This window comes from Paenibacillus oryzae (assembly GCF_001675045.1).
GTDB lineage: Bacteria > Bacillota > Bacilli > Paenibacillales > Paenibacillaceae > Pristimantibacillus > Pristimantibacillus oryzae.
The window spans coordinates 1-57,671 of record NZ_LYPA01000070.1; the positions used below are offsets into that span (position 1 = coordinate 1).

At 49.2% G+C, this 57,671-nt stretch carries 51 protein-coding genes and 1 other annotated feature (1 of these 52 running past the window's edge); of the genes, 31 read left to right on the forward strand and 20 right to left on the reverse strand.

The window, feature by feature from the left end; translation table 11 throughout:
- A partial coding sequence (locus A7K91_RS26875) for a hypothetical protein (protein WP_211274547.1) occupies window positions 1-213 on the reverse strand: 213 nt, incomplete at its 3' end.
- Between the two features lie 47 nt (window positions 214-260).
- Between A7K91_RS26875 and A7K91_RS19290 the strand changes: the two genes are divergently transcribed.
- The 3 genes from A7K91_RS19290 to A7K91_RS19300 all read left to right on the forward strand — a co-directional run bounded on the left by A7K91_RS19290 (window position 261) and on the right by A7K91_RS19300 (window position 4,533).
- Window positions 261-2,504, forward strand: a complete 2,244-nt coding sequence (locus A7K91_RS19290) for a stalk domain-containing protein (protein ID WP_068685780.1) — start codon at window positions 261-263, stop codon at window positions 2,502-2,504.
- Window positions 2,505-2,656: 152 nt separating this feature from the next.
- Entirely contained in the window at window positions 2,657-3,301 is a 645-nt protein-coding gene (locus tag A7K91_RS19295; RefSeq protein WP_068685782.1) for a GntR family transcriptional regulator, read from the forward strand.
- Between the two features lie 62 nt (window positions 3,302-3,363).
- Entirely contained in the window at window positions 3,364-4,533 is a 1,170-nt protein-coding gene (locus tag A7K91_RS19300; protein ID WP_068685784.1) for a helix-turn-helix domain-containing protein, read from the forward strand.
- Window positions 4,534-4,609: 76 nt separating this feature from the next.
- Here the strand turns inward: A7K91_RS19300 and A7K91_RS19305 are convergent, their stop codons facing one another.
- Entirely contained in the window at window positions 4,610-5,515 is a 906-nt protein-coding gene (locus A7K91_RS19305) for an RraA family protein (protein WP_068685786.1), read from the reverse strand.
- 344 nt (window positions 5,516-5,859) lie between these two features.
- On the opposite strand from A7K91_RS19305, the gene A7K91_RS19310 reads away from it, so the two are divergent.
- The 4 genes from A7K91_RS19310 to A7K91_RS19325 are packed head-to-tail and all read left to right on the forward strand — an operon-like array spanning window position 5,860 to window position 9,967.
- A complete protein-coding gene (locus A7K91_RS19310; RefSeq protein WP_068685788.1) occupies window positions 5,860-6,762 on the forward strand; it encodes a carbohydrate ABC transporter permease in 903 nt (300 codons plus the stop codon).
- Window positions 6,759-7,589: a carbohydrate ABC transporter permease gene (locus tag A7K91_RS19315; protein ID WP_068685790.1), complete on the forward strand. Its 831-nt coding sequence runs from the start codon at window positions 6,759-6,761 to the stop codon at window positions 7,587-7,589. The genes A7K91_RS19310 and A7K91_RS19315 overlap by 4 nt, the downstream gene beginning before the upstream one ends.
- A gap of 43 nt (window positions 7,590-7,632) precedes the next feature.
- Window positions 7,633-8,952 carry an ABC transporter substrate-binding protein gene (locus A7K91_RS19320; protein ID WP_068685792.1) on the forward strand — a complete coding sequence of 440 codons (1,320 nt, stop codon included), beginning with the start codon at window positions 7,633-7,635 and terminating at the stop codon, window positions 8,950-8,952.
- A 28-nt stretch (window positions 8,953-8,980) separates the two neighbouring features.
- Complete coding sequence (locus tag A7K91_RS19325) at window positions 8,981-9,967, forward strand: mannonate dehydratase (RefSeq protein ID WP_068685794.1); 987 nt, start codon at window positions 8,981-8,983, stop codon at window positions 9,965-9,967.
- Window positions 9,968-10,070: 103 nt separating this feature from the next.
- On the opposite strand, the gene A7K91_RS19330 is transcribed toward A7K91_RS19325, so the two are convergent.
- The 6 genes from A7K91_RS19330 to A7K91_RS19355 form a co-directional block, all read right to left on the reverse strand.
- A complete protein-coding gene (locus A7K91_RS19330; protein WP_068685888.1) occupies window positions 10,071-10,559 on the reverse strand; it encodes a DMT family transporter in 489 nt (162 codons plus the stop codon).
- On the reverse strand, window positions 10,559-11,263 hold the full coding sequence (locus A7K91_RS19335) for a Crp/Fnr family transcriptional regulator (RefSeq protein WP_068685797.1): 705 nt from the start codon (window positions 11,261-11,263) through the stop codon (window positions 10,559-10,561). The genes A7K91_RS19330 and A7K91_RS19335 overlap by 1 nt, the downstream gene beginning before the upstream one ends.
- A 22-nt stretch (window positions 11,264-11,285) precedes the next feature.
- Window positions 11,286-11,708: a DMT family transporter gene (locus A7K91_RS19340; RefSeq protein WP_068685799.1), complete on the reverse strand. Its 423-nt coding sequence runs from the start codon at window positions 11,706-11,708 to the stop codon at window positions 11,286-11,288.
- Between the two features lie 226 nt (window positions 11,709-11,934).
- A complete protein-coding gene (locus A7K91_RS19345; RefSeq protein WP_068685801.1) occupies window positions 11,935-13,320 on the reverse strand; it encodes a mandelate racemase/muconate lactonizing enzyme family protein in 1,386 nt (461 codons plus the stop codon).
- A 36-nt stretch (window positions 13,321-13,356) separates the two neighbouring features.
- Window positions 13,357-14,145 (reverse strand): SDR family NAD(P)-dependent oxidoreductase, encoded by a 789-nt coding sequence (locus A7K91_RS19350; RefSeq protein WP_068685803.1) that lies wholly within the window; start codon window positions 14,143-14,145, stop codon window positions 13,357-13,359.
- A gap of 124 nt (window positions 14,146-14,269) precedes the next feature.
- Window positions 14,270-15,061: an SDR family NAD(P)-dependent oxidoreductase gene (locus tag A7K91_RS19355; RefSeq protein ID WP_068685805.1), complete on the reverse strand. Its 792-nt coding sequence runs from the start codon at window positions 15,059-15,061 to the stop codon at window positions 14,270-14,272.
- Window positions 15,062-15,525: 464 nt separating this feature from the next.
- On the opposite strand from A7K91_RS19355, the gene A7K91_RS19360 reads away from it, so the two are divergent.
- The 6 genes from A7K91_RS19360 to A7K91_RS19385 all read left to right on the forward strand — a co-directional run bounded on the left by A7K91_RS19360 (window position 15,526) and on the right by A7K91_RS19385 (window position 24,740).
- The gene (locus A7K91_RS19360) at window positions 15,526-17,967 is read left to right on the forward strand and encodes a sensor domain-containing protein (protein WP_068685807.1); all 2,442 of its coding nucleotides are present in this window, start codon (window positions 15,526-15,528) and stop codon (window positions 17,965-17,967) included.
- A 117-nt stretch (window positions 17,968-18,084) separates the two neighbouring features.
- On the forward strand, window positions 18,085-18,873 hold the full coding sequence (locus A7K91_RS19365; protein ID WP_068685808.1) for an SGNH/GDSL hydrolase family protein: 789 nt from the start codon (window positions 18,085-18,087) through the stop codon (window positions 18,871-18,873).
- On the forward strand, window positions 18,870-19,784 hold the full coding sequence (locus tag A7K91_RS19370) for an ABC transporter ATP-binding protein (protein WP_068685811.1): 915 nt from the start codon (window positions 18,870-18,872) through the stop codon (window positions 19,782-19,784). The genes A7K91_RS19365 and A7K91_RS19370 overlap by 4 nt, the downstream gene beginning before the upstream one ends.
- Complete coding sequence (locus A7K91_RS19375; RefSeq protein WP_068685813.1) at window positions 19,777-20,748, forward strand: ABC transporter permease; 972 nt, start codon at window positions 19,777-19,779, stop codon at window positions 20,746-20,748. The genes A7K91_RS19370 and A7K91_RS19375 overlap by 8 nt, the downstream gene beginning before the upstream one ends.
- A gap of 175 nt (window positions 20,749-20,923) precedes the next feature.
- Complete coding sequence (locus A7K91_RS19380; RefSeq protein ID WP_068685890.1) at window positions 20,924-22,651, forward strand: ABC transporter ATP-binding protein; 1,728 nt, start codon at window positions 20,924-20,926, stop codon at window positions 22,649-22,651.
- 73 nt (window positions 22,652-22,724) lie between these two features.
- Window positions 22,725-22,976, forward strand: a binding site (T-box leader).
- A 60-nt stretch (window positions 22,977-23,036) separates the two neighbouring features.
- Window positions 23,037-24,740, forward strand: a complete 1,704-nt coding sequence (locus A7K91_RS19385) for a glutamine--tRNA ligase/YqeY domain fusion protein (RefSeq protein WP_068685815.1) — start codon at window positions 23,037-23,039, stop codon at window positions 24,738-24,740.
- A gap of 121 nt (window positions 24,741-24,861) precedes the next feature.
- Here A7K91_RS19385 and A7K91_RS19390 read toward each other — a convergent pair whose 3' ends face one another.
- The 4 genes from A7K91_RS19390 to A7K91_RS19405 form a co-directional block, all read right to left on the reverse strand.
- A complete protein-coding gene (locus A7K91_RS19390; RefSeq protein ID WP_068685817.1) occupies window positions 24,862-25,734 on the reverse strand; it encodes an Rpn family recombination-promoting nuclease/putative transposase in 873 nt (290 codons plus the stop codon).
- 161 nt (window positions 25,735-25,895) lie between these two features.
- Complete coding sequence (locus tag A7K91_RS19395) at window positions 25,896-26,915, reverse strand: zinc-binding alcohol dehydrogenase family protein (protein WP_068685819.1); 1,020 nt, start codon at window positions 26,913-26,915, stop codon at window positions 25,896-25,898.
- A gap of 26 nt (window positions 26,916-26,941) precedes the next feature.
- A complete protein-coding gene (locus A7K91_RS19400; protein WP_068685821.1) occupies window positions 26,942-27,889 on the reverse strand; it encodes an aldo/keto reductase in 948 nt (315 codons plus the stop codon).
- A gap of 38 nt (window positions 27,890-27,927) precedes the next feature.
- Window positions 27,928-28,764, reverse strand: coding sequence for an amidohydrolase family protein (locus A7K91_RS19405; RefSeq protein WP_211274548.1), 837 nt, complete (start codon window positions 28,762-28,764; stop codon window positions 27,928-27,930).
- A gap of 161 nt (window positions 28,765-28,925) precedes the next feature.
- On the opposite strand from A7K91_RS19405, the gene A7K91_RS19410 reads away from it, so the two are divergent.
- On the forward strand, window positions 28,926-29,795 hold the full coding sequence (locus A7K91_RS19410) for a helix-turn-helix domain-containing protein (protein ID WP_068685825.1): 870 nt from the start codon (window positions 28,926-28,928) through the stop codon (window positions 29,793-29,795).
- 8 nt (window positions 29,796-29,803) lie between these two features.
- On the opposite strand, the gene A7K91_RS19415 is transcribed toward A7K91_RS19410, so the two are convergent.
- Both A7K91_RS19415 and A7K91_RS19420 read right to left on the reverse strand, forming a co-directional pair.
- The gene (locus A7K91_RS19415; protein WP_068685827.1) at window positions 29,804-30,208 is read right to left on the reverse strand and encodes a MerR family transcriptional regulator; all 405 of its coding nucleotides are present in this window, start codon (window positions 30,206-30,208) and stop codon (window positions 29,804-29,806) included.
- 2 nt (window positions 30,209-30,210) lie between these two features.
- Window positions 30,211-31,674, reverse strand: coding sequence for an alpha/beta hydrolase family protein (locus A7K91_RS19420; protein WP_068685828.1), 1,464 nt, complete (start codon window positions 31,672-31,674; stop codon window positions 30,211-30,213).
- A 247-nt stretch (window positions 31,675-31,921) separates the two neighbouring features.
- Here A7K91_RS19420 and A7K91_RS19425 point away from each other — a divergent pair, with 247 nt between their 5' ends.
- The 6 genes from A7K91_RS19425 (at window position 31,922) to A7K91_RS19450 (ending at window position 40,861) form a co-directional block, all read left to right on the forward strand.
- Complete coding sequence (locus A7K91_RS19425; RefSeq protein ID WP_245697675.1) at window positions 31,922-33,703, forward strand: sensor histidine kinase; 1,782 nt, start codon at window positions 31,922-31,924, stop codon at window positions 33,701-33,703.
- A complete protein-coding gene (locus A7K91_RS19430) occupies window positions 33,696-35,300 on the forward strand; it encodes a helix-turn-helix domain-containing protein (RefSeq protein WP_068685830.1) in 1,605 nt (534 codons plus the stop codon). Before A7K91_RS19425 ends, A7K91_RS19430 begins: the two co-directional genes overlap by 8 nt.
- Before the next feature lie 110 nt (window positions 35,301-35,410).
- Window positions 35,411-36,388 (forward strand): ABC transporter permease, encoded by a 978-nt coding sequence (locus A7K91_RS19435; protein ID WP_068685832.1) that lies wholly within the window; start codon window positions 35,411-35,413, stop codon window positions 36,386-36,388.
- Between the two features lie 24 nt (window positions 36,389-36,412).
- Window positions 36,413-37,354 carry a carbohydrate ABC transporter permease gene (locus tag A7K91_RS19440; RefSeq protein ID WP_068685834.1) on the forward strand — a complete coding sequence of 314 codons (942 nt, stop codon included), beginning with the start codon at window positions 36,413-36,415 and terminating at the stop codon, window positions 37,352-37,354.
- Window positions 37,355-37,557: 203 nt separating this feature from the next.
- Window positions 37,558-39,120 carry an ABC transporter substrate-binding protein gene (locus A7K91_RS19445; RefSeq protein WP_068685836.1) on the forward strand — a complete coding sequence of 521 codons (1,563 nt, stop codon included), beginning with the start codon at window positions 37,558-37,560 and terminating at the stop codon, window positions 39,118-39,120.
- Between the two features lie 193 nt (window positions 39,121-39,313).
- On the forward strand, window positions 39,314-40,861 hold the full coding sequence (locus A7K91_RS19450) for an ABC transporter substrate-binding protein (protein ID WP_245697677.1): 1,548 nt from the start codon (window positions 39,314-39,316) through the stop codon (window positions 40,859-40,861).
- A 119-nt stretch (window positions 40,862-40,980) separates the two neighbouring features.
- Here the strand turns inward: A7K91_RS19450 and A7K91_RS19455 are convergent, their stop codons facing one another.
- Window positions 40,981-41,544, reverse strand: coding sequence for a C40 family peptidase (locus A7K91_RS19455; protein ID WP_068685838.1), 564 nt, complete (start codon window positions 41,542-41,544; stop codon window positions 40,981-40,983).
- Between the two features lie 259 nt (window positions 41,545-41,803).
- On the opposite strand from A7K91_RS19455, the gene A7K91_RS19460 reads away from it, so the two are divergent.
- The 6 genes from A7K91_RS19460 (at window position 41,804) to A7K91_RS19485 (ending at window position 45,889) form a co-directional block, all read left to right on the forward strand.
- Entirely contained in the window at window positions 41,804-42,100 is a 297-nt protein-coding gene (locus A7K91_RS19460; RefSeq protein WP_068685840.1) for a LiaF transmembrane domain-containing protein, read from the forward strand.
- Window positions 42,101-42,118: 18 nt separating this feature from the next.
- A complete protein-coding gene (locus A7K91_RS19465; RefSeq protein ID WP_068685842.1) occupies window positions 42,119-42,805 on the forward strand; it encodes a PspA/IM30 family protein in 687 nt (228 codons plus the stop codon).
- Complete coding sequence (locus A7K91_RS27310; protein ID WP_211274549.1) at window positions 42,793-43,326, forward strand: PspC domain-containing protein; 534 nt, start codon at window positions 42,793-42,795, stop codon at window positions 43,324-43,326. Before A7K91_RS19465 ends, A7K91_RS27310 begins: the two co-directional genes overlap by 13 nt.
- Before the next feature lies 1 nt (window position 43,327).
- Entirely contained in the window at window positions 43,328-44,056 is a 729-nt protein-coding gene (locus tag A7K91_RS19475; RefSeq protein ID WP_068685846.1) for a PspA/IM30 family protein, read from the forward strand.
- Window positions 44,057-44,215: 159 nt separating this feature from the next.
- On the forward strand, window positions 44,216-45,220 hold the full coding sequence (locus tag A7K91_RS19480; protein ID WP_068685848.1) for a sensor histidine kinase: 1,005 nt from the start codon (window positions 44,216-44,218) through the stop codon (window positions 45,218-45,220).
- An 18-nt stretch (window positions 45,221-45,238) separates the two neighbouring features.
- Window positions 45,239-45,889, forward strand: coding sequence for a response regulator (locus A7K91_RS19485; protein ID WP_068685850.1), 651 nt, complete (start codon window positions 45,239-45,241; stop codon window positions 45,887-45,889).
- Here the strand turns inward: A7K91_RS19485 and mobB are convergent.
- Window positions 45,819-46,436, reverse strand: coding sequence for a molybdopterin-guanine dinucleotide biosynthesis protein B (gene mobB, locus A7K91_RS19490; RefSeq protein ID WP_068685852.1), 618 nt, complete (start codon window positions 46,434-46,436; stop codon window positions 45,819-45,821). The genes A7K91_RS19485 and mobB overlap by 71 nt on opposite strands.
- Window positions 46,437-46,580: 144 nt before the next feature.
- Here mobB and A7K91_RS19495 point away from each other — a divergent pair, with 144 nt between their 5' ends.
- Window positions 46,581-47,684 carry a GGDEF domain-containing protein gene (locus A7K91_RS19495; protein WP_245697679.1) on the forward strand — a complete coding sequence of 368 codons (1,104 nt, stop codon included), beginning with the start codon at window positions 46,581-46,583 and terminating at the stop codon, window positions 47,682-47,684.
- Window positions 47,685-47,696: 12 nt separating this feature from the next.
- On the opposite strand, the gene A7K91_RS19500 is transcribed toward A7K91_RS19495, so the two are convergent.
- Both A7K91_RS19500 and A7K91_RS19505 read right to left on the reverse strand, forming a co-directional pair.
- The gene (locus A7K91_RS19500; protein WP_068685856.1) at window positions 47,697-48,380 is read right to left on the reverse strand and encodes a hypothetical protein; all 684 of its coding nucleotides are present in this window, start codon (window positions 48,378-48,380) and stop codon (window positions 47,697-47,699) included.
- A gap of 146 nt (window positions 48,381-48,526) precedes the next feature.
- Window positions 48,527-48,979: a hypothetical protein gene (locus A7K91_RS19505; RefSeq protein WP_068685858.1), complete on the reverse strand. Its 453-nt coding sequence runs from the start codon at window positions 48,977-48,979 to the stop codon at window positions 48,527-48,529.
- A 90-nt stretch (window positions 48,980-49,069) separates the two neighbouring features.
- Here A7K91_RS19505 and A7K91_RS19510 point away from each other — a divergent pair, with 90 nt between their 5' ends.
- The 4 genes from A7K91_RS19510 (at window position 49,070) to A7K91_RS19525 (ending at window position 55,827) form a co-directional block, all read left to right on the forward strand.
- Window positions 49,070-50,023 carry a YwmB family TATA-box binding protein gene (locus A7K91_RS19510; protein ID WP_068685860.1) on the forward strand — a complete coding sequence of 318 codons (954 nt, stop codon included), beginning with the start codon at window positions 49,070-49,072 and terminating at the stop codon, window positions 50,021-50,023.
- A 142-nt stretch (window positions 50,024-50,165) separates the two neighbouring features.
- The gene (gene zwf / locus A7K91_RS19515; protein WP_068685862.1) at window positions 50,166-51,722 is read left to right on the forward strand and encodes a glucose-6-phosphate dehydrogenase; all 1,557 of its coding nucleotides are present in this window, start codon (window positions 50,166-50,168) and stop codon (window positions 51,720-51,722) included.
- Between the two features lie 80 nt (window positions 51,723-51,802).
- A complete protein-coding gene (locus tag A7K91_RS19520; RefSeq protein WP_068685864.1) occupies window positions 51,803-53,389 on the forward strand; it encodes a peptide chain release factor 3 in 1,587 nt (528 codons plus the stop codon).
- 518 nt (window positions 53,390-53,907) lie between these two features.
- A complete protein-coding gene (locus tag A7K91_RS19525) occupies window positions 53,908-55,827 on the forward strand; it encodes an FAD-dependent oxidoreductase (RefSeq protein WP_156739684.1) in 1,920 nt (639 codons plus the stop codon).
- A gap of 119 nt (window positions 55,828-55,946) precedes the next feature.
- Here A7K91_RS19525 and cntE read toward each other — a convergent pair whose 3' ends face one another.
- Window positions 55,947-57,176, reverse strand: coding sequence for a staphylopine family metallophore export MFS transporter CntE (gene cntE, locus A7K91_RS19530; protein ID WP_068685867.1), 1,230 nt, complete (start codon window positions 57,174-57,176; stop codon window positions 55,947-55,949).
- Between the two features lie 28 nt (window positions 57,177-57,204).
- Window positions 57,205-57,671: the 3' portion of an ABC transporter ATP-binding protein gene (locus tag A7K91_RS19535; RefSeq protein ID WP_068685869.1), read on the reverse strand. 277 nt of this gene lie beyond the right edge of the window; the window shows 467 of its 744 coding nt (coding positions 278-744); the start codon falls outside the window, past its right edge; its stop codon occupies window positions 57,205-57,207.

The window sequence follows — 57,671 nt, forward strand, 5'->3', positions numbered from 1 at the left end:
GTTTCCGGCGCAACCCACAAGAGTACCTTGAAGCGGCAGAAAATAAATACTGTATGTTAATTGGTCAGTCGTAGTTTTTTTAGCGGAGAAAATTGTCGATAAGCTTGGTACGAGCTTTTCTATAGATAAGTCTTTTGTCCTATGATAGAGTAATAGAGCAGCAGCGATTTCCACAATGTGGGTGGCGTGGGCATGTGAATATGGTACTGCCAAACGCGGCTGCTGACTTATCCTGATGCTACATAATTGGAGTGAAACAGATGAAATTAAGAAAAATGCTTTTGTTTATGCTCGTCTCAACTTTGATTGTTGCAAGCCTTGGCCTCCATTCTGTCACAGTTGTGCAAGCTGCCGGTTCCCTGGAATACAGGGAACATGATAACCTGGTCAATATTTTGCAGGACGGGGATGGGGAGAATCGTGTTTTCAGGTTTGCTACAAAAAACAAATTGACAGCAGCTAATACCACATTACGTTTGTATATCAATGCAATTGAAGCGAATCCCAATGACTACGTTGTGGATTATGACAATAACACTATTACCTTGGCCAAAGCTCCCTATAGCGGCGCTGAAATTCATATCAAATACGGCATTATACCCGGCTTTGAATGGGAAGAAGGCCAATCGGGCACTCCCAGCATCGGTATTGCCTTGTCGGGTGGAGATGGCTCAGCGCGGACATTTTCAGTCCCGGTAAGCTATACCTTAAGCTCCGCCAAAAACGTCAGCTTGTATATAAACGGAAGTAAGGTTTCTTCGTCCCGGTTTACTTTTAATGCCAAAACGAAAACCGTAACCTTATCCGAAAAGCAACAGGCGCCATATACCGGGTCCAGCATTTATTTCTACATCCCAAAAGCCTCCATTACGGGAGCCCCGACTTCTCCAGGAGGAGCAACTGAAAATCCGGCAGCGAGCGGGCCGCCGACGGCAGCCCCAACATCAGAAACGGCAACAGGAGGGCCATCGCCGGCAGCACCAACACCAAGGCCGGCAACGGGTAGTCCATCACCAACAAGCCTGTCCCCAGGGTCAACGCCAAATGGTACTGCGCGGCCAACTCCAGTGCCTGGCACAGCGGCATCTCCAACGCCTACGTCTGCCGTGCCAACAATGCCTTCACCAGGAGTGCCAGTCCCGACTCCAGCCAAAACAGAGGAACCGTTGCCTAACGTTCCGACAGGAGCAGGCTATCCCGGCACGATTGAAATGGTAACGGGGAACATTATGACCGTGTATTTTCCTGCAACAGCCGCCAGCCCGGACTCCTACTCCTATTTGATGGTGAAAAATGCCAGCGGGCAGGTTGTCAGGCAAATCAAGATTGAAGCAGGCGGAGTTTTCAGCTTTTCATTGGCAAAGCTGGGACTTCCAACGGGCGGTTATTATAGTTACCTGAAGACGGTTAACCAGTCGGGCGGATTGTCCGCATCTGTTCCTCAATTTATCACAATTAATCATGAACCCAAACATATTCAGGTTTATATTGAAGGTGTGAAACAGGTGTACGAGCAACCTCCGGTTAATGCCAAGGGGAATGTGCTTGTCCCGCTTCGGTCGATCTTCGAGTCACTGGGGGCTACCGTAAAATGGAATAGCTCCACTCAAACCGTTACGGCAACAAGAGGAGGGCGGACGGTAGTGCTGACAATTGGCTCCAAAACCGCCTATATTAACGGCGTCGCCGTCACCTTAAGCGCTGCGCCGCAATTAATTAACGGTTCAACCATGGTGCCTGTCCGGTTCGTCAGTGAAGCATTTGGCGGAGAAGTAGAATGGAAGGGAGAAACAGGCTCGGTTATTGTTTTTCAGAACAAACCGTCCATCCCGACATCCGCTGAAAGCGAAAATCCTCCCGCAGGAGCAGAGAAAACAACAGAACCAGAGAAAACAATAGAATCAGAGTCTGCAAGCAGCCCGACTATTTTAAAAAACATATCAAAGGGCATTACTGCTCCCTCCGATATTGTATTTGTTATTGACGTGACGGGCAGTATGGGCGAAGTTATCGACTACATCAAGGAAACCGTTAAAAGCTTTGTCGATTCCGTCCCCGCTGGTTCGAACTTTTCGGTTGTGGCATATCGGGACATTAACTATTACGAATACGGCTATCCCGATATGAAGGACTTTGATTTTACCCGGGATAAAGATAAGCTGAAGGGTTATTTAAACAAATTGGTGGCTTATGGCGGAGGAGATGATGAAGAATCCGGCTTGGAAGCTATTCATACGGCAGCATATATACTCTCGGAATTAGGCAGTGCCAACGACAAACGGATCATATTCGTTACCGATGCTGCTGTCCATGAATCCCGCCCAATGTCTGACTATACTATTAAAGCAACAACCGATATGCTGAAGGAAAACAACATTATAGTTGATGCCATCGCTCCCAAAAGCGGCTACGTCCACAAACAGATTAACCAATTGGTTCAAAGCAATCCCGGCGGCGTTCTCTACGATATTAAAAATGCATCAGTGATGTTATTAAACGAATGAACCGTCGATATTAGGGTTATCTTAAAGGAGCGTTCCTTTCGGGGAAGCTCCTTGTTTTTGTAAAAAAAGAGGTTGCCAACAAAAATGTAAGCGCTTATAATGAAGTTGTGAGGATTATCGATAATCGATAATATGGAAAAGGATGTGGGCCCATGCAGGGAATATCCGCAGAGACTACAGTTCAATCCATCAGTGAGCAAGTGTTCCTAAAGCTGAAGAAGCAAATTCTTTCTGGCGAGCTGCAGCCTGGCACAAGGCTGCTGGTGCTTCAGATTGCCAAGCAATTCGATGTGAGCCAAGCGCCTGTAAGGGAGGCTCTGGAGCGTTTGAAGCAATCCGGCTTTATTACGGGAGTTCCTAACAAAGGCTCCGTCGTATCTGAAATATCCAGCAAAGAAATTAAGGATATATTTGCTTTACGAGAGATTATTGAAGGATTTGCCGTCAAAAAAACGATGGAAACCTTGACGGAAAACGATTTTGTTTATTTGGAGTCCTTGATTGCCCAGATGCAGGATGCCCACGAGCAAAATGATATTTTGAGGATTTTGGATCTGGATATGGAGTTTCACGGTTTCTTTTACAGACGTTGCGACAATCAAGCCATCTTTGAGCTCTGGAATCACATGAAGCAAAAGGTGATGCGCTTTATGGCGGTATCCAATCGCTATTTTACGACGGATGAACTGGCCGAATGGCATATGATTCTGATTCGTTCCATTCGTTCGGGCGACCCGGAGATTGCGGCCAACGCCTTTGTCGAACACATGCATTCCTATAAAACCATTCATTACTAAATCTATGGAATGGGTCTCGTGCATCCGGTCGGTTAATCTTCTATTAAAGGAGAGAATGGAGCATGCTAAACGGTGAATTGCTGTTTGAAAAGAAGGTTGTTCTTGATTTGATGCGGGATCGCTTTCTGAGCGAGCTCGTATCCGGCGGTGGAAAAACGAGAAGTAATGTAAAAGAACAAATGACCATGCTTGAGCTGAACCCGTATTTTGTATTTCCTGCCATTGCGTTGGCCGAGCCGGTTGTCCGGTTTCAGGAGGAACGCGAAAGGCTGGTTTACGTTGAAGCAATAAGAGAGTATTTGCGCCAGCATGCGGGCACGGGAACCGTTGTGTTTATGGATAAGCAACAACGGCTGGGTTTGCTTTTTTCCTGGAAGTCGAAGGATTTGCTGGAGAATGTAAGGGAGATGCTGTCAACGCAGTTTGGACTAAACATCGCTATAGCGGTGGGCAAGCCGTGCAACCACCTGAAGGATATTTTTCAATCCTACAACCAGGCGACGGAGGCGCTGCGCGAAAAGTTTTATTACGGCGCAAAGGAAATTATTTATTTTAACGCCCCGTGCCGGTATGAGACGGTTCAGCAATATCCCATGGATAAGGAAAAAGAGCTCTATACAGACTTTATGGCAGCCGATAATAGCGATGACGTAAGAGCGGCCGTGAAGCGTTTTTACGATGGCGTGCTGGATAATGGGCGAGTGGAGCCGTCCAGTCTGTATGATTTGACAGTCCGACTGCTGGTTGGCATCGAGAAGCGCGCTGTTGCGGAATCCGGAACACTTGGCGCCTATGAAAAATTCCAGATCATGTCCGTTATCCGGTTAGGCACGCTTTACGAAATACAGGATTACGTCAGCACCTTTTTGACGGGGCTTAAGGAAGCGGTTGCTCCCGGACAAAAGGAAAGCCACTGCAGCATTATCAAAAAAACGATCAAATACATGGAGCAGGAATGCAGCCAGGCATCCCTGCAGAACGTAGCCCAACAAGTGTATATGACGCCTACTTATTTGAGTCTGCTGTTTAAGCTGAATACGGGCAAAACGTTTATCGAGCATTTGACGGACATCCGAATTGAAAAAGCGAAAGACATGCTGAAAAGCACGCATTTTAAAAATTATGAGGTGGCAGAGAAGGTGGGGTATCAGGACTCCCGCTATTTCAGCCAGATTTTCAAAAAGAAAGTAGGCCTTTCGCCAAGCGAATACCGCGAATCCGTTGGCAATTAACGGCGCGGCGGGCTAAACGATATGCCGGAGGCTCAGTCTGGGGGGACTGAGCCTCCGGCATTTTTTGCGTTTTTCCTTACAGTCTAACGTCAGATTGGGGGCCTTCCATGTTGCGGCTGCGCGCTTCTTCTACTTCAGCATCCCAAGTTAAATGCTGGTATTTGGCAGCGGCTTTATCATTTTGGAACCAATTCAGGAAGTCCTCCCATAACGCAACATCCCATGCCGCGTCGATTTGCGCCGTGGAATAAACGTTGTCTCTGAGGCGCACAAAGCCGAACACATCCCGCACTTGAGATTTTTCCGCCTGTACGACAGTCAGCTCCGCCAGATGCGGCGGAATGAATATAACGCCGGCCGGCGTACCCAATACGACATCGCCTGGCATACAGATCGCTTTGCCGATCCGCGTCGGCGTGTTCATCCCAACCATTGTGACATCGGCAATGGCTGTTGGATCGCTGCCTCTATAATAAATATTAATATTGTCGATCTCCGAAATTTGCTGGTTGTCGCGGATGCCGCCCCATACAACAGCGCCGCCTCGCTTGGTGCGAGTCGAAATAGCGGTTGAGAGGTTTCCGCCAACGTACGTGCCCATATGAATCTTGTCAAACATATCAACAACAACAACATCGTCCTCAACTAGCGTATCAATTACCCATTGATTAAAAAAGCCTTTGCGCCCTTCATCCTGAAAGCCATAATTCAGCAAGGCATCATGAAGATCCGGTCTTTTTGGCACCATAACGGCGGTAACGGCGCGGCCCACCATAATTTGCTCGGGACGCGTAATTTTGAAGTCGCCTTCAAATTGGAAGTGGTAGCCGTGATGCCATAGAGGCCCCCATGCTTCCTCCAATGTAATATCGCGCATGCGCCTCAAAATGTCCTCTGGAACCTTAGGCCTTCCATTCGGGAATCGTTCACCTTTCCATAACGGGGTAAGCTGAATAATATCTTCCGGATTATCGAATTTCATGTTGAGCACCTCATCCTTGGGGGTATTGACCGGTCTAGCCGGTTTATACCCCTATTCTCGCGGAAGCGCTCCCATTTGTACATGCGAGTTTCTTATTGCATTTTCCAGCAGAATATGAATTTTCCCACCTAAAAAAACACACTATATAAAATTCTACCTTTTCGTAAATTCTTCTGCTTTCTGAATGTAACCGCTTTCGTTTAAAGTAAGGGAACAAGCAAAACATGTTTTTTCGCCAGAAATGGCAAACTAAAGGAAAAAGAACCGAAACCGAACGATAGACAAAGGAGGGGACAGTTATCCGAACCACTACTGGAAATTTCGCCGGATCAGGGAAAAAGCGTTTGAGAACAAAGCTGGGATCATCCATCAATCTGGCAGGATATGTTTTTATATCGCCCTGGCTGATCGGATTTCTGCTGCTGACATTATGGCCAATTGCACAATCTTTTTATCTTTCGTTCACCAATTATTCCTTGCTCGACGATCCCGTCTGGGCGGGAATGGACAATTACACCAGAATTTTTACAAGCGACGCAACCTTTAAAAAATCGCTGATCGTAACCTTTATGTTTGTTCTGTTTTCCGTCCCCCTCAAATTGTTTTTTTCCTTGCTTGTGGCAATGGCGCTCAACAAAAATTTGCGGGGCATGAATTTATACCGGACAGCAATTTATTTTCCTTCGCTTATCGGCGGCAGCATCGCGGTTGCGGCCCTGTGGCGGAACATGTTTGGTGCGGATGGCTACATCAATCAGGTGCTCTCCTGGTTTGGCATTGAAGGCACGGGATGGATTGTCAATCCGGATACGGCATTAGGCACGCTGATCCTGCTTAATGTATGGCAATTTGGTTCTACCATGGTTATCTTCCTGGCCGGCTTGAAGCAGGTGCCGCAGGAGATGTACGAAGCAGCGTCTGTAGACGGAGCAGGCAAAATGAGAAAGTTTTGGAGCATTACGCTGCCTATGCTTTCCCCCGTTATGTTCTTTAACCTGGTGCTGGGGATTATTAATTCCTTCCAGACCTTTACCGCCGCATTCATCGTGACAAAAGGCGGACCAATCAACGCTACCTATGTTTATGCGCTGTTTCTGTATGAAAAGGCGTTTAAGCATTATCAAATGGGCTATGCGTCGGCCTTGGCCTGGATTTTGCTGGTGATAGTAGCCGCATTAACGGCGCTTAACTTTTTTGCCTCCCGGTATTGGGTATTTTATGAATCGGATGGGAGGAAGGCCAAATGAAAACGCGGCAATCAACACTAATCAATCACGTGCTTCTGTCGGCATTTTCATTGCTGATGCTATATCCCGTCATCTGGTGGGTTGGCGCTTCTCTCAAAAAAACATCCGAGCTTAGCCTGCCTACGATATGGCCCTCCGTGCCCATGTGGGAAAACTATACAAAGGGCTGGATGTTTTCCAATGACTTTACGTTTGCCCACTTCTTCGGCAACACGCTCTGGATGGAGCTGTGGAATGTTGTCGGGGGCGTAACGACCGCCGCTATTGTTGCATATGGCTTCGGGCGGCTGAACTTCAAGTTTCAAGGACTATGGTTTTCCATCCTGCTGCTCACCATGATGCTGCCTGGACAGGTGACGGTAGTTCCCCAATATATCCTGTTTAACAATTTTGGATTTGTTGACAGCTACATTCCTTTGATTCTTCCGCATTTTTTTGGCGGCGGCGCGTTTTTTATCTTCCTGCTGGTCCAGTTCATTCGCGGCATTCCGCGCGACCTGGACGAAGCGGCAACCATCGATGGAGCGAGCGTTTATGGTATTTTCTGGCGCATCGTACTGCCGCTGCTTAAGCCGGCTCTTGTCACCGTCGGCATCTTTACCTTCATCTGGAGCTGGGATGATTTCTTCTCCCAAGTGCTTTATCTAAGCTCGGTCGACAAGTTTACCGTCGGTTTGGCGCTTCGGATGTTTATTGACCAGTTTGATATCCAGTGGGGACAATTGCTTGCGATGTCGCTGCTGTCTGTCATCCCATCGGCCATAATCTTCTTCTTTGCGCAGAAGCATTTTGTCGAGGGAATAGCAACAACAGGCTTAAAGGGGTAACACTAAAAAGTACCTCAAAAAAAGATAAAGGGGATGTTGAAACATGAAGAAGAAAATGTACAGCAGTGCTGCTCTATTGCTTGCATCCACAGTAGCTCTTAGTGCCTGCAGCGGCGGGGGTTCCTCAACGCCTAGCGCAAGTCCCGGCGGAGCATCCTCGAATACGGGCGGAAGCTCGGGCGGCGAAACAACGTTAAGCATTATGTGGTGGGGCTCCGACGCCCGTCATGAAGCTACGCAAAAAGCGCTCGAAATCTATTCGAAGCAATTCCCGAATATCAAATTCAAACCTGAATTTATGGCATGGGACGCATACTGGACAAAATTGCCGACTCTGGCCGCATCCAAATCCATCACCGATGTTTTGCAGATGGACGCCGCTTATATCCAGGAATATGTAACCCGCGGACAGCTTGAAGATTTAACGGATATCGACTTGACCGGCATTGTAGACGCCAACGTAATCGAAAATTTGAAGATGGATGGCAAGTTGTACGGCATTCCGCTCAGCTTGAATTCACAGGGCATGGCCTACAACAAAGAAGCGCTTGAGGAATACGGCATTCCGCTTCCCAAAACCAACTGGACCTATGAGGAATACTTCCAATGGGCAAGAGATGCAAGCGCCAAGCTTCCTGACGGCAAATATCCGATTGGCGATGTAAACACATGGGACGGCTACAACTTCTATCAAACCGCAATGGGCAAGCCGCCAATGATGGCGGATGGAGGCAAAACGTTTACGCTGGACAAAGAGACGTTTACAACCATGTTTGAAACGTACGCGAAGCTGCGTGAAGAAGGCGTGGTGCCTCCAGCTGAAAAAACAGCAAGCTTCCTGGAAAATGACCCGCAAGCCGATGCTGTTGCTTCCGGCACTGTTATGGTAAGGTCTGCAACAACGGGTTCTGTAGGCGCGCTGGAGCAGCTGATGCCAGGCAAGCTGGGCGTTGTCAACATGCCAGGCGGTCCTGCCGGAGCAGGCTGGGCGCAATCCACCATCTTCCTGAGTGTAAGCGCCAATTCCAAAAACAAGGAAGAAGCCAAAAAATTCGTCAAATGGTTCATTACAGACAAAGAAGCGGGAACGGCTCTTGGTCTGACTCGCGGTATTCCAATCAATCCGGAAATCTACGCGGCAATCGAGCCGACACTGGAACCAAAGGATAAGCTGGGCAAAGACATCTACGACCAATCCGTTGAAAAAGCAATGCCTTTCTACTCCGTAGCGGCTGGCTTCACTGAATATGTAGATGCGTTCAAAAAAGAAATTGACGCTGTCATTTTTGGACAACAATCCATCGAGGCTGCTTATAACAATTTGAATAATTTAGGTCAAGATTTGTCCAAACGAGCTAAGTAATAGACGTAGCGGGAGGTGCTGTAAGCATATGCAGCTGGCTGAATTTTTTACCATACAACCCGATCGTCTCTGGAAAATCGCCAAGCAGCTAGGCGTCGATTACGCCGTATCGGGGCTTGCCTGGGATGAAAAGCTGGAAAAGCCATGGGACTTTATGCCTCTGATCCGGTTAAAGCAGCGGTTTGCTGATGCCGGAATCGATCTGGTCGTTATCGAATCCATGCCGCCCAGCAACGAAATCAAGCTGGGCACGGCAGGAAGAGACAGGGAGATCGAGCAATTCCAGCAGTTTATTGTCAACATGGGCGCTGCGGGCATCAAGGTGTTGTGCTACAATTTCATGGCGCAATTCAACTGGTTCCGCACCTCCACAACAACCCGCACCCGGGGCGGAGCGCTTGTCTCCAGCTATGACCACAGCTTGATGAAGGGCGCGCCGTTAACGGAAGCCGGTATTGTGACAGAGGATCAGCTTTGGGAAAACCTGCATTACTTTATGGAACAGATAGTTCCGGTTGCGGAGAAAGCGGGAGTGAAGCTGGCGCTTCACCCCGATGATCCGCCCATTACGCCAATCCGCGGCGTGTCCCGGATTTTGCGCAGCGCCAACGCTTTGCAGAGGGCTATTGATCTGGTGCCGAGTCCCGTCAACGGCATAACGTTATGCCAAGGCACGCTGGCAACGGCGGGAGAGCATATTCCATCTGTCATCCGGCATTTTGCAAGGCAGGACAAAATCTTTTTTGTTCACTTCCGCGATGTGCTTGGGACACCGGAGAAGTTCGAAGAAACCTTCCATGACGCCGGTAAAACGGACATGCTGGAAGCTATGCACACGTATTATGAGGTTTGTTTCCGTGGGCCGGTCCGGCCCGATCATGTTCCGACCCTTGAGGGAGAGGACAACAGCAATCCCGGCTACGAGCTGCTTGGCCGTCTGCATGGCATCGGGTATATGGCGGGGCTGATGGAAGCGGCGGAGGCCAGACTGAAAGAGCAGGGCAAACAGACGTAATACCAAGCAGTCAGATGTAATACAGGGAAAAAAGAGGCCGGCTTACGGTATCTCCTCCTTTGCGGGAGGGGATGCCGAAGCCGGCCGTTTTGTTTTAATAGTGCTAACCCGCGCTTTCCTGGCTTAATGGCTGCAGTTTTTGGGGCGACTCCGCATTCCTCGGCTTTGCTTTGAACAAAATAAGGCCGCAAATCAACAGGAGCGCGCCGATTGCTTTTTGGGGCGTAAACGCGACCTTTTGCAGTCCAAACCATCCCATGGAGTCCCACCATAATGCACATAGCATTTGCGATGCCATAACGATGGAAACCGCATAGCTTGGTCCCAGCAGCCGTACTCCTCTTACTACGCATGTAACAACGCCGATTCCCAATAAGCCGCTAAACCAGAACCAGGGCTGCATGGGCTTCAGCGAAAAAAAGGCAGCTCCTTCAAAAATAATTCCCATAGCGGCAGATGCCAGAAAGCCCATTCCCAGCACAAGAGCAGTTGTGACATGTGAACTTGCGGATTCATTGACCTTGTTGTTGAACATCGTTTGCACGCTTACTAAAGAGCCTGTGGCCAGCGCCATCAAAACGCCCCAAATCATCATGTTTGATCTCCGTTCTCATAAATATTGACGCCGGCTACATCTGTCAGCCGTTTGCGATCCTTTACAATAAGCACACCCTTGCCTCGCTCCACAAGCCCCGCCTGGCAAAATTGCCCCAGCACCCGATTCAAATGACGGTAGCTTGTTCCAATCATACTAGCCGCATCTTTAACATTTGTCATGCTGATCTTGCCGTTTTCGCCCGCCGCATCCTCGTCCGACAGAGAAAGCAAATAGCTGGCAAGCCTGACCTCCACGGGATACAACAGATTTTTGCTAAGGGAAACCGACTTTGAATAAAATTTTTGAGTGACCAAGCCCAGTAAAAATCGCAAAAATGCCGCATCGACGCTTTGACTTAACCAGCGCTTATGCAGGGCAAGCGATTCCACGCGCGAAACCGCCGCCACTGTATTGAGGTTTACTTTTCCGCTCAGACATTCAATTTCGCCGATAACGTCCAGCGGGACTGTAAAATTAACAAGCAGCGTTTTTCCGTCCGTCGAGTTTGTGAACACTCTAACCTTACCCTGTACAACGAAATGGATATATTGAGCCTCTTCTCCTTGAAGACAGAGAGTTTCATCCGGTTCAAAGCGGTACAGAACCAGCCGCTCCTTCAGCGCGTCGGGCAAAACGGCATTAAGGCCAAATTCGTCCAGATATTGATTGATCCTCTCCGGCTCATCAAGCTTTTTCAATGTTATGCCCCCTTATATACAGTCAAGCTAAACACAAAATACCGATGCCCATCAAACCCAGGCCTGCCCATTGCTTTGTTCCAAGCCGGAGTGAATAGGCGCCGAAAATGCCGCTTTTCTCCAGCATCACCGTTACAGCAATTTGGGAGATCAGAACGGCGGATACCGTCAAAGCTGCGCCGTTTATATGAAAGGCCGTAATGTTGCTAAACAGGATAAAGGCGGCAAAGGCTCCGCCAAACAAATAAACCGGCTTGACCTTATTTAATTGCTTATAGGATTTATCGCGAAGTAGCCATACGATCATAAATGCGGCGACAAAGCCGGTGCCCTGCGTAAGTGCAGCTGCTTGCCAGGAGCCGATGCTTGACCCGATAGCCGCATTGGCAGCGCCTTGCAGCGTCAGAAAAGCTCCGCCCAAGCAAGCGTATATAACTCCCCTCATTCCATATCCTCCATTCTTTCTCTACCTTGCTTATTTAATGTAACGGCTAGCTGCGGCCAGGTAAAGGACATATGTCCCGAATGGATAAATCTGTAGCTAGACGATGCAAAAATGAGCGGCGGCCACTATTCGCGAAACAAAAAAAGGCGGTGCAAGGGTGTAATCCCTGCTCCGCCATTTCCGTATTTTGTGGCTGAATCGCGCCATTAGTAAACTAAATTGCCTGTTAACTCCAAAGTCTGTCGTTAGTATTAAAGTGGTTCCACTCATCGGTTGCTTCCCATACGCCAGGCACTTTGGGATGCAGATGCTGAGCCAATACTTCGTCATTCAAATCCTCGATGCCAAGTCCAGGCGCATCGCTTAATGTAATGAAGCCATTCTGGACAAGCTTTCCGGATTCCTTGCGAATGATAATGTCATCCCACCAAGGCACCTCGCAGGAATGGTACTCCAGGGCAAGGAAGTTTTCCGTGGCCGCAGCAATATGAGCCGCCGCAAGGCAGGCAATGGGGCTTTCCGCCATATGGATTGCCATGGCAACGCCATGATCCTGCGCCATGTCGCCGATTTTTTTCGTTTCCAGAATGCCGCCGCTTGTTAATACGTCAGGATGGATGATGGAAACGCCGCCTGCCTCCAGCAGCGGCCGGAAGTTTTCTTTCAAATAGATATCCTCGCCTGTACATACAGGCGTTGTTACAGAGCGCGCCAGCTTGGCATATTGCTCTGTATATTGCCAAGGCAGCATATCCTCCATCCAGGCAAGATTGTATTTGTCGATCCGGCGGCCAAGCTTGATGCAGTCCTCCAGCCCGATATGTCCAAAATGGTCGATGGCAAGCGGAACCTCATAGCCAATTACGTCACGAACCTCCGCCACGTATTGCTCCAGCATGTCCAGTCCCTTTTCGGTCACATGGATGGCGGTAAAGGGATGGGCGATATTGTACATATCATAATGCTTGTTGCGGAGCTTGCGCAGCTCATTTTCCGGCGTTCCGTTTTTTAGTCCTTGATAGTAGCCTCGCGAAGCGCCTCTCATTTCCTCCAGAAAGCCGAGCGGCGCGCTTAACGTGCCGGGCTCATCTATAATCTGGCCGATGCCCAGATCCATTTTCAGAAACGTAAAGCCTTGCTCCATCCGAACCTTCAGCGCCTCGCCCATCGCGGTCCCGGTATCCTTGCCATCAACGTCCGTATCGCAATACATTCTGATTTTATCGCGGAACTTGCCGCCTAACATCTGATAAATCGGAATACCGTAAGCTTTGCCGGCAATATCCCAGAGTGCAATTTCCAGACCGCTGACGCCGCCGCCTTGACGGGCATGTCCGCCAAATTGTTTAATCCGGCGGAACAGCTTGTCAACGTTGCATGGATTTTCGCCCAACAGACGGCTTTTAAGCATTTGAGCATAAATTTTGTCGGCACCGTCCCGCACCTCGCCAAAGCCGGTAATGCCCTGGTTCGTATACACCTTGATCAGGCTGCTGTGAAAAGGGCCGCCGTTGATATCCGTAAAACGGATGTCCGTTATTACCAAATCCGATGGACTGGAATGAGTACGGACATTAGCTAAAGTTTCCTCGAACGTTTGGTGACTGGTCATTGCTTTTTCACTCCCGGTTTTTCATATTGTCGGCCTCTACATTAACATGCTGGCTCCGTCCAGCCGAATGGCGGACCCGGATAAAAATTCGTTTTCATCATCGACAAGAAAGCAGACCAGCTTGGCTACGTCAGTCGGCATGCCGACCCGTCCCAGCGGAAACCGGGTTGTTATCGGCGGAGGGGCGTCCTTCAGAAGCTTGGCGCGTTCGTTGTCCGGTATGATCGCCCGAGATTCACGCGCGCTTTGCCGGCCGACATTGATCTGGCCTGGTTCAATCACATTGACCATAATGCCGTATTTTGCAAATTCGATAGCGCTTTCTCTTGCCAGCATACGAATGGCCCCTTTGGTCATCGTATACACTGCGTCAAAGTCCGTGGGGCGTTTGCTATGAACCGACGACATAATGATAATGCGGCCATTGCCGCTTTCCTTTAAGAGGGGCAATGCGGCCTGCATACATTGCCAATACCCCTTGACGTTAGTAGCCATAAGCCGGTCAAAGCTATTTTCGTCATAATCAAAAAAATCATAGTTTAGTTGAAGCGCCGCATTGTTGACGAGAATATCCAGCCCGCCAAGCTGCTCCGCCGTTTTTTTTACCATGGTCTCAATCTGCTCCATGTTTGACACATCGGCCTGAACAATGCAGCTTTCTCCGCCGAATTCCGAGATTTGCCGCTGTGTTTCCAACGCGCCGGCATCGCTCCGATTATAGTGGATGGCGACCTTGACGCCTCTCCTGGCCAATTCAACCGCAACGCATTGGCCAATTCCGGTACCGGCCCCCGTCACCAATGCCCGTTTTCCTGAAATCCCCATTCCATGCCTCCTTTTCCCCTATTTTTGAGACGAAATAAGTTGAAAAAATGAATTTCAGCGAAGAGGGCCGCCTCTGACCTACACGCTTGTTTCTATTTTCAACTTCACTTGTTTCTTTACGTTGTTAAGGGGCCGGCTTTGGTTTTTTCATTTTAAAATTCATATAGTGCAGCAGAAAACCGCCGTCAAAAGCAATATCCGCGCCGTTTAAATACCGGGCTTCATCGGAAGCCAGAAACAAAGCCAGCTCCGCCAAGTCGTTCCCGTCTCCAAGCACGGCGTTTGGCACCTTGTATCTGTAGTCGTTGTAGAGTGTGGAAAAATCGCTGCGGAACAGCTCGTCATCCCCTTCAAAGGGGCCGACTTTCACCGTGTTGACGCTTATGCCATGCCGGCCAAGCGCAAGCGCAGCTTCCTTGGCGAGCATGCCGACCGCCCCTTTGGCAGCGCTGTAGGCAAAGGCGGAGCCGGTTGGCTTATCCGCATGAATAGAGGAGATGTAGATGATTTTGCCTTGTTCTCTTTCCCTCATGCTTCGCCCTGCCGCTTGCGTGCTGATAAAGGCTGTTTTGGCATTGGCATCAAGGCTTTCCCAAAAGGCCTCCTCTGTGCAAGCCTCAACCGATGACCGGACTACCGTGTTGTTATTATGAATCAATACGCTAAGAGGTCCCAGAGCCGCCTCGGCTTCAGCCAGCATAGTTTCTGTTTCACTTCGCTTCAACAGCGTGCAATTGACAGTTGCATAAGCCAGGCCTTCCCGATCCAGCAGCGCCAGCTCCTCTTGAATAGCTGCTCCGCCGGAAGCGCTGTTCAGCAAAAAGCGTGCGCCCTCCCGGGCAAAACGCGTAATGATGCTTCGCCCCGTCTCGCTGTCCGCCTCCGTTATCCATACTACTTTGTCCCGAAGTCCCATAGATCCCCTCCATCCGTTAGACATAGCTTTATTCACAGATGTACAGTTTTATCTTAGCGCTAGGCTAAGTAACATGGCGATGCTGTAAAGTTATGATTTTGTTTGTTTTTTTGGGCTCAAACCAGAAATCAGTCTGGGAACAACTGCGATCGGAAGAACTTTTCACACGCCGGCCTACACCGCTGAAACTCTTTTGTTCAACTTATATAGCAATCTAGGTCGTGTCTGAAAACCCGCTTGAGGTCATCTTGCACCGCCTTTTCGCCCCCTTCTGCGTCAGTATTGCTTGACTTACCCCCGGTAAGCCTGCACAAAACTTCCTTGTAGGGAACGAAAATTCGGCACAACCTGTTCCTCTCGGAGTATTCAGACACGCCCTAAAAAAATGTAAGACCTGAGTTAGGGTACATGCTATAATGAGAATGAGGTCTTGAGACCTATTGCGCAGGATGAGGTGGACAAGGATGCGGGGCCTATTAACAGAAATGAAAAATATCCGATTTGCAATTTCTGCTTTGGAGGAATCCTCCATTGTAGTTATTTTGGATAATAACGGATTTTTCATTGATGCAAATTCTAATTTTTTCCTAACATCCAAATTAAAACGTAATGATATAATCGGACAGCCGTTTTATCTCCCGCACTCCCGTGGGAATACGGAGTCCGTTTTTCATCATATTTGCAACGAGATTAAAGACGGCAAAGTCTGGAGGGGCGAGACTAGGCATTCTGCTGGCGATGGCGGTGAGTATTGGCTTCGCAGCACAGTTATTCCGGTTGGAGATAGTACTGAAGACCCCGGCCGGCTGGTCGTGGTTTCTACTGAAATTACAAACAGCAAGGCGGCTGAAATGGCAAGCTCCAGACAGATACAGGAGATGCAGTATATCCGCAAGGCGTTGGACGAGTCCTCCATTGTTGCCATTACGGACCAGCGGGGCATTATAACATCGGTGAACCGCAAATTTTGTGAAATTTCCCAATACAGTCCTGATGAATTAATCGGCGGGACGCATCGCAAGATTAGTTCCAGCTTCCATTCCAAAGCCTTTTTCAAGGAGATGTGGCGAACCATCCGAAGCGGGCGGATCTGGCGAGGCGAGGTCAAAAACCGGGCAAAGGATGGCAGCGATTATTGGATGCATACAACGATAGTACCCTTTATGAATGAGTCGGGAAAGCCCTATCAGTTTATTTCAATCCGTACAGACATTACGCAACGCGTGCAAGCGGAGACAGCCTTAACCGATGCCTTGAGGAATGATTTTCGCCGAACGGTTCAACACATGCAAAATGGCGTGTTCAAAATGGTGTCTACAAGAGCAGGCGAGCTTCAGTTTGTTTTTTGCGAAGGAAAGCTTGCGAGGCAGCTTAATTTGACGACGGAGCAGGTTTACGGGAAACGGCCTCATGATTTATTCGACATTGAAACCGCAGATAAATTGACCGCTCATTGTCATCGCGCGTTCGCCGGCGAATCGGTTAATGTCGAAATTGAAAACGATGAGGCTTTTTATTATTGTTCACTGTCGCCCATTATTGAAGGCGGGAGAGTTGTGGAAGTAGTTGGCTCCATGGTGGACATAACCGAGAGGAAAAAGGCAGAGGAGCAGATACGTTATCTGGCGCATTACGATTCCTTGACGAATTTGCCAAACCGGACCTTGTTCTACCAGGAGCTGTCGGAGGTTCTGCAGAAGGCCAAGGTGGACAAGGAACGAATCGGCATCATGTTTGTAGATCTGGATCGCTTTAAAAATATTAACGATACCTTCGGACATTCAACCGGAGATGCGTTGCTGCAGGCAGTCGCCCGCCGCTTGGCGTCTTGCCTGCGCCCCGGAGATTCCGTCTCCAGACTGGGGGGCGATGAATTCGCCATCTTTATGCCGGGCATCAATCGCAGAGGCGTGGCAAATATCGCTCACGAAATTATAGTAAAGGTTTCGGAATCCGTCATGCTTGGCCATCTGGAGGCGTACATAACGCCAAGCATCGGCATATGCATGTACCCCGATGACGGCAGCGACGTAGAATCGCTGCTGAAAAGCGCCGATGCGGCAATGTATCTGGCCAAGGACAAGGGGAAAAGCAATTTTCAATTTTATACAAAAGGCTTGAGCTATTCCGTCGCCTACAAGGTCAAGCTGGAAAGCGATTTGCGTAAGGCGTTGGAGCAGGAGCAATTTACTCTGCATTACCAGCCGCAAATGAATATATTAACCGGACAGCTTGTCGGAATGGAGGCTTTGATCCGCTGGCAGCATCCCGAGCTTGGCACGATCAGCCCCGAACAATTTATTCCTATCGCGGAGGAAACGGGATTGATTGTCCGCATTGGGGAATGGGTGTTTCAAACGGCTTGCCGTCAAGCTATGGAGTGGCAGAGGGCCGGACACAGCGACTTGTCGATGGCGGTTAACCTATCGCTTCGCCAATTCATGCAGAGCAATCTGGTGCAAATGCTCACCGATATTTTGCAATCGACTGGGCTTTCGGCCAAGCATCTGCAGCTTGAAATATCGGAAAGCATGGCGATGGATGCCAATCATACTTTGCGGACGCTGAACGGCATTAAGGGATTAGGCGTTAATGTCAGTATGGACGACTTTGGAACAGGCTACAGCTCGCTAAGCTACCTGAGCCAGTTCCCGATCGACAAGCTCAAGATTGACCAGTCCTTTCTCAGCAACGGCAGCCCGCGCAACAAAGCCATTGTGAAAACCATTATTGACATGGCCAATAATCTGGAAATCGCTGTTATGGCTGAAGGTGTGGAGTCGCAAAGCCATGTTGATTTTTTGAAGGGCTTGACCTGTCATGAAGCGCAAGGTTATTACTTCAGCGAACCTCTGGCCACGGTGGAGGCCGAGGCGTTTATCCAGCGTTACAAAAAAGTAATGTAAGCTCCAATGTCCCGAGGCTTTGATGATGCCTTGGGACTTTTGTATATGGGGGGCGTTTTGCATTACAATTAGTAGGGTCAGGCTATGTCTTCATGAAAGGGAACAGGGGGAGCGGATTTGAACAAAAAAAGTGTAAATATCGTCATTATGCTGTCGGCTGCGGCATGTCTACTTTGTCTGACGGGATTGGGCTGGCTGCTATGGGGACAAGCTCGCGGAGTGGGTGAGGCACTCCAGCCTGCCACGTCTGCTGAAGGCGCTGCAAAAACAGAGGGATTGTCCATCGTTGCGCTTGGAGACTCATTAACCAGAGGGACCGGGGATAGCGAAGGCAAGGGATATGTCGGTTATTTGGGAGATTGGCTCAAGTCCCGCTACCCGGAGCTGACAGTCAGCAACTTAGGCGTTAAAGGGTACACGGCGCCGCAGCTCGCAGAGCTGCTTGAACAGCCCGAAGTACGGAGACAGATTGGCGGAGCGGATTATATATTGCTTACTATCGGAGGCAATGATTTATTTCAGGGCGGGCAAGCCTTGCTTCAGCTGGAGGAAGGCATTGAAGCTGGCTCAGGTGAAGGCTTTATCTCCAGCTTAAAGGGCATTTTGAAGGAGATTCGGTCACTTAATGCCGAAGGGGAAATTATGCTGATGGGATTGTACAATCCGTTTCAGGATTTTGGCGAAAGCAATCTGGCCTCCAGTGTTGTGATGTCCTGGAACCAGAAGGTATGGGAGACCGCTTCGGCATATTCCGGCATCATTGTTGTGCCGACCTTTGATTTATTTCAGCAGCATGGTTCCGATTATTTGTTCAGCGATGGTTTTCATCCCAATGACAAGGGCTATCAGGCGATTGCAAAGCGTTACTTGTCGTTGATGGTGCCGGAAGGGGGACTGGCGTCATGAGCGCAGAGGTAACCTTGAAAATATCAGGCCTTAAAAAAACGATCCGGGGCAAGTCTATTATTAAAGGATTGGATCTGGAGCTGAAAGAAGGAGAAGTGTTTGGTTTTTTGGGTCCAAACGGTTCGGGAAAAACAACGACGATCAGGATGCTGGTCGGCTTGATCAAACCAACCTCCGGCGTTATCGAAATTTGCGGCCGTAATGTTGCGACGGAGTTTGCCCAGGCGATGAAGCATATCGGCTGCATTGTGGAAAATCCGGAAATGTATCCTTATTTGAGCGGCTGGGATAATTTGCGCTATTTCGCCGCGATGCTTCCCGATGTGGATGAAAAGCGGATTGCAAAGGTTGTTGATATGGTCGCTATGCAAGAGCGTATCCACGACAAGGTCAGTACCTATTCTTTAGGCATGCGGCAGCGTCTCGGCATCGCGCAGGCGTTGCTTGGCAGCCCGAAAGTGCTCATATTGGACGAGCCCACCAATGGTCTTGATCCGCTGGGCATACGGGAAATGCGGGCCTTTATCCGGCAATTGGCGGAGCAGGAGGGACTGACTGTTTTTGTATCCAGCCATCTCCTGCATGAAATTCAATTGATGTGCGATCGGGTAGCCATCATTTCCCGAGGCGAAATCGTGCAGGTCGATACGGTCTACGGCTTGCTTTCCCGGCAGGAGCGTTTGATTTGGAGATTAACGCCGCATGAAGCGGGCAAAGCGATTTTGCAAGAAAACACAACTATTCTTGCGGAGGGCGAAGGCACAATTACGACAGCGTACCTTGAAAATGAAATTGGAGAGTGGAACAAACGTCTGGTTGAGGGCGGCATCAGCGTTCTGGAAATGAATCGCAGATTGCCTGCGCTGGAAGACCTGTTTCTGGAATTGACGGGCGGTGGTCACGATGTATAGTTTGATCTCCAATGAAATGACCAAGCTGATCGGCCGCCGCAAATTTATAATGGTAGGTCTGATCATTGCCGTCCTGCTGTGCCTGTTTGCTTATGCGCAAACGAAGCAATCGGAAAGCATTCGGGAGAGGATTGGCACAAGCGACTGGCGTCAGGAGCTCCAGCAGCAAATTATTGATGGACAAAACCGGTTGAGCAATGCCGGCCCATGGCGGGAGCAACTGCAAATCAGGCTGCAGCAGATGCAATATTATCTGGATCATGACATTAATCCGTCGCAGCCGGGAGCGCCTACCTTTATCCGGGGGTTCCTGGAAAATTCGACAGAGCTTTTCCTTCCGCTTCTGATCATGATGGTGGCAGCGGATATGGTCTCCTCCGAAAGAAGTTTGGGAACGATCAAGCTGCTGCTGACCCGGCCGGTCAGCCGATTCCGCGTGCTGCTCAGCAAATATTTGACGCTGGTGCTGTCCGTATCCATGATTATGCTCATTTATGGCTTTTTGACGTTTGCAATATCCGCCATAATGTTTGGCAACGACGGATGGACGGCGCCTGTTCTGACTGGCTTTTCCTCTCAAGGCGGAGAGCTTGATATCAGCGCGGTGCGCCTTATTCCGCAATGGCAATACATTCTTCATGAATTTGGGCTTGCCTGGTACGTATCGCTAGTAATAGGCACGCTTTCGTTTATGCTGTCGGTGCTCATCCGAAGCACGGCCGCAGGCATGGGGGTTATGATTGCTTGCCTGATTTCGGGCGCCATTCTGAGCAATATGGTGTCCTCATGGGAATCGGCCAAATATTTGTTTATGGTCAATCTGGGCGTTATCGGTTATCTGGAGGGCTCCTCTCCTCCGGTGGAGGGAATGACCTTATCCTTTTCATTGCTTGTTTTGCTGGTTTGGGCGATTGCAGGACTTATTACAGCCTTTGCCGTATTTATGAAAAAGGATGTGTATTAAGTAGTCGAAATAGATAACTTTAGCCCCTGCGGCATCTCTTGCGAGATATTGCAGGGGCTTGTTTTTTGTGCGGCTGGAAACAAATTTGGAGTAACCGTTTACTAAAACCGGATTTCAGTATATGATTGAGAATGATAATCATAACTATTTTGGTGGAGGGAGCTTTACGTTGAATATTTTATACCGCTTTTATGCCTACTATCGTCCCTACAAGGGGCTGTTTCTGCTGGATTTTGGCAGTGCTATACTGGCAGCGCTGCTGGAGCTGATGTTTCCGCTGGCACTGAATTTCGTTATCGACGATTTTTTGCCGGATAAGCAGTGGAATTGGATTTTGTATGCCTGTCTGGCTTTGCTGGGCATTTATGTACTCAGTTCTTTTCTGCATTATGTGGTTACCTATTACGGTCACATGCTTGGCATCAATATTGAAACCGATATGCGCAAAAAGCTTTTTGACCGCATACAGAAGCTGTCATTCCGCTTTTTTGACAATAATAAGACGGGGCATCTGGTATCCAGAATGACCAATGACGTGATGGACATGGGCGAGGTTGCGCATCACGCTCCCGAGGATTTGTTTATTGCAATTATGACCTTGCTGGGAACCTTTGGCATCATGCTCAGCATCAACTGGAAGCTGGCGGTGCTGACGTTTATTATCGTACCGATCATGATTTGGGTCTCGCTTTATTTTTCACGCAAAATGAATGCGGCCTTCTCCAAAATGTTCAGCGATATCGCAGACTATAATGCCCGCGTCGAAAATAATGTAAGCGGCATGCGCGTTGTTCAAGCTTTCGCCAACGAGGATCATGAAATCCAGCGTTTTGCCGAAAATAACGAGCGTTTCCGCACAACAAAGCTGATCACCTACAAGGTAATGGCCTGGCATTCGTCCATCAGCTTTATTATGACTAAATTTGTTTCGCTGTTCGTTATTGTTTGCGGCTCGTGGTTTGTTTTGAGAGGAGATATGAGCTATGGCGGCTTTGTTGCTTTCGTCATGCTGTCCAACGTATTTTTTGGCCCCATCAGAACGATTAATTCCATGATTGAAACGATTCCCAAGGGCTTGGCCGGCTTCAAGCGTTATCTGGAGCTGCTGGATATGGAGCCGGATGTGCAGGAGGACAAAAATGCAGTAAAAGCAGGGCCGTTCAAGGGCAACATTCAATACCGCAATGTCAGCTTTGGGTATGAAGAGGACAAAAGCATTCTGAGTGGTCTAAACCTGACCATTTCCGCAGGTCAAACCGTTGCGTTGGTTGGCCCGTCCGGCGGCGGTAAATCAACGATTTGCAGCTTGCTGCCGCGCTTCTATGATCCCGTTGAGGGGCAAATTACAATTGACGGCATGGATGTGCGGCACATGACGCTGCGCAGCTTGCGCGAGCAAATCGGCATTGTACAGCAGGATGTATTCCTGTTTGATGGCACAATACGAGAAAATATTGAATATGGCAAGCTTGGCTCTACGGAAAGCGAGATTTGGGAGGCGGCGGAACGGGCTCAGCTCGGCGATTTGATTCGTTCCATGCCGGAAGGGCTCGACACCTTGATCGGCGAACGCGGCGTTAAGCTGTCGGGAGGTCAGAAGCAGCGCTTGTCTATCGCCCGTATTTTCTTGAAAAACCCGCCTATACTCATTTTGGATGAAGCTACCTCGGCTCTGGATACGGAAACCGAAGCCGCTATTCAGCTTGCGCTTGCCGAATTGTCCAAAGGCAGAACAACGCTGGTTATTGCGCACCGCCTCGCGACGATTCGCAATGCTGACCGCATTCTCGTCATTTCGGATCAAAGCGTGGCGGAGGAAGGCACGCATGACAGCTTGCTCCAGAAAAATGGCATATACAGCAGATTGCATGATGGACCTGGACCTGTTGTTGCAGGCGTATAAAAGCTTTTGCTTTATTGGCATTGTAATAGCCGTTTACAATATGGGGAATATTCTGATAATATAGAGTGCATATTGAAACGCGATGATGAGAAGAGTAAGGCGGAATGTTTTTGAACAGAGAGCTCCGGATGCTGAAAAGGAGTCAAAAGCCGCTGCCTGAAGCAAGCCTCTGAGCAGCGTGCCGGAACCGCAAGCGCGGGGGTGGCATGCCGGGAGCTCCCGATACAGAGCCAGTACAGGCTTAGCAGCAAATGCCGTACTTGATGAGATCAATATGGCGACATATTGGTAAAGCCGGGGTGGCACCACGAAACTCGTCCCCAAGACTACGGTCTTGGGGGCGGGTTTTTTTGTGCGTCGTATTTTACTTTTGGGAGGAGAAGCAATGACTGTGAACAAAGAAGCCGATATCGAGGCAAGCAATGATCATTTTATTTACAAGCTGATTAAAGATGAGCTCCAAAACAATCCTTTTGAACGAAGTATGTGTACCAGATTTCCGCCAGAGCCCAATGGTTATTTGCATATCGGAAGCGCTTATGCCATCCATACCAACTATGCTATCGCCCGGCAGTTTGACGGAAGGTTTCATTTGCGGCTGGACGATACCAACCCGCTGAAGGAGGATATGGAGTACGTCAACGCCATTATCGAGGATATCAAATGGCTTGGTTATGATCCTGTCGAGCATATCTATTTTGGCTCGGACTATTCCGCTGACATATACGGGGCCGCTGTAGACTTAATCAAAAAGGGCAAGGCTTATGTATGTGATTTGACCCCCGAGGAAATGGCCGAATATCGCGGAACTTTAACCTCGCCAGGGAAGAACAGCCCTTATAGAGACCGGACTCCGGATGAAAATCTGGCGCTTTTTGAAGCGATGAAGCAAGGAAGGTTTCCTGGCGGAGCCAAAGTTCTGCGGGCGAAAATAGATATGGCCTCGCCAAACCCCATTATGCGAGATCCGGTCATTTATCGGATTATTCATGCTTCGCATTATCGAACAGGGAATGAATGGTGTATATATCCGATGTATGATTTTGCCCATCCGATCCAGGATGCCATTGAAGGGATTACGTATTCGTTATGCTCCATTGAGTTTAAAAGCCACCGGCCGCTATATGAATGGGTGTTGTCGGAGCTGGCCTGTCCGCAACCGCCGAGACAGAGGGAATTTGGGCGTCTGAATATTACGGGAGTTATCACAAGCAAGCGTTTTTTGAGGCCGATGGTGGAGGAGGGACATGTTGACGGGTGGGATGATCCAAGGCTTCCGACGCTCAGAGGCTTGAGGAGAAGAGGCTTTACGCCGGAGAGCATTATCGGGTTCATTGAAGCGGTTGGCAACATTCGAACGGAAAGCACGGTAGATATTTCGCTTCTGGATCATTGTCTCAGACAGAACCTGAAAGACAAAACGTCAAGCATAATGGCCGTATTAAACCCGCTGAAGGTTATCATCACCAATTACCCCGAGGGGCAGGAGGAATGGCTGACCGTCGAAAATAATAGCGAAAACGATAGCATGGGAAGCAGGGAGGTTCCTTTTTCAAAAACGCTTTTTATTGAAAGGGACGATTTTATGGAGCATCCGGTTAAAGGCTTTCATCGGCTGGCGCCGGGAAGCGAGGTCAGGCTTAAAGGCGCTTATTTTATCAGGTGCGAGGAAATCGTGAAGGACCCGGCTACAGGCGAGGTGACGGAGCTGCGCTGCACCTATGATCCGCTTACGAAAAGCGGCACGGGCTTTAACGCCCGCAAGGTGAAGGGTACGATTCATTGGGTTTCGGGCAGCCATGCCATCAACGCTGAGGTGAGGCTTTTTGACAAGCTGCTGCTTGAGGAACCGGGAGCCGCAGCGGACGGCGAAGAGTGGAGAAGCAGAATAAATCCGGCTTCGAAAACCATCATCCGTGATGTATTAATTGAGCCTTATGCAAAGGGGACGGCTCCGGGCCAAAGCTTTCAGTTTATTCGCCATGGCTACTTTTGCGTCGATTTAAAGAACAGCACTATTGAAAACCCGGTTTATAACCGGATTGTGCCATTGAAGGATAGCTGGGGGAAAAAGGCGAATGTGCAATAGCTGCGAAAAATGGCGTTTATAAAGCCAGTAAAAAACCGGACTTCGAAATCGGAAAGTCTTTGGCCTTGTGCGACTCCTATCGCTGATAGCCAAGCGCTGATTTCTTAATCCGGTTTTATGTTTATTTTTTGTCGAGCTCAAGGATTTCGGCTTCTGTTAACCCCGATGATTTTGCAATGATGGAGATGTCAACACCATGTGCCATAAGCTCCTTAGCGATTTCAATCGCTTTAAGCTGTTTTCCGCGAGCTTCGCCTCTAGCTTCGCCTCTGGCTTCGCCCTCGGCTAAAGCCCCTTCAATCATGGAAGCTTCATCATGCAGAAACTTTTGCCGATCCTCATACATTCGGCGAGCTTCTGCATCCTGGCTTAAAAATTCCAACGTCGTCATTGCTTTTTTTAGAACAGGTTCGTTCACTGCCAACACCTCCCAATTGGATTTATCGACACCTTTTAAGAATAATAACCAATTTACCAGTCCACGCTGGGGAATGTTGGAAATATCCTCATTAAGTTTAGGTAACTCAAGAAAATGCAATTCTATATCATCAACAAGCGGTATTCCCGTACGATCCTCGCGCAAATGAAAAACATTATGATATTGGCGATTAGAAAGAAATGAATAGTTTAAAATATTTATGGTCACACACTTTTGTAATTTTTTATACGACTGCCCCTCTTGCAATTGGCCACTGTATAGCTTGCTCCAATAAAACATGGTGCGCTTCTCAGTGTCATACTTATTAAATAACTGCATCTCAACATTAATAAGCTCGCCTTCGGTTGTTTTCGCATGAATATCAAGAATGGATTGCTTATCACGAGGCGTATCCTTGTCAGTATAAGGATTAAGCAAAATAATTTCCGCTAAGGGCGGTTTACCAGCTTCAGTAAAGGTTGTGTTCAAAAATGCCAATAGAACATCCCGATTTTCTTCGCTGCCAAAAATGCGTTTAAACAAAAAGTCATTTCGTGGGTCAAGCAGTTCGCTCATTTGCAATCATCTCCATTCACTAATAGTATAGCATGTGGACAAGTTCTTAGACACATTAGCCGCACGGTGAATGGTAATGCTGGTACAGTTTGAACATTGCTCCAAATAAAAAAAGAGAAGAATACCGCAGCATCCTTCTCTAGAATTAATTCGTATGAAAGCTAAGGAATTTCCACCACTGCTTTAATAACGCCTGTTTCCGGCTTCAGCCATTGCTGGAACGGCTCAATCATGTCTTCCAGCGTTGAGCGGTGAGTGATATACCGGTCAATATCGACGAAACCTTTGGAGACAGCCTCCAGCACAAGGTCAAAATCCTCCCGGGTTGCATTGCGGCTGCCCATTAGCGTCATTTCGCGCTTGTGGAAATCGGGGTCATGGAACGTTATATCGCTTTTGACCAGTCCGACGTAGACCAAGGTGCCGCCGTGGGCGACAAGCTTAAACGCCTGGGTCATGGACTGCACATTGCCTGTTGCGTCAAATACGACATGGGGATAATCGCCCCCTGTAAGCTTGGTGATAGCGGCCTCCGGCTCATTGCGGGCATTGACAACATCTGCGGCGCCGGCCCACGATTGGCAAAATTGCAGGCGCTCGTCATTGATATCCATAGCGATAACGCGCGCTCCTGCATAACGGGCAAAGGCCATCACGCCAAGTCCAATGGGCCCTGCGCCAATTACAAGAGCTGTGTCGCCCGGCTTAAGGCCGGAACGGCGGACGGCATGAGCGCCAATTGCAAGCGGCTCCAGCATGGCGGCTTGATCCAGCGACAGTTCATTTGCAGCTATCAGATGAGTGACGGGCACCGCTATTTTTTCTCTCATGCCGCCGTCTACATGTACGCCCATCACCTTCATCTCGGTGCAGCAGTTGGTTTTGCCGCTGCGGCAGGCCAGACAGGACCCGCAATGCAAATAAGGGATTATGCCCACCTGATCGCCTGCTTTTAGCCCGGCATCGTTAGAGCCAATTTCTTCAATCGTTCCCGCCAGCTCATGCCCCAGCACGCGCGGGTAAGCAAAAAAGGGCTGATTGCCTTGATAAGCATGAAGATCCGTGCCGCAAATACCGATTCGACGAATGCGCACAAGCGCCTCATCGGGCTTGCGAATAGGTTCAGGCAAGTCTTCCCGCCATTGAAATACCCCAACTTCCTTGCAAACTATGCCTTTCATAGTTGAACTGCCTCCTGTCCGTCTCTTTATCGAGATGAGATTTCGTCATTGTATTCAGGCTTTCCGCTAACCCACGTTTCATTATGAACAGGCGACAAGATATTCAGCACCTCTTGCAAAAGAGCGTGATCAATCGGCTCTTCGCTCCATGCGGCGTTAGCGGCGATGTTGGCCGGATTGGCGGTGCTGACGAGCGTTGTCGGAATGTTTTCGTTGGCGGTGGAAAACTGGACGGCCAGCTTGGCGATATCGTATCCCTGCCCGGCACAAAACAAGGCTGCTTTTTGGCATTGCTCCTTGAGGGCGCGGCTTGCGGGATGCCAATCCGCCGGCTCGCGGGTGGACAGCAGTCCCATAGACAACGGCGAAGCGTTAACCAGTCCGACGCCGCGTTCGTCGAGCAGCGGCAGCAGCTCCAGCAAGGAAGTGTCGTTCAGGGAATAATGGCAGTAGGACAAAATAACATCAGCATCCATTTGGGGCAGAAGCTTCTTGAACAGCTGCAGCGGCAGACCGCTGATGCCGATATGGCGGGCCTTGCCTTGTTCCTTGAGGCGAAGCAAGGCCGGAACGGCTTCTTCAATAATAGGGCCGGCATCCACAAATTCGATATCATGCAGAAACAGCATATCGACATAATCCGTATGCAGCCTGCTCAAGCTTTCCTCCAGGCTTGAAATAATCCGTTTTGCTGAAAAATCAAACTGGTCCGCTCCGTAACGTCCCGCTTTTGTGGAGAGCAGGAACTTATCGCGCGGAATGTCACGGATCGCTTGTCCAAGCACCGTTTCCGCTTTGGTCAACCCGTAATAGGGAGACACATCAATCAGATTGATGCCGCTATCCAGCGCAGCATGGACCGTGGCGATGCTTTCCTTGTCATCCGTTGGTCGGAACACGGAGCCAAGCGACGAAGCGCCAAAGCTGAGGGCGGACACATCAAGCCCCGTTTTGCCAAGTTTCCTATATTTCATGTATGAACCTCCCGAAATGGTATGGATAGTTAAACGCCTCAACGTGCAAGCTTGTAAAAAACGGCTGCGTTTTCACCAAATAATTTTTGACGCTCTTCATTGCCCCAATCAGGCGGAAGAGAAGATTCCGCCAGGCTTATGACACTGTCGTAGGAAGCCGACAACAGGCAGACGGGCCAATCGCTGCCATACATGACCCTCTTAGGCCCAAATAGCTGCATGACGGCGTTCATATAAGGAGCAATTTGCCCAGGCTGCCAGTTATGATGCTCGGCTTCTGTTACCATGCCGGACAGCTTGCAATAGATGCCGGGAAATCGGGCAATCCTCTTCATAGCTTGCAGCCAAGGCTCCAGCTCGCCCGAGCTTATCGGAGGTTTGCCGATATGGTCGATGACGCCGCGCAGCCCCGGTACACGCTCCAGCAATTGAACGACATGGGGGAGCTGATTGAAGGTAACGAGCAAATCAACCGGAACGTCGGCTTCCGCGTATTGCGTAAGGGCTTCCACAAACGGAGCCTCCAAAATGCGCGACGAATCAGGCATATCCTGAATCATGACGCGAAAACCAGCAAACTTGGGATTGGAGCGCAAGGATTCGAATTGTTGCCAGTGATTGCTGTCGAATAAATCAAGCCAGCCAACAACGCCCAAAACTGAAGGCTCCCGGTCTGCAATGGACAGTATAAATTGCGTTTCTTCCAATGTAGGAGCAGCTTGAACAAGAATGGTTCCTTCAAGCTGATGCTTTTCCAGATGCGGCATCAAATGTTCCGGTAAAAAATCTCTGTACAACACGGGCAGCTCCGGCGTGATCCAGCCGTAATCCCCCCGTTTAATGCTCCAATAATGCTGATGCGCGTCGATGCGCATGATCATCACATCCTTTTCAGCGATGCATGGCAGGTTTTATTTTGGGCAGAATCCAAATCGTTTACTTCGTACCCATTGTATATCATTCGCATTTGATATTATAATGGCTTCAAATTGCATTTTTGCAACATATTTTGATGTGAAGAAATGGGAGATGAACAATGAAGCCGTTCCGAAAACCTTTTTTTGGCGACCCGTTGTTTTCGTTTCAGCAAGTATACAATACCGTTAAAAATCCGGAAATGGAGCTTCCCGATCATTTGCATGACCACTATGAGCTGGTTTACGTGCATAAAGGGAAAGGGATATTTTTTATTGATCAGACGTGGTATGAAAAAAAAGCGGGGGATCTCTTCATTATTCCAGGGAACACCATACACCGCGCGTTGCCGGATCAGGATGACCCTATTGTCTCCTCGGCGATCTTTTTTGCGCCTTCCATGATAGCGGCTGGTCAGCTGGATGAGGGATATTCCCATCTGTATTGCTATGAATGGGCAAAGAAACGCAAGGGCTACCGTCTGATTGCCAACGAAGGGCTGAGACGAAACACCGAAAGCGCAATGGAAAAAATAGCGTCGGAGCTGCAAGAAAAAAGGGCAGGATACCGCGAGGCCATAAAGCTGATTGTATGCGGGCTTTTATTGGAGATTAACCGAAGCTGCCTGGAGAACAGTCATGAGGGAGGGCAATCCCGGGGAAGCCGGATCGGTCCTCAATGGATGCTGGAGGCGCTGCGTGAAATCGACGAGCATCCCGAACGGGAGGTTGGGCTTGCCCGGCTGGCGCAAAAGGCCAACGTATCTCCGCCCCATTTCTCGAGAGTGTTCAGGCAGCTTACGGCTATGAACCTGACGGGATATGTCAATGCCAAACGCATTATTAAAGCGAAGGAGCTGCTGCTGCAAAGCGATGAAAATGTGAATGTCATCGGCGACCAATGCGGGTTTGAGACGCCAACCCACTTTTATCGCGTATTCAAAAGCATAACGGGCGTTACGCCCAAGGCATACCGCAACAGCGGCCCATAAATAGCATGTTAGCGGGAATCGCTGGGGCGGAAAGTAGCCATATATGCCTGGACCGTTTCTTCATCCGTGGATAACAGATTTCCTAGCATAGCATGCATACTCAGGAGCAGAGCAATCTGCTCTTCTATTGCTCCCATGCGTTCCTCAACCAGCTTGCGCAAATCAACTGTGTTCTCCGCCTGTCCAAGCTGATGCAGAATTTCCTTAATATCTTTAAGTCGGTAACCCAGCCCTCGGGTATCCGAAATAAATTTCAGCTTGATCAAATAGTCCTCGCTATATAGCCGATAACCGTTTTCCCCCCGCCTGGGGGGAGGCAAAACGCCGCTATCCTCATAAAAGCGGATAGTTGCAGCGCTCACCCCGCTCCGCCGCGCCAGCTGTCCGCGCGTCATTAGCTCCCGCCCCGTCATCTTTAATCCATCCACCTCTCTTTTTGAAAATGAACCTCCGGATAAGCAGCAGCCGGCCCCTTCAGAAGCTCTTGCTCCTTATCCAGCAAGTATTGGTCAAAAAATGCCCTTGTATAAGCTCTTGAAAGATCCACCGTATGCACAGGATCCATATCTTTGGAAAACAGCGGAGGCGAAAATAGCGCTATGTCCGTAAAGCTTTGATGATAGAAGCCTTCGACCTCCAAATAAAACGTATCATTAAGAGCGTGGTTCATGACATATCTCATATCGCTGTCAAATTCATCATAGACCACTTTTTCCGTAGCGCCGCTGCTTGGGTCCAGGCTTCGGATTGTATTTCCGGTCATGATGTACATAAATGGCTGTTTGAGCGATGTACTCGACACTGTGCCCCAAAAGCCGCCCTCCAGACTAAGTCCCGCTTTGAAGCGTTCGTCCAGCGCCAGCGCCTCTGCTGTTGTGGCTCCTCCATAGGAGTGTCCGAAAATGCCGACTTTGCTTAAATCGAGTTTTCCTGTCAGCAATCCCCTTGGATCGTTAGTATTCCAGGCAGTCAGCGAATCCAGCACAAAAATCGCGTCCTGGGCGCGCACGCCAACCCCTATTACATTATGGGCATAGATTTCGGAGGATGTCCATTCCTCCGATTCGGGAGCGTAGATAACCTCGCTTCCGTCATGGAGCTTGACTCTTGCTGAGGAATAGGGATGATCCATCCCTACAACAATGTAGCCGTTGCTGACCATTTCTTCGATAATCGCCATACTCTGAAACCTTGTGGAGCGAACGCCGGGCGAAAATAAAACAACCGGATAGCTGCTTTGAGCGCCCGAGACGGCGACTCCTTCAACGATATGAGTCGGTACAAGCGAAACATGTCCCATTAGCCAGGAGGGCAGACCAAAAACAAGGCTTACGGCATCCGCCACTTCGCGCGGGTAACGCTCATGCTGTTTTCCTTGCAGCGCATCCTTGTCGGCGGGATACCAGATATTAATGGGAACCTCCCGCTTGCTTTGCGGCTCGCCTCCAAACGTTTCCTCTCTGGATTCATCGATCAGATTAATCTGAACGGTGCCGATTCCATAGGTTCCAGTTGGCTCCGGCAGCTTAAATACGGGCAGCAAATGGATCAGATAAAGCGAAGCGCTGTTCAGAAGAAGGATGGCAGCCAAAAAGGCATACATACCGATGCGCGCTCCACGTTTGCGTCCGGCAAACCGTTTTTTTTTCGTGCCTGCGGGAGAGCGGCTTCCTATAAGCAGCAGAACGGCCAGAATGGCGCTCGCATAGGCAGGAATCATAAAGCTCCGCAAACCCTCCAGCAGGGCATGGGCAGCTAAAAAAACAATCGGTAAAGACAACAGTACAATTACAGCGGGACGCTTCAGACGCGCTCCAAACAAATAGCCGAGGGTGCAAACGAGAGTAGATAAAACAATAAGCCATTCCAATATTCTCATGTAGCTCTTTCCTTTCTGCGGTTGTTATATTTATCATAAAGGTTGAAGTGGACTTCAAGGTCAAGCCCTATTTCGCCCCTTTAACAAAATCTATATAAGTTGAATCGGAAGAACTTCTCACACGTCGGCCCGCACCGCTGAAACTTTTTGGAGGAGCGCGGCACAGCCATGAATGGATATCATAGACAAATGCGCCTTATTCTTGTATGGTTAAATCATTCATTAACCGATGATGGGAAGATGGACAGTGAAGAAAACCTATTCCATACGGAGCATATTGATTATCGGCTTTTTGGCCGTGATGGTTCCGATGCTGCTGTTTATGCTGATCAACCATTTTTATGCCCGCGATATTGTACGCGAGAAGGTAACGGAAACCTATCGCAATACACTGGACATCTTTGTAGGACAGGCCGATACCAATCTGGAGGAAATTACGAACTATCTGATCAAGATGTCCATTATGGACGTGGATGTTGGCATGTTGATGTCGTTTCCAATGGATAATGATATGTATACGCTTACGAAAATCCGGATCGATACCAAGCTTAAACGCGACGTTGACGTTTACAACGTCATTGACAGCGTTTTTCTTTTCCATGAAGGCGACACGATTCTGGGCACTAACAGCGATTACAACCGGACCAGGGACATTATAACGACGCACATGCGCGACCGGTTGAACAGCGTGGAGAAGCCGGCGGATGTAAACCGCCAGTGGGACGTCCGTTACGATCAGCGGATGGAGGGTTCTTTTTTCCTGATGAATAGTGTGGAGGTAAGAAATGGCCTTTACGCCGGCGCTATCATTCGTATTCAGGATATTAACGCCATGTTGTCCCGCCAATGGAGGGATGGAGATATCGGATACACGGGCATTTTGCTGCGTGATGACGATCGCCTCAAGGAGCTGCTGACGGATGACATGCCTCAGCTGGGCGAAGAAAGCAATCTCATTACCAATAATCCATATATTCAGGGAACGGATGCAGAGACGGGACAATCCTACCTCGTGATGAGCCGACCAAGCCGGGCGGTCAATATCGCCTATCAGGTAATGGTGCCGGAGCAGGCGCTGCTGAAGGAGCTGATATTTTTCCGCAATGTCGCTTTGTTTGCGCCGATCGGGCTGTTCCTTCTATTAACCTTATATATGCTCTTGCTTCGCAATATGCTGTTCAAGCCTTTTCACGAGCTTATTCTGGGGATGAAAAAACTCTCCCTAGGCATGCTGGATGTCAGGCTTAAGAGGGGCAAAACAATCGAGTTTCAATTCCTTGGCGATACCTTTAATATGATGGCGGAGCAGATTAAAACCTTGAAAATTGATGTTTACGAGGAGCAGCTTCGGGTCAAGCAGGGAGAGCTTCGCCAATTGCAGGCGCAAATCAACCCCCATTTTTATATGAACAGCTTAAATATCATTTATAACCTGGCTGCGCTGAAGGACACGGAATCCGTCAAAAGAATGTCGCTTCACCTGGCCGATTATTTCCGTTTTATTATGAAGGTTAACCGCGATACGATTACGCTTGGGGAAGAGCTAAGCCATATAGACAATTACATTACGATTCAAAAAATGAGATTTCCCGACCGTCTGGACTGCAAAATCGAGGTAGCGGAGCAGCTCCGTTCTTTTCCCGTGGCGGCTTTGACGATTCAGCCTTTTGTTGAAAATGCTATTATTCACGGCTTTAAAAACCGCAGGAAGCTGTTCGTCATTGTGATCAGCGCATCTAAGGAGCAAACGGCCGATGGCCGCCAAATTCTAAAAGCCGTTGTCAGCGATAATGGAACAGGCTTTGACGAGGAGGTGCTGGAGGGATTACAGCGCAAGCAATATGTATCCCAAAGCGGCTCCAATTCTACTGGTCTCGGCATCATGAATGTTATGGATCGTTTAACGCTGTTATACGGACAGGCGGCCACGGTCCGATTCCGGAATAAAAGCAATGAAAACGGAGAGGGCGGAGCCGAAGTCACAATTACGATTCCCGAAACAAGAGAAGGAGAACGTAAAGATGTTTAATCTGCTGGTGGTGGACGACGAGGATATCGCAATCCGGGGCATAACACATGGAATCGATTGGTCGGACATGAAAATAAAAGAGATTTTTACGGCCTATGACGCGGACGAGGCAAAAGAAATGTTGCTCAAGCATTCCATTGATATTTTGCTATCGGATATAGATATGCCGGGTGAAAGCGGAATTGAGCTTTTGCGCTGGGCCAATGAGCATAAGCCGGGGACGGTCACGCTGTTTCTTACGGGTCACGCTGACTTTACATTTGCCCAACAGGCCGTGCAATTGGACTGCTTCGATTATTTATTAAAGCCAATTGATCATAACGAGCTCAAAAGATGCATCGGGGGAGCGATCAGCAAGGTCGAGGAGCAGCGCAAGCTGACCGAAATTCGCAGCACGTACGATCATTACTCCGAACTGTGGCGGCAGCAGCGGCCTGTGCTGGTGGAGCGCTTTTGGCAGGATCTGTTTCATTACAGGCTTTCCGCAAATCCAGCTTTGCTGGATGCGGCGCTTGCCTCCTACGATATCCCGCTTAAGGCATCCGATCCTATTACAGTCATTTTGGTCAGTATAGAAGAATGGCGCGAGGAATGGTCCGCCAGGGACGAGGAAATTATGACCTACGGCGTCAAAAATGCCGCAGAGGAGATGCTTTTGGGAGAAAAGGGAGGCACAGTTGTTCAGGAGGCCGGCGGAACGTTGTATGTCATTGGGTATGAATCCTATGAGGCAACCCAAGAGGAGACGGCAGAGCGATGCCGGCGTTTTATAACGGAATGCAGGGCTATGCTTCATTGCGGATTATCCTGTTACATCGGGAAACCGCAGCTTGTACGGGAAGCCAGAGGCTGTATCGAGCAGCTGCAGGAGCAGGAGAAGCGGAATATCAGCAATAGCGGAGCCGTGTTGCTTGCTAATGAGTTTGATGTCAGCCGCGGTGAAATTGGACTGCAAATCATCTCTTTTACCGATTGGAGCCTGCTGCTCACGATGGGCAAAAGGACGGAGCTTGCCTACCGCATTGATGAGTGCTTCGACCGAATGCTGCAGCAGAAGGCGAGCTATACGGCATTAGCCTCCTTTTATTTCGGCTTTATGAATATGATTTTTGATTGGATGCACGAGCGTTCTTTGGCTGTAGAAAAAGTATTTCCCGGAGGCGAATGGGAGGAAGGAGCGTTAGCCTTGAAGTCGCTTGCCCGTCTGCGCACCTGGAGTCATGCGATGTGCGATTTGGCTACCTCTTATTCCCAGCAACAGGGAGGAACGGTTTCCCAGACGGTTGCGAAGGTGCAGCAATACATGAAGGAAAGGATGCACGAGGAATTCAGCCGGGAAGAGGCTGCGGAATATGTATATCTCAATCCGGCTTACCTGTCGCGCCTGTTCAGGAAGGAAACAGGCAAATCGCTGACGGATTACCTGGTTGAGCTCCGCATTGCCAAAGCCCGTGAAGAGCTTTCAGGCGGTAACAACCGGATCAGCGATATTGCGCAAGGAGTCGGCTACTCCAATTTCTCGCATTTTTCGCAGCTGTTTAAACGAATGACGGGCCTTACGCCCCAGGAATATCGCAAGAAATTTCAACATTTGTAGTAGTCCATAAAGAAGTCACCACGCCGATAATGCGGTCACAGCGCCGACAGATGTCGGCGTTTTTTTTATATAAACTAAAGAAAGCAAAGAGAGAAGAAGGAGGGACGGCGATGGAAATTGCAGAAACCAAAGCTGCCGGTACGGAGCTAAAGAGAAATTCGGCGCTCCGGAGAAAGCTGGAGAAAAGTGTCTTCCGCAAATATTGGATGTTCTACGTTATGATGCTGCCCGGCATCGTCATTCTGATTGTGAACAACTACATTCCGATGTTCGGAATCCTGATTGCATTCAAGAACATCAACTATGTGGACGGAATTTTGGGTAGTCCATGGTCGGGATTGCGAAATTTTGAATATCTATTCAAAACAAAGGACGCCTGGATCATCACCCGCAATACGCTGCTGTATAATGGAGGGTTTATTATTCTCAACCTCATTATACCGCTGGCTTTTGCCATGATGTTAAATGAAATGAAAAATCGCTTTATGGCTAAATTGCATCAAACGATTATGTTTTTGCCTTACTTCCTTTCGATGGTAGTTATCAGCTATTTGGTGTTTGCATTTATGAGCGATCAAAACGGCTTCTTGAACAAAACGCTCCTGCCGGCGCTGGGAATGGAGTCGGTCTCATGGTACTTTACCAAGGAGGTTTGGCCGTATATTCTGCCGTTGGTTAATACCTGGAAATGGGTAGGCTATTACACGGTTATGTATATGGCTGCCATTATCGGAATTGATGATGAATATTACGAAGCGGCCACCATTGATGGCGCTGGCAAATGGAAGCAGATGACCAGCATTACGCTCCCGCTTATTATGCCGGTTGTAACTATTCTGACCTTGCTGCAAATCGGCCGTATCTTTAATGCGGATTTCGGATTGTTCTTCCAGGTTCCGCGTGAATCGGGCGTATTGTTCCCGGTTACAAACGTTATTGATACGTATGTATACCGTACCTTCCTTACAGTCGGCGATATTGGCTTGTCATCGGCGGCGGGATTGCTGCAATCCGTTGTTGGCTTTACATTAGTATTCCTGTCTAACTGGATTGTGCGGCGAATCAACAAAGAAAACGCATTGTTCTAAAGATTCTAGAATGGAGGTGCCCTCATGGAAGCAACAGCAGAGAAAACGCCGGCGCATAGCGGCTCCAATCCCAAAAACCAGTTGAGCAAACCGGCCGCTTTTGGCATACAGGCTTTTTTCATCATCTATTCATTAATTTGTATCATTCCCGTCGTTCTGATTATTATGGTTTCCTTCAGTAACGAGACTACTGTCGTTCGTGACGGCTATCAATTCTGGCCGGCTGCCTTCAGTTTTGAGGCTTACGAGTTTCTGTTCAAGGATCCAACGCAGATTATTCGGTCCTATGGTATCTCTATTTTCGTGACAGTGGTTGGCACTCTGCTAAGTCTTGTTATTATGGCTTTGTATGCTTATCCGATATCAAGAAGAGATTTTCCGCATGCAAAGTTTTTTACCTTCTTTGTTTTCTTTACCATGCTGTTCGGAGGCGGACTGGTTCCATGGTATCTCGTTTATGTACAGATGCTAGGGCTTAAGGACAACATATGGGCTCTAATCCTGCCGCTTATGATATCAGCGTTTTTTGTGCTTATTATTCGAACCTTCTTCATTACGACCATTCCCAATGCGGTTTTGGAATCTGCCAAAATCGATGGAGCCGGGGAAATGAAGATTTTTATCAAAATCGTCCTGCCTTTGTCGCTCCCGGTATTGGCAACTGTCGCTTTGTTCCAAACATTGACGTATTGGAATGACTGGTTCCTCAGCCTGGTGTTTATAACAAAGGACGCCAACATTACCGTGCAATATCTCATGTACAAAATGATGCTGAATATTCAGTTCCTAGCCAATAACAGTAATGTTGCCAATGCCATCCGGTCTGCGGGCGGAACCTTCCGCTTCCCGAGCGAGACGGTGCGTATGGCAATGGTCATCGTCGGCATTGGGCCTATCATCTTCGCTTATCCGTTTTTCCAGAAATACTTTGTAAAAGGACTTACAGTAGGCGCTGTTAAAGGCTGATTCACGCTTCGCTCTTTCTTGATTGCTTACAGAATTCATGGTCCTCTCGTATAAGGCTGCTGAACCGCCTTAACGGGAGGACGGTTCATTAGAGATTTGGCTATAGCCGGCTAACGCCGGTTTAGCATAGATGCTTGACGACACAAGGGGTTTTTTACAGTCACAGAAGAAAGCGTTATCACATTTTAGGGAGGTTTATTTGAATGAAGAAAAAAGGTAAGCGTAGTTGGTTTGGAGTGCTGGCGCTTGTTATGGCTGCAGCGCTTGTGCTGTCGGCTTGCTCCGGCAACGGCGGCAACAGTGGAAAAACAACTGGAGGCAATGATGGGAATAAAGGAGCAGCCACCACAACCCCGACTGACAATGGCGACAAAGGCGAGGCCGTTGGTGAGCTTAAGCCTCACAAGCTGACGCTCGTATATCCTGGATCTCCGCAAAATGATGAAGCGGTAGTTGAAGAAGCGCTGAACAAGCTGCTGACGGAGAAAATCAATGCAACGATCGACCTGATGCCGATTGACTGGGGCGCATGGGATGACAAAATCAACCTGATGATCGCCGGTCGCGATGAAGTCGATATCTACTTTACAGCACAATGGAACGGCCATGCCAACAACGTATCCAAAGGCGCGTTCATTGAATTGAACGACTTGCTGGATCAATACGGTCAAGGCATTAAAGACAGCCTTGATCCAGCCTTCCTGGAAGGCGCAAAAATCAACGGCAAAAACTACGGCGTTCCAACAAACAAGGAGCTTGCATCCGCTGGCGGTCTCGTTTATCGCAAGGACGTAGCTGACGAGCTCGGCATTGATATGAGCAATGTAAAAGGACCTGAGGATTTGGCTGCTGTATATGCTGTCGTTAAGGAAAAACGTCCTGATTTGACACCGCTGTATTCAAATGGCGGCGTATTCAACGCCCACTACTTCGGAAACTATGATTTCCTGGGCGACGGTACGATTCCAGGCGCAATTTTGAAGGATTCCACAGATACAACCGTTCAAGCGGTTGAAGACATGGACCGCTACAAGGATTATCTGAAGCTGGCCCGCGAGTTCTTCACTAAAGGCTACATCAATGCAGACGCGGCAACAACACAGGTTGCTCCGCAAGATGCATGGAACGCAGGTATCGTGTTCTCGACAATCGAGCCGATGAAACCGGGCAAAGCGGATGAAATCGCCAATGCTGCCGGAATGCCAGGCAAAATGGCGCAAATTATTATGACGGAAAAAACAGTTGCGACATCTGAAACTGCAGGTTCCATGCTGGGCATTTCTTCAACGTCCAAAGATCCTGCACGCGCTATGATGTTTATTAACCTGCTGCACACAGATAAGGAAATCAACAACCTGTTGAACTTCGGTATTGAAGACGTTCACTACACTCGCAATGGTGAAATCATTACGCCAACTGATAAATCCGGCGACTACGCCCCAGGCTCTGCCTGGATGTTCGGCAGCCAGTTCCTGAACTATGTATGGAACACGGAAGCGCCAGACAAATGGGAACAATTCAAAGCCTTTAACGAAGGCGCCATTTCTTCGCCGGGCCTTGGCTTCGTATTCAACAGTGAGCCTGTTAAATCCGAGGTTGGCGCATTGGCTAACGTAATCAAGCAGTTCCAAAAGGCTGTTGAGACCGGTTCGGTTGATCCGGAGCAAGGACTTAAAGATTACCTCAAAGCGCTTGAAGAAGCCGGCCTTGCCAAAGTTATTGCAGAGAAGCAAAAACAGTTCGACGAGTTTCTTAAAACAAAATAAATTGAAATGAAGGTTTCAATTTTTTGACAATAACAAAACGCCTTCTGTACCGCTATGATAAGCGGTGCGGGAGGCGTCTTGTTGTTTGTTTTTTTTGAAGAAGCTGCCTGTGTATTGCAATTTCATCACTATGGCTTACAATATAAGATATCTCTTTTTTTCCCAAAAAACCAAAAGGCAGGGGAGTAGAACCTTGAAAACAAGTCTTGCTATTAAGCAGACGTGCGTCGGATTGCTGCTTCTCCTGACTCCGTTGCTGCTTGCTGGTTGTTTTTTTACACAGTCTAATGAAAGCGTTTCTCGCAATCCTCTGGAATTGCCGCCCGTCACCATTACGCCGCAGGATTATTACACAATCAAGCTGGTTTTTATGGGAATACCGCAGAATGACGAAGTGCTGGTGGAGGATAAAATCAATCAATATTTGCAGGAGAAAATAGGTGCGCGCCTTGATATGGTTCCGATTGATTGGGGACAATGGGAGGATCGGGTCAATCTGATGATTGCTTCGCGCGAAAAGGTCGACATTATTTTTACGTCGCAATGGAGCAAACACGCCGTTAATGTCGGAAAAGGCGCTTTTCTGGAGCTGTCCGATCTGCTTCAGCAATATGGTGCGGGCATTTTGAATAGTCTGGACCCCGTTTTGCTGGAAGGCTCTAAAATCGACGGAGGAATCTATGGCATTCCGACTAATAAAGAGATGGCCTCTCAGGGCGGTATTATTTACAGAGCAGACATTGCCGAGGAGCTTGGCCTGGATATGGATGCCGTTCATTCCGTTGCGGATCTGGGCGAGATATTTCAAAAGGTTAAAGAAAACAAACCAGATATGCTTCCTATTTATATGAAGCAAGGCGAAACCTTTAATGCTCATTACATCGGAAATTACGATGCATTAGGCGATACATCCATCCCCGGTTTTATTCTAAAGGACGGAACGGATACAGTTGTACGGCCGAATTACGCGATTGACCGTTATCTGGAGACCTGGCATATTACAAGGGACTATTTTTTGAGCGGCTATATTAACGCGGATGCAACAACAAATCAAACCATGAATACGGATGCGCTTGGCGCAGGCAATGTTTTTGCCATCACAAGCTCGTTAAAGCCGGGTAAAGCCGAAGAAATCGCGATTCAGATCAACATGGTGGGCAAGCTGGCGCAGAAGGAGCTTAATACGAAAACGATCGCAACTTCCGAGACGGCCGGTTCTATGCTGGGCATATCCACGACCTCGGACAATCCCGTGTTGGCTATGAAGCTTATTAATCTGCTGCATTCTGACGCCTATCTGAACAACCTGCTTAATTATGGAATTGAAGGCCGCCATTATGAACGGGTAAGCGATAAGGTCATCACTCGAACTAAAGGGACGGAAGACTACAACCTTGGAGCGAACTGGATGTTTGGCAATCAGTTTCTGAACGATGTATGGGACACGGAATCTCCCGATAAGTGGGAAAAATTCCGCCAATTCAATGAAGGCGCAACGTTGTCGCCGGGACTTGGCTTTGTTTTTGACAGCACGCCGGTTAAATCGGAGGTGGCGGCTGTTGTAAATATAGACCGCCAATATATAAGCGCGCTGGATACGGGCTCGGTTGATATCGATCGTGTTCTTCCCGATTATATCCAAAAGCTGAAAACGGCAGGAATTGAAGTCATTATTAAAGAGAAGCAAAGGCAGTTTGACCAGTTTATTCGTGAGCAAGCCGAACGGCGGCGGCGATTATAAAAACGGCAAACGGCAAATGATAAATAAAAAAGAAACGCCCCGCCTATCTCCATTGGCTGCTGAGCCAAGCGGAGTGTGACGGGGCGTTTCATATCAACGGTTAGCAATCGGCTGCAATGCTACAGGACGCTGCCGCCAAAAATCATGCGGTATTCCCATTGGGTTCCCTTGATGGAATCGACGCGAACGCCGCCGCTTTTTTGGGAATACGTGTGCAGAATTTTGCCATCTCCGAGATACAAAGCAACATGGGTAACCTTTTGATTGGATTTAGCCAGCTTTGCATAGCTGGACTTGCTTGATCCTTTGTAGGACATAAAGAAAACCAAATCGCCGCGTTTTAGGCTTGACCAGCTTGTTTTCACGGTCGAATTTTTCTTAACGTAAGAGGCCTGTGTGGCTGACGAGCCAGGAATCGTAATGCCTGCCGCTTTTTTGAATATATGCTTCACAAAATCGGAGCAGTCGAAGGTAGTGGTTGTGCTGCGATTGGAGCCGAATTCATATGGCGTGCCTTTATACTTGGCGCCTAGACTAATCACCGATTCGATTTTTGATGAAGCTGATGCTGCTGAAGCTATTTGAGAACTGCTTCCCGCCGAAAGAGGGATAACCCCTGAGGTCAGCAGTGCGGTCGCGACGACGCTTGCGGCTATCGTTTTTTTGATCAGACTGGATTTCATGGTATGCACCTCCTGGTTGATACCTACACCCTAACACAGGCTTTGCAGCCGTTTTAAGCTGTAAAATATGGGTGTTTGCCCATTTCTGCCCCCGGAGGCGGGTACGCTGCTCGACCTAAGTCCAGTTCAAAAACCGTCGAAAGTCCGTTTTACCAACGGTTTGCGTGATCTATACTAAGTACATAAGCAAGCGGCACGCAAGCTTGCACGAAAGTGAAAATGAATAAATTCTAATAGAAGAAAGGAGCGGAAATTGACTATGAATGGAAAAACGGCATTAGGTGCGCTGCTTGTTCTGGTTGGCGGGTTGGCGGCACTAAAGTTCTTTAACGTTAATTTTGGAGTTATATTCAGCCTGTTGCTTCCCTTTATTCTGATCGGTTTTGGCATATTGGGCTGGGTGAACGGCAGGAAATGGATCGGCGGCGCTTTAGCTGCAATTGGCGGATTTATGTTGCTTGGCAAGCTTGGCGGCCTGCTGATGCTGATAGTCGCGGTAGGCTTGATCTTAATCGGCCTCTCGTTGTTCAAAAGCAGCGGCAGAAGAAGTTATTGATTGAAGGAGGATGACTAGATGAGTATCGTTCGTCGAATTCGAGATATTACAGTAGCGACCCTAAATGAACGACTGGAGAAAGCAGAAGATCCGGTTCGCATGATCGACCAGTTCCTGTGGGCGACCCGGGAGGATATTATAGAAGCAGAAAAGCTGTACCAGCAATATGCGGGACACAGCAACCATCTCAGAAGCCAGTGGCTGCAAGCGGAAAGCCAGAAGGAACGCAGAGAGCAGCAGGCGATGACGGCTCTTAAAGCGGGTGAAGAAAATCTGGCCCGGATCGCCTTGCACGAAAAAGCAAGCTTTGAGGAAAGGTCCGCTCAATATCGCGATTTGTACGAGCAAAGCCGCCAAAATACGGTGGATCTGGAGGAGCAGCTGAGGGAAATGCGCAGCGAATACCAGATCGTATACGACAAACGCGAGTATTACCAGGCAAGAATGGAGTCGCTGCGTTTGCAGCAGCGCTTGAACCACAGAGCGGCGGGAAGCTTTAGCGAAAACGGAGGCAATCCCGGCTCTATGTTCCGCCGGATGGAAGACCGAATAACCGATTTGGAGCATGAGGCGCGCAGCCTGCGAGATGTTCGGCGTATGGAGCAAAGCTATAACAGCGGACCTGATCATTCGGTTAAGGCCGTTATCGAACGAGAGCTTTCGGAATTGAAACGGAAGCTTGAGAAGGAAGGATGGTCGTCTTGAAAACACTCTATCGTTCCAGACGCGACAAAAAAATATTAGGACTTTGCGGCGGCTTAAGCCAGATGCTGAACGTAGACGCTACGCTCATTCGGATATTGCTGATCGTCATAACAGTTCTGACAAGTGGAACGGTGATACTCATTTACCTCATTGCGGGCATGGTTGTGCCTAAGGAGCCGCCGATTTATGGCGGACACGGCCCCGGAGGTTACGGTGGAGGCTATGGAGGGAACGGCGGTCAAGGCGGCTTTGGCGGCAACCCGGGCCAGCCTGGCGGTTTCGGCCAAGGCGGAGCTCCCGGAGGCTTCGACTCTCGGGGCCAAGGCTTTGGCGCACCGCCGCCACCGCCTGCGGGCCCTGCTGGAAACGGCAACTGGAATACTCGTCCAGGTAATCAGACACCACCTGCCGCAAACGCGGATTTCGATACAATGATGGATGATCTTGAGAAAAAGGCATTACGGCGCGAAATTGAAGAATTGAAAGCTAAAATGGCTAAATACGAGAAGGGAGAATCTTAATATGGGAATCTTTAAAAGAATGAAGGATATGACGAAGGCATCGGTGAATGAGGTATTGGATAAGCTGGAAGATCCGGTTGTTATGCTTAATCAGTATTTGCGCGACATGGAATCTGAAATTCATCAGGCAGAGGTAACGGTTGCCAAGCAAATGGCAAATGAACGCCGCTTGAAGCAACGCCTCGACGATGCCGTCCGCAATGCGGCGGATCGCGAATCCAAAGCGGAAGCCGCTGTGCGCGCCGATCAGGAAGAGCTGGCTCGCAAGCTGCTGGAGGAAAAGCTTTATTTTGACCAGAAAATCACGGAATATCTGGAGCTGCACGCCGGGGCGAAGGATCAAGCCGACGAGCTTATGAATCAGCTGCACGGCATGAAGGAAGAATTCTATCAGCTGCGCAACAAGCGCAACGAGCTGGCATCCCGTGCGCAGGTCGCCAAAGCGCAAAAGCAAATGGCGCAGCTTAGCACCAACAGCACGATTGATAGCGGAACAGCAGCAAGAGGCTTTAATCGCATGGAAGAAAAAATTATGCAGCTGGAGGCGGAAGCCGATGTGCTCCGCACCCCATATGGCGGATACGGCAGAGTAGGCTCTGCAGCTCCTGTCAGCACGGCTGATCTGGAGAAGCAAATGAAGGTTGACGAGCAATTGCAGGCGCTCAAAAACAAGCTTGGCGGCGCATCCTCCGTTTCGGCTTCCAAAGCCGAAGAGACGGCGGGAGAATAACGATATCGCCATTCTCAAGCAACAAGAAAAGGGCATGAAAGCGGCGGACCGTCTAACGGTCTGCTCTTTCATGTGTAAATTCGCCCAGCGGCCGGCAGATCTTACAGATGACGGCCGGATACATATAAATGCAAGCAACCTCTATAAGGAGCTGGATGCATGAGCGCGGAGGAGCAGAACAAGCAAGAGAAGCGAAAGGAAGGCAACCCGGCCGAGGAAGCTAACACGCGCAACAGAGTGGAGTCGTTATTGTGGCTTTTTCTCATAGTGAGCATAAGCATTATTGTGCTGCAGGGCCTTAATATTATAAACTGGATACCATTAAAGGGAACGTGGGCCGTTACGGGCCTTGCCCTTGCAGGTATGGCGCTTGCCGCTACGACGGTTAAGGGATATTTGCAAAATTCGAAGCTGAAGCAGTCTTTGAAACGTTTGACGGAGCAACAGCGTAAACGCTATTATCCGGTTACGCTTGAAGCAGGCGAAGAAAGCGATAACGCGGCGGATCAAACGCTGCAAAGCGACGCGGAATGGACAGAAAAGGTGAAGTTTACCGCCGTTATTGAAGAAAGGCAGCGTTTGGCGCGCGAGCTGCATGATGCGGTAAGCCAGCAGCTGTTCGCGATTTCGATGACGGCTACTGCTGTCAGCCGGACAATCGAACGGGATTGGGAGCGGGCAAGACGGCAGGTACAGCTTATCGAGGAAATGGCCGCAGTGGCACAATCGGAAATGCGGGCGCTGCTGCTGCATTTGCGTCCTGTTCATTTGGACGGCAAAAATTTGGGCCAGGCGCTTAGCTTGCTTGTCGAGGAGCTAAAGCAAAAGGTGCCTATGGAAATTAGGCTGGAGGTCGACGAATCCATCCTGCTGCCGGCGGCTTCGGAGGATCATTTGTTCCGGATCGCACAGGAGGCATTGTCCAATACGCTCAGGCATTCCAAGGCGGAAAGCATGTCGATCAAGCTGTTCCGTCTCGATCACAAAGTGCATATGACGCTGCAGGACAGCGGCATCGGATTTGATCTGGAAGCAAAGAAGCAATCGTCTTACGGTTTGCTGACAATGGAAGAACGCGTTATGGAGCTTGGCGGAGGCCTTCAGGTGATTACTCAGCCGGGCGAAGGCACAACGATCCATTTGTGGGTACCGATAGAGTCTTAACTTAAAGGGGGGAGAACGGTGGATAAACCAATTAAAGTTTTGCTTGTGGATGATCATGAAATGGTGCGAATTGGCCTGGCGGCCGTTTTGGATACGGAGGACGGGATTGAGGTAGTGGGAGAAGCAAGCAACGGCCATGAGGGCATAAGGCTGGCGCTGTCCTACAAGCCGGACGTTGTGCTGATGGATTTGGTTATGGACGGAATGGACGGCGTGGAAACAACGGCAAAGCTTCTTCAGCAGCATCCCGACTGCAAGGTTATCGTATTGACCAGCTATATTGACGATAGCAAGCTTTACCCCGTTATCGAAGCAGGCGCCTTCAGCTATTTGCTGAAAACATCCAGAGCCAATGAGATTGCAGAGGCAATCCGGGCGGCCGCCCGTGGACAATCCGTGCTGGAATCCCAGGTAGCCGCCAAAATGATGAATCGCTTCCGTCAGCCCAAGCAGCAGACGCAAGCGCCGCTGCATGACGATTTGACAGAACGCGAGATGGATGTGCTGAAGCATCTGGCGCAGGGCAAATCCAATCAGGAAATAGCGGATGAGCTGTTTATAGGCGTCAAAACGGTCAAGTTCCATATTACAAATATTTTTAACAAGCTCCATGTGGAGGATCGAACGCAAGCGGCGATTTATGCCCATAAGCAAGGGATTGCTGAATAAAGGCCAGAATAGAGGCGTGGTCGTCCCTGCTGAACCTTGGCACAGAAGATAAGCGGGTTGTCTCTAAAACTTCTGCCAGAGGACCGTCCGCGGGCCAATTCGGCCAAATGATAAACGCCAGCGGATTGGACAAGGCCAGGACGAGAGAGGCATCCTCCTCGCGCCGCAGCATAACAAGCTTGGGATAATCCGCTTGCTTAAATCCCTCAACGATCACATAATGACAGCTGTCCATGCCGGAGAGCAAGGCTTCCAGGGAATCCGGTTTTTTTTTCAAAATGGCGGTTCGCGTCGAGGAAACAATTGCGGTCACGTCCGCTCCGGCGGATTGATGAAGCCAGGTATCGGTAGCGGGTTTATCCATTTCAAATTCATGGGCATCGTGCTTGATCGTCCCCACCGTAAAACCGGCTTGCTTTAAAAGCTCCGTCAATCGGCAAACCATCGTGGTTTTGCCGGTTTTTTTGTAGCCGACAACCTGGATAACGACGGGCAGCCGCTTTCGATTGTCCAGCTGCTCCGAAATGATTGAGTTTTGGTCAGGCATGCAGGTATTCCTCCGTTGCGAATGGTATGCCTTATCGGACATCTCTTTCTCTAACTATATAGGCGGCAAGGGGGATGTCAAGGTTCGACAAGGATATGCTATAATGTGTGTCGGAATATAGTCATCATTCTGAGGTGAAACTTGTTGAGATCGAAACATTCCGTTTTACTAACGGAGCAGGAGCAGCAGAGGCAAACGAAGTGGATGAACTGGTATATGCGCATTTATTGGCTAGCCATTCTGGTTCATTTTTTGGCTCAGCTGGGAAGCTACCTGTTTTTACCCTATCCGGCATCCGCAAAAGAGTTTTACCTCTATGCATTAATCTATCCGACACTCGTGATGGCGGCCATTAACGGCGTTACGCATTTGGTCGTGAAATTATCTCGCCGATGGGCATTTTATGCTATTTTCTCCGGCGGCACAATGGTATCTGCTGTTATTATTCACGTAAACGCGGATATTCGAATTATCGGCGCCATTATGCTTCTTCCTATTTTGGCCTCCACTACCTTTTACCGCATCAAGCTGACATTGTTGACGGCGGCCTTTCAGTTAGCCGCTTTTGCCGGCTTGTATTACTTTAATGCCAGCTTCCGAAACTACACCACCCATTTTGACCTGATTGCCTACCCTCTATTTCTTCTGATGGCTACGATTATCGCCCTGTTTATTATTTTGAGAGGACGAGAGCTGGCCAGCGATTTACGCGACATGCTGCTTGCCAAGCAAGCGCTGATGATTGAAAACACGATTATGCAGCAACGGTCCAAAACAGATGCTTTAACTAAGCTTTTTAATCATATCTCCTTCCATGAATTTTTTGAACTTGCCATTCAATATGCCGGTCAGGAAACGCCCTTTCACCTTGCAATCGTTGATATCGACAACTTTAAGCAGATCAATGATAATTATGGGCATCAGACAGGAGACCTTATCCTTGCCAGGGTGTCCGATTTAATTCGCGAGCATATGTCGCCAGTCGATATTCCGGCCCGCTATGGCGGGGAGGAATTTGCCCTGCTTCTATTCGATCAGACGTTTATGGAAGCCTATAACAAAATGGAGAGGCTGCGCCGGGAATTATCTTTTACGAAGCACAGCGAAATTGACGGCAAAGCCGTTACCGTAAGTATAGGCTTAAAAAGCTGGTCGCCGGGAGATACCAAGGAAAGCTTGTTCGAGGAGGCCGACAGCTTGCTCTATATGGCCAAACGAAGCGGAAAAAATAAAACAGCCACGCCCTAGGGCAGCGGCCTGCTAAATGGTTTTGTTGAATATAACTCCCCGCGGGGGAAGCGGCAAATAGGATTGTGATGCCCCGTAATAAAGAGCATATGGATATGCAGCGTAAAAGGGAAGCTTAAGAAGCTCGGCCGGAGAATGCTGCTCGGCGTAGGAAAAGGCAGTTTTCAGCTCATTCAAAAGGCCATCCGCTCCCAGCAGCAGCCGTTTGAGTCCAGCTGTATCGGAATGCCTGTCGCTTGGCTGGCCTGATTCTCCGTAAATGGAGGCCTCTCCATTCCGCAGCAGCCCTAGCTCCTTCACCGCCGGATGGCGCAAAGCAAGCTCCACGGCCTCCCATATCTCCTCCTTTAAAAAAGAACGCTGTCTTGAAAAGACGTTTCTCCAGTCCTCAATGCTGGCTGTTAAATGCTGCAGCTGCCTGGCAACCTCGTCGGGATGCCGTATGCCTTCTCTGCCTCCCAATTGCCGCTGCATGTCGGTCAGCTGAGCGATTGCTTTTTTGCTGAGCGTTAGCCATTCCGCGGCTCCGCCGGCTGCTTTCGCATAGTCCTTGTCCCAAACATCTGCAGAAACCATTCTGCCTCCGTCGGCAGCTTCGCGGACGGCATCAAACTGGGCATAACGGTTTACCGGCTGAACGGGAGAATAGTGGTGGCTTCTTTCAATGCTTCGGATTGAACGAATAAACGAGGACATAAGAAGGCACCTCCTGATTAATGTGAGCAATTTCCTTTTTTATTATACGTTATAACGAACAGATAAGCTGTCGAAATCTGTTGTCGAAATTCTCTCCGCGTAATGTTTTATGAAAATAAAGCGCAGCTTTCACTGCGCCGCCTAACTTAAACTATACGGACAAGAAATAAAATGTCGTCAAGATTGAGCGTTAAAATGCTGCTATTTTGCTCGTTTTTTTCCCGAGCAGCAGGATTGGACGCTTTTTTCGCGTACTTATTAGTAGATGAGCTTGCGGAGGCTTTTATTCTTTTTTTCTTTTTCGCAGCCGCCGGATTGCTGACCCCGGTTGTTCTTTTTTGTTCGTTGGGATCGGCCCCATCTCCCTCATGCTGGCTGCCGCTGCCCATGGAGGAATCGCCCATATGTCCGGGATGAACGCCTGGTCTGAATGGCCCCGGATGGTACGGCGATCCAAAGCCGATATCCAGATGTACGGCTCCTGCGCGGCTTGCCGACAACGTCCCGACGTAACGAATGCCGTTTTTCATAACCGCGCAAACGGGCATCCCGCAATAGCGGGAAATGATTTCTTCTTTTAAAGGATAAATTTGTTCCATTCCTGCCTGCCACCTTTCTTATGCTGCATGCACCCATTGTATTCATGAGCGGGCGAATGTGTACGACAGCAGATAAGGGAGGCGTTTATTATGTATATACCACCACGTTTTATTTTGAAACCGGAAACAAGGAGAAAGCAACGCGGCGCGTCCTCGCCTCGACGGGGAGGCAAGGACGAAAGAAGGAAAAAGGCGCTGCGCGGGGCGGGTGCAGCTGGCCTTCTGCTGGCGTGTTTGCTGGTTCTAGCTTTTTTAATTAACAAGGATGCTGACCTGTCCGTATCGCCAATTCAAGCGATCGAGCAAGATGTGAAGCTGCTGTGGGACTGGAGCGACGGATTATTGGTGGGCGGAGCTGCAAGCGCGGCCTGGAGCATACGAATGGATGCGGAGCTGCCGGCTGCTGCTGGCGGCTTGGGAAAGCAGGAGGCGGAGGCCTCAAGCGCTGGATTTGGCGAAACCACGGGTACGGCCGGGCGACTGGCTTCGGAGTGGCTTGCCGGAAACGCAAGCGCAGGTGGAGAGACCGTTGTCAGAAATGATGGGCGTACCGCCACCGTGACTTCTCCAGAATACAGCGATATCGTCATAACGATTCATGATGCTGGCGTCGAGGATGGGAAAACCCGCCTTGTTATCCTTTTGGAGCGTTCCGGACAGACGGGAGATGTAACGACGGCCGATTCTTTATTGGCGGCTGCGGGCAGACTGGCGGAAAAAATGGATGGCGGCGCCGCCATCGTTGGTACCAGCTTCAAGGTTCGCGGATTTACGGAATCTTCGGGGGCCGCGCATACCTTGCAGAGATTGGCTTTGGCGGAGCAGCTGGAGACCTATGATGAAGACGGCACGTACAGCGCAACGATGTATACGGGCAAATTAAGGCATCGCGCGGGACTTGACGGACGGCGCAATGCCAACCTGCAGGTGTCCGAGCATAATAATACGGAGCGTGACGCCGTTGAGCTAACGATAGGGGTCCCGCTTATATCTGGAGACTTCGGAGGAACCGATGCCGTAACAAACGCACAAAATGGTGAATAAAGAGTGATTTCAATCAGTAGAATTTGTATTGTTTATCAGTATTTTTTATGGGTCGATTAATGGCGAATTGGAATTGAATATGCTACACTACATAACATGACAATGCAATGACTAAACTATATATAGAAAGAATGAGGAGTATATGACTTACAATACTATTCCCGATTCCATTTCACCGGAAGGCGCTGTTTATTATCTCTTCGGAGCAACAGGCGATCTGGCGCGGCGCAAACTGTTCCCGGCTTTGTTTAGTTTATATAAAGAAGGCAAGCTGTCTGAAAATTTTGCCGTTGTCGGCTTGGCTCGTCGTCCCCGCACGAACGAGCAGTTCCGCTCCGACCTTTACGAATCCATCAACGAGTTTTGCCGTTATCGCGCGGACGACTCGGAGCTGTGGAACAAGTTCCAGGAGCATTTCGTTTATATGTCGCTCGACATCAACAATGTTGACGGCTTCCGCGAGCTGAATTCGTTATCCTCGGAGCTTGACCGGAAATTTAATATTCCCGGCAACCGTCTGTTCTATCTGGCGCTGGCTCCATCGCTGTTCGGACCGGTATCCTTCAATTTGCGCGACGGCGGCCTTCTGGAGTCCTCCGGCTGGCATCGCCTCGTTATCGAAAAGCCTTTTGGTTATGATCTGCCATCGGCGCAGAAGCTGAATGAGCAGCTTAATCAGGTTTTCAAGGAAGAAGAAATTTTCCGCATCGACCACTATCTGGGCAAGGAAATGGTGCAAAACATTCAGGTTATCCGTTTTGCGAATGCCTTTTTTGAACCGCTCTGGAATAACAAGCACATCGCCAACGTTCAAATTACGCTATCCGAGACGGTAGGCGTAGAAGAACGCGGCGGTTATTACGACAAGTCCGGCGCGCTGCGGGACATGGTGCAAAACCATATGCTGCAAATGCTGACGATGATCGCTATGGAGCCGCCTAGCCGTCTGCACGGCGAAGATATCCGCGACGAAAAGGTGAAGGTGCTTCGTTCGCTGCGCGGCTATCAATCCAGCGATGATGTGCGCGAGCATGTTATCCGTGGTCAATATGCTGCCGGCTCTACCGGAGAAAAGCAATTGCCGGGTTACCGCGAGGAGGAATCCGTAGATTCTTCGTCAACGACCGAAACGTATTTTGCCGCAAAAGTATTTGTGGACAATTTCCGCTGGGCGGGCGTACCGTTCTACATCCGTACAGGAAAACGACTGCCTGTCAAATCAACAGAGGTTGTGGTAGAATTCAAATCGATGCCGGAAAACGTTTTGTTTGCGCAAAAGCATGATTTGTCGCCAAACCTGCTTGTTATCCGGGTTAACCCGATGGAAGGCATCTACATTAAAATAAACGCCAAAAAACCGGGTTCGGACAATGCTGTTCAACCGGTAAATATGGAGTTTTGCCAAAGCTGCCAAATTGGCATCAATACGCCAGAGGCTTATGAGCGCTTGATTCATGATGCGGCGCGTGGCGACTCCACCTACTTCACCCGCTGGGACGAGGTGGCTCATGCATGGGAGTTTGTGGATCGCATTGCCCAAGCATGGCGTGAGGAAAAAGGCGATCTGCAATATTATCCTGCCGGCTCGTGGGGCCCCAAAAAGGCCGAAAATCTGCTTAACGAAGACGGCTTCCACTGGTGGCCTGTAAACGGTCAAGAGGAAGATAACGTTATCTGGATTACCAACAGCCGCAGATAAATAGAAATACGAAATTTAAGTTGAACGATAGAAACAAGCGAGCTCAAAACGTGCGGCTTTTATGTGAAGGGAAGTAAAGAATGAATCCATCATTAACCGAAGAAATTAAACAGGAAGTGGACAAAAGACGCACCTTTGCGATCATTTCCCACCCTGACGCAGGGAAAACAACCCTGACTGAAAAGCTCCTCCTATTCGGAGGGGCCATTCGGCTTGCCGGCTCCGTCAAGGCGCGGAAAGCAAGCCGCCACGCAACATCCGACTGGATGGAAATCGAGAAGCAGCGGGGCATCTCCGTTACCTCCTCGGTCATGCAGTTTGACTATTTGGGCCATCGCGTAAACATATTGGATACGCCTGGTCACCAGGACTTCTCCGAGGATACCTTCCGTACCTTGACGGCTGCGGACAGCGCGGTAATGCTTATCGACGTTGCAAAAGGCGTCGAGGCCCAGACGATCAAGCTGTTTCAGGTTTGCCGCAAACGCGGCATACCGATTTTTACGTTTATTAACAAGCTGGACCGCGAAGGCAAAAGCCCGTTTGACCTCATGGAAGAGCTGGAGCAGGTGCTGGGCATCCGTTCGGTGCCAATGAACTGGCCGATCGGCATGGGCCGCGAGCTTTGCGGCGTATACGATCGCATGAAGTCGCAGGTGGAGCTGTTCCAGGGGAACGACCATTCCACGATCGAGGTCAAAAAAGTGGGAGATTACAACGATCCTATCATTCGCGAGATGGCCGGCGACTATTTGACGGACCAGCTGATCTCCGATCTGGAGCTGCTTGATGTGGCTGGCGATCCGTTTGACTATGAAAAGGTCCAGGCCGGCGAGCTGACGCCAATCTTTTTCGGCAGCGCCGTCAACAACTTTGGCGTGCAAACGTTTCTGGAAAACTTCCTGCAGCTGGCTCCAAAGCCAACGCCGCGCAATAGCCTGAGCGGCCCCGTCGATCCTACTGGGGAAAAGTTCAGCGGATATGTCTTCAAAATTCAGGCCAACATGAACCCGGCCCATCGCGACCGCATCGCGTTTCTGCGTATTTGCTCGGGACGTTTTGAACGGGGGATGAGCGTTCGGCATGTTCGGGGCAAAAAGGATATCAAGCTGTCGCAGCCCCAGCAATTTCTGGCTCAAGACCGAGATATCGTCGAAACGGCGTATCCTGGAGATATTATCGGCTTGTTCGATCCCGGTATTTTCCGGATTGGCGACTCCTTATCTCAAGGCAGCGAAATTGTTTTTGACGAGCTTCCGACGTTTTCGCCGGAGATTTTCGCCAAGGTGACAGTGAAAAACGCCCTGAAGCACAAGCAATATCAGAAGGGTCTGGATCAGCTGACGGAGGAAGGCACCATTCAGGTGTTCTATTCCACGGGCAATTTCGATGAAACGATATTGGGCGTTGTCGGCCACCTGCAATTTGAGGTGTTCGAGCACCGGATGAAGGCGGAATACGGCGTTGATATTTTGCTACATCGCATGACGTTCCAGTTTGCAAGATGGATTATCGACGACAAGCTTGATCCATCCAAGTTCCGCATCAACTCAACGCTGGTAAAGGACAAAAAGGATAACTACGTCGTTTTATTCGAAAATGAATATGCGATGCGGACGGCTATCGACAAAAATCCAACCGCAAAGTTTCTCGAAACGGCGCCTTAAGCATAGGCAAACGGGAGCTTTCCTGATTAAATTTACCAATAGCAAGCTTCGTTTAATGAAACCTTTTGGATGGCATCCTAAAAATGCCTTCGAAAGGTTTTTTTATGCAAAGAACAATAAATAGAGGCTCAACCTAATAATCAGTGCTTGACAGAAAACAGAGCTTAGCGGAGGGGCGGAGGGATTCTGGAGAAACGTCAGTGTTCGCCTTTAAAGACCGATTCCCACCATAGTCCTCATAAAAATAAAAGGAATCGGGCTTTAACAGCGATCGGAAGAACCCTCTGTCCCGCAGCGTTTCATCTCGGCCCAAGTCAAGCACTGATTTCTGGTTTAAGCCTAAATAGAAACTTAGAAATTATTGAGGATTGTTCAGAGATTCTTAAGGTTTTTTTTCGGTGTTGTAAAGGGATTGAAGGTACACTATAGCTTGGTGAATCTATTAAAAGTTGAGATGCATCCGATACTAGTCTATAATAGTTGGGATGCAAACTGGAAAAGGAGTGTACGCAAAAACAATGAAGGACAGGAAGCTTGCTGTTGGATTGTCGGTTGGACTTTTGCTGATTATTATTGCCGGTTTGTTTTATGTGGGGTTAGGGAAGGACAAGGGGAAAGAGATAAAAGAACCCGTAACGGAAGTGAAGGAGCTGCCCCAAACCGAGGTTTTGAGTGAAACTTATGATGTTATTGTTGTAGGAACTGACCCCGAAGGCGTTGCAGCGGCTGTATCGGCATCGCGCAACGGGATGAAAACGCTGCTGATTGACGGAAAAGGCCGTGAAGTGCTTGGCGGCTTGTTTACCCAAGGCTGGCTGAACAGCCTGGATATGAACCGGATGCCGGATGGCAAGGATTATTACAATAAAGGCATATTCAAGGAATGGTTCGACAAGATCGAAGGCGATTCCTTTGACATTACAACGGCTGCCAATGCCTTTCATGAGCTGGTGGCAAATGAAAAAAACATTGACGTTAAGCTGGGCATGAAAGAAATCAAGCCTGTTGTTGAAACGGTTAATGGAGCTGTAACGGTAAAAGGCATTAAAGCTATTGCGGCTGACGGAACGGAGCTTTCCATTGAAGCGCCGGCTCTGATCGACGCCACTCAGGATGGCGACATTGCTGCGGAAGCAGGCGCGGAGTTTACGTTTGGCCGCGAGGATATCGGCGATGACAAGCTGCTGATGGCGGTTACGCCCGTGTACAAGCTGACAGGCGTTACACAGAAGGTTTGGAATGGCATCAAAAAGACGCTGAACGGCGATGATGATCCCGGCACGGGCGCAAATGAGCAAAGCGGCTGGGGCTATAAGGAAATGTGGGATTATGAACCTACCAATCCGGAACGCATCCGTACGCGCGGTCTGAATTTGGGCCGTCAAAATGATGAATCCATTCTGATCAACGCTGTTCAAATTTTTGGTGTTGACCCGTTCGATAAGGCATCTATTGATGAAGCGTACGAAATTGCGCGCAAGGAAATTCCGCTTATGGTGGAGCATATGAAATCGTTGTATCCAGAGCTTGAGCCAGTTGAGCTGGGCGAGCTTGCCCCGGAGCTGTACGTGCGCGAAACGCGCCACCTGGTGGGCGAATATCGTCTTTCCATGGTTGATCTGCTGGAGCAGCGCCGTCATTGGGACGATATCGCATTTGGCTCGTACCCGGTTGACATTCAAAGCACATCATCCGCCAAAACGGACCGCGGCGCCGTCGTTATGGCTCCGAAGCAATATGGTGTGCCATTTGGCACGTTAGTGCCAAAAACGTTGGACGGCCTGCTGGTTGTTGGACGCGCGGCAAGCTTCGATACGCTTCCTCATGGCAGCGCCCGCGTTGTGCCTCTCGGAATGGCAACGGCGCAAGCGGCTGGAGCGGCGGTTAAGCTGTCTCAGGAGGAAGGCGTTTCACTGCGCGAGCTGTCGGCCTCGGAGACTTTGATTGCCGAGCTGCAGAAGCGCCTTACCGATCAAGGCATGGATTTGAATCCGCCAGCGGTGCCTATGTTTGACTATATGAGTCACCCTGCCTATGAAGGCTTAAAGGCGGCGGCAAGCATGGGGATTGCCCAAAGCGGATATACAAATGATTTTCAATTGGATGCGGAATCCAATCCAAGAAGAATGCAATACAATGTCAACGGGGCTGCAAAAGCTCACAAGACCATATTCCCTAATCCTGTCACCAAATCGACGGAAGACATGAGCGACGAGGAAGCGACCAAATCACCGCTTACTTTGCAGCAAGCGGCTTATACGCTGGCGCTGTCGATGAATGCGGAAGCAACGCCTGAAACGGCGCTTGATATTTTGAAAGCAGGCGGAGTTAAAGACGACACCATTGCTGCATTTAAAAATCAGGAGAGCTTGACCAACGGCGATGTGTACATGATGCTGAAGGATATTTTGGCGAAGAATGGCATTAGCTATAACTAAGGCTTAAAGGCAAATCCGCTTGATGTAGAACATTAGGCTGGTATGTACAAAAATGTGCCTCGATATCAAAATGGGTTGTCCGGCTGCAGCGCAAAGCTGCAACGGACAACCCATTTTTTTTAGGACAGCTGAATCTGAGGACGGCGAGAATAACCAAACACAATCATTGTCCCCGCTAAAATGGCACAAACGGCATACATGACGGAATAGGAGGAAAGATCCGAGATCGGTCCCATTACGATTCCGCCAAGAGAAGCCCCTAAATCCGTAGTTGCGATAAAGAGGCCTAGCAAAACATTTCTGTTTTCCTGCGGCAGCACAAAGGCCAGATAGCTTGTTAAAGCAGGGTATAGCAGTGCCTGGGCGATTCCCATCAAGAAGGCGCCGCCGTAGAAAAATAGGATGCCTCCCATTGATGCATAGCTGACCGCAAGCGCTGCAACAGACAGCATCAGCATAATCGTCATAACAAATGAAGAATGCCATTTGCCATCGGAGGGAATGCGCTTGCGCAGGAAAAAACGGGATGAAACAATTGCGATTGCCTGCAGCATCAGGAAAATTGCGCTGCTGCCGCCGGGAACCTCCTTCGCATAAAGCGGGATAAAGGTAGTGGCCGCGCCAAATACAACAGAAGCCGTCAGCATCAAGATGCTGCTTTTGAATAAATGGCGATTCGTAATCAGCATGGAATAGGATTGCAGAATGGTTATTGCAGGCTCGCCGGATTTGGCCGGCTTGTCCATACGATCGGATTTGTTGCTTTTCCCGCTATTTATAGGCGAAGCTTCGTTTTTTTGCTCCATTTTTACGTTAAAGCCCGTGCTTGCTGTCAAAATGACAATAACCGCCATGGCTGCTGCAAAAGATAACCCGCTGCTGCCTTGCCAGATGCCTATAGCAATCAGAGGACCAAATACGGCAGGCAAATAGCCGCTAAGCGAATATAGGGAGATACCCTGCGAACGATCCTTCTCCGGCAAAGCGTCGATAATCCCCAACTGAACGATCATAGAAAAAAATGCCGTACATATCCCCTGAAGCATACGCGCCGCAAAATATCCTTCCAGGCCGCTAAATGTATAAATGAACAAGGCAATTCCGTTTGCAATCAAAATAATTCGTAAAATGGTGACGGAGCCATACTTTTGAATGATCATCCCGGCCCAAGGACGGAATAGCATGGTGGTGAACAAATAAGCGCCCATCACAAGGCCAATCGTTGAATTGCTGGCCCCCAGCGCAGCGCCCTTGAGCGGCAACAGGACATTAAGAATGGAATTGGCCCCAAAATAAAACAGTGTTAATAGATACAGCCGCATAAACGGCCAGGCTAAAGCTCCTTTCAACGCAATAACGCCTCCTGTTAAAATCACTTCATAAAATGACGCTGTTCAGCAGCTTTTTGGCATAAGAGGTTTCGACGGACTTCAGTTGATCCGTATGTACGATTTCCCTGATCGTTCCGTCCTGCATTATAATGAGGCGGCTGCACAGGTAGGCGGCGGCTCCTATATCATGCGTAATAAAAATAAAGCCCATTTTTTCCGTCGAGGAAAGCTCCTTTAACAGCTCCAGAATTTGCATTTGCACGGAGCCGTCCAGCGAGCTGATCGCTTCGTCGAACAAAATGCACTGCGGCTTTGTGGACAAGGCTCTTGCGATACATACCCGCTGCGCTTCCCCTCCTGAAAGCTCATGAGGATATTTGCCCCGGCAGGAGCTATCCAGTCCAACCTGCTCAAGCAGGCTGTCCAAAACGGGATATGGGGGCTTGCCGCTTGCTCCGATATGCAGAAGCGGCTCCAGCAACGCCTTCTCCACCGTATAAAAAGGGTTAATGG

What these genes read in the sequence shown, in the direction of transcription:
- A7K91_RS19325 (WP_068685794.1), top strand. Translation starts at nt 8,981, where the DNA reads ATGCAGCTGGCTGAATTTTTTACCATACAACCCGATCGTCTCTGGAAA.
- A7K91_RS19295 (WP_068685782.1), top strand. Translation starts at nt 2,657, where the DNA reads ATGCAGGGAATATCCGCAGAGACTACAGTTCAATCCATCAGTGAGCAA.
- A7K91_RS19510 (WP_068685860.1), top strand. Translation starts at nt 49,070, where the DNA reads ATGTATATACCACCACGTTTTATTTTGAAACCGGAAACAAGGAGAAAG.
- A7K91_RS19445 (WP_068685836.1), top strand. Translation starts at nt 37,558, where the DNA reads ATGAAGAAAAAAGGTAAGCGTAGTTGGTTTGGAGTGCTGGCGCTTGTT.
- A7K91_RS19440 (WP_068685834.1), top strand. Translation starts at nt 36,413, where the DNA reads ATGGAAGCAACAGCAGAGAAAACGCCGGCGCATAGCGGCTCCAATCCC.
- A7K91_RS19455 (WP_068685838.1), bottom strand. Translation starts at nt 41,544, where the DNA reads ATGAAATCCAGTCTGATCAAAAAAACGATAGCCGCAAGCGTCGTCGCG.
- A7K91_RS19390 (WP_068685817.1), bottom strand. Translation starts at nt 25,734, where the DNA reads ATGAGCGAACTGCTTGACCCACGAAATGACTTTTTGTTTAAACGCATT.
- A7K91_RS19475 (WP_068685846.1), top strand. Translation starts at nt 43,328, where the DNA reads ATGGGAATCTTTAAAAGAATGAAGGATATGACGAAGGCATCGGTGAAT.
- A7K91_RS19420 (WP_068685828.1), bottom strand. Translation starts at nt 31,674, where the DNA reads ATGAGAATATTGGAATGGCTTATTGTTTTATCTACTCTCGTTTGCACC.
- A7K91_RS19355 (WP_068685805.1), bottom strand. Translation starts at nt 15,061, where the DNA reads ATGGGACTTCGGGACAAAGTAGTATGGATAACGGAGGCGGACAGCGAG.
- A7K91_RS19410 (WP_068685825.1), top strand. Translation starts at nt 28,926, where the DNA reads ATGAAGCCGTTCCGAAAACCTTTTTTTGGCGACCCGTTGTTTTCGTTT.
- A7K91_RS19320 (WP_068685792.1), top strand. Translation starts at nt 7,633, where the DNA reads ATGAAGAAGAAAATGTACAGCAGTGCTGCTCTATTGCTTGCATCCACA.
- A7K91_RS19500 (WP_068685856.1), bottom strand. Translation starts at nt 48,380, where the DNA reads ATGTCCTCGTTTATTCGTTCAATCCGAAGCATTGAAAGAAGCCACCAC.
- A7K91_RS19395 (WP_068685819.1), bottom strand. Translation starts at nt 26,915, where the DNA reads ATGAAAGGCATAGTTTGCAAGGAAGTTGGGGTATTTCAATGGCGGGAA.
- A7K91_RS19300 (WP_068685784.1), top strand. Translation starts at nt 3,364, where the DNA reads ATGCTAAACGGTGAATTGCTGTTTGAAAAGAAGGTTGTTCTTGATTTG.
- A7K91_RS19505 (WP_068685858.1), bottom strand. Translation starts at nt 48,979, where the DNA reads ATGGAACAAATTTATCCTTTAAAAGAAGAAATCATTTCCCGCTATTGC.
- A7K91_RS19330 (WP_068685888.1), bottom strand. Translation starts at nt 10,559, where the DNA reads ATGATTTGGGGCGTTTTGATGGCGCTGGCCACAGGCTCTTTAGTAAGC.
- A7K91_RS19430 (WP_068685830.1), top strand. Translation starts at nt 33,696, where the DNA reads ATGTTTAATCTGCTGGTGGTGGACGACGAGGATATCGCAATCCGGGGC.
- A7K91_RS19345 (WP_068685801.1), bottom strand. Translation starts at nt 13,320, where the DNA reads ATGACCAGTCACCAAACGTTCGAGGAAACTTTAGCTAATGTCCGTACT.
- A7K91_RS19435 (WP_068685832.1), top strand. Translation starts at nt 35,411, where the DNA reads ATGGAAATTGCAGAAACCAAAGCTGCCGGTACGGAGCTAAAGAGAAAT.
- A7K91_RS19405 (WP_211274548.1), bottom strand. Translation starts at nt 28,764, where the DNA reads ATGCGCATCGACGCGCATCAGCATTATTGGAGCATTAAACGGGGGGAT.
- A7K91_RS19385 (WP_068685815.1), top strand. Translation starts at nt 23,037, where the DNA reads ATGACTGTGAACAAAGAAGCCGATATCGAGGCAAGCAATGATCATTTT.
- A7K91_RS19305 (WP_068685786.1), bottom strand. Translation starts at nt 5,515, where the DNA reads ATGAAATTCGATAATCCGGAAGATATTATTCAGCTTACCCCGTTATGG.
- A7K91_RS19350 (WP_068685803.1), bottom strand. Translation starts at nt 14,145, where the DNA reads ATGGGGATTTCAGGAAAACGGGCATTGGTGACGGGGGCCGGTACCGGA.
- mobB (WP_068685852.1), bottom strand. Translation starts at nt 46,436, where the DNA reads ATGCCTGACCAAAACTCAATCATTTCGGAGCAGCTGGACAATCGAAAG.
- A7K91_RS19315 (WP_068685790.1), top strand. Translation starts at nt 6,759, where the DNA reads ATGAAAACGCGGCAATCAACACTAATCAATCACGTGCTTCTGTCGGCA.
- A7K91_RS19460 (WP_068685840.1), top strand. Translation starts at nt 41,804, where the DNA reads ATGAATGGAAAAACGGCATTAGGTGCGCTGCTTGTTCTGGTTGGCGGG.
- A7K91_RS19400 (WP_068685821.1), bottom strand. Translation starts at nt 27,889, where the DNA reads ATGAAATATAGGAAACTTGGCAAAACGGGGCTTGATGTGTCCGCCCTC.
- A7K91_RS19370 (WP_068685811.1), top strand. Translation starts at nt 18,870, where the DNA reads ATGAGCGCAGAGGTAACCTTGAAAATATCAGGCCTTAAAAAAACGATC.
- A7K91_RS19480 (WP_068685848.1), top strand. Translation starts at nt 44,216, where the DNA reads ATGAGCGCGGAGGAGCAGAACAAGCAAGAGAAGCGAAAGGAAGGCAAC.
- A7K91_RS19525 (WP_156739684.1), top strand. Translation starts at nt 53,908, where the DNA reads ATGAAGGACAGGAAGCTTGCTGTTGGATTGTCGGTTGGACTTTTGCTG.
- A7K91_RS27310 (WP_211274549.1), top strand. Translation starts at nt 42,793, where the DNA reads ATGGTCGTCTTGAAAACACTCTATCGTTCCAGACGCGACAAAAAAATA.
- A7K91_RS19375 (WP_068685813.1), top strand. Translation starts at nt 19,777, where the DNA reads ATGTATAGTTTGATCTCCAATGAAATGACCAAGCTGATCGGCCGCCGC.
- A7K91_RS19360 (WP_068685807.1), top strand. Translation starts at nt 15,526, where the DNA reads ATGCGGGGCCTATTAACAGAAATGAAAAATATCCGATTTGCAATTTCT.
- A7K91_RS19520 (WP_068685864.1), top strand. Translation starts at nt 51,803, where the DNA reads ATGAATCCATCATTAACCGAAGAAATTAAACAGGAAGTGGACAAAAGA.
- A7K91_RS19340 (WP_068685799.1), bottom strand. Translation starts at nt 11,708, where the DNA reads ATGAGGGGAGTTATATACGCTTGCTTGGGCGGAGCTTTTCTGACGCTG.
- A7K91_RS19290 (WP_068685780.1), top strand. Translation starts at nt 261, where the DNA reads ATGAAATTAAGAAAAATGCTTTTGTTTATGCTCGTCTCAACTTTGATT.
- zwf (WP_068685862.1), top strand. Translation starts at nt 50,166, where the DNA reads ATGACTTACAATACTATTCCCGATTCCATTTCACCGGAAGGCGCTGTT.
- A7K91_RS19465 (WP_068685842.1), top strand. Translation starts at nt 42,119, where the DNA reads ATGAGTATCGTTCGTCGAATTCGAGATATTACAGTAGCGACCCTAAAT.
- A7K91_RS19415 (WP_068685827.1), bottom strand. Translation starts at nt 30,208, where the DNA reads ATGACGGGGCGGGAGCTAATGACGCGCGGACAGCTGGCGCGGCGGAGC.